Here is a 51865-nt window from a genome sequence, read left to right on the forward strand (position 1 = left end):
TAAACTATCGGCAATTGGCTGTTTAAAAGGTGTTTTGACCCCTGTCTCAAAAACGGGGGGCAGTCCCCTTAAGCGGAGCGGGCGTTTTTTTTATTTCAGATGCGTAATCCGGTAAATGTCTTTGCGCCGGTCTTTCAGCTGGCGCACGGTTCCGTTTTCACGCTGCCTTCTTAAGATTTCAAGGTCCACGTCCCCGATCACGACCATTTCGATATTCGGATTCGTTTCACCGACGATTCCGTCTCTGGCAAATTCAAAATCAGACGGAGCAAAAATGGCTGACTGCGCGTATTGAATATCCATATTTTCTGTTTGCGGCAGGTTTCCGACCGTACCTGAGATGACGGTGTAAATTTGGTTTTCAACCGCTCGCGCCTGAGAGCAGTACCTTACGCGCAAGTAGCCTTGGCGGTCTTCAGTGCAGAACGGCGTAAAGATAATTTTCGCCCCTTGATCCGCGGCAATTCTCGCAAGCTCCGGAAATTCGATATCGTAACAGATCTGAATGGCGATCTTTCCGCAGTCCGTATCAAATACGCGCACCCTGTCTCCGGCGCTGATGCCCCACCATTTCCGCTCATTCGGCGTAATGTGAAGCTTATATTGTTTTTCAATCGTGCCGTCACGTCTGAATAAGTACGCGATGTTATAAATTTTCCCCTCTTCTTCAACGAAGTGGGAGCCGCCGATGATGTTGACGTTATATTTCACCGCGAGATCTGTAAAGAGGCTGATATAGTCCTCGGTATATTCGGTAATCCTCTGAATGGCCAGACTCGGAGAACGCTCCTCGAGGAAAGACATGAGCTGCGTCGTGAAAATCTCCGGGAACACTGCGAAATCAGATCTCGCATCGGAAGCCACATCGACATAATATTCAACCTGATTGGCAAATTCCTCGAAGGAGTAAATCTTTTTCATTTCATATTGAATGACGCAGATGCGCACCGGAAATGCCGATTTGTAATAGCGCTTCGATTGCGGCAGGTAATCGACATTGTTCCATTGCATTAATGTCGCATATTTAATGGACGCGGTGTCATCCGGGAGATAATTCGGATTGATCCGCATGAGCGTAAATCCGTTCATCAGCTGGAAAGAAAGCACCGGATCATAAATCTGATGGCGCGTCACCTGTTCGACATAAGCTCTCGCCGTCATTTCTTCCGCATACTTATGATAATTCGGAATCCGCCCGCCGATAATGATGCTTTTCAGATTCAATCGTCTCGCCAAGTCTTTTCTCGCCTCATACAGCCGGTGTCCGATTTTCATCCGTCTGTATTCCGGGTGAACCATTACCTCAATCCCGTACAGATTCAATCCGTCCGGGTTGTGGTTCGTGATATAACCGTCGTCTGTAATGTCCTGCCACGTGTGGCGGTCATCATATTCATCGAAATTGATGATCAGGCTTGAGCATGAACCGATAATTTCCCCTTCATACTCGGCGCAAAACTGACCTTCCGGAAAGTGCGCGAGATGGCTGATTAAATGCTCAGGCTCCCACGGCTCCATCCCCGGAAAACAATCCTTTTGCAGCTCAATAATTTTGTTGATATCTTTCTCTTCCATATTCCGGATGACCATTTTCTTTTCAAAACGGGTCAGATCAAGTTTCTCAGACAATGCTGCTTCCCCCTGCCGTTTCGTTTTGATCGTTCAATCGCTGTAAGAGTAATTCAAGTTCCATTTCCGCCATCGATTCCAGTCTGTGATCGTATTCTTCAAATAACAGGGCGCTTGTTACCTTATTCGGGACGATGACACATTTCATGCCGGCCCGTTTGGCTGCGATTGAGCCGTTGACCGAATCCTCAAAGGCCAGACATTCAGATGGTTCAACGCCTAAATGTTCCGCAGCTTTCAGATAGAGCTCCGGATTCGGCTTCACTTCTTCTACGTCGTCAGCCGTCTGAATCACTTCAAATTCATCAAACAGGCCTAATTCCTTCAGATGGCCCGATACCCATTTAAAATCTGAGCTGGACGCGAGCCCCACTTTCAATCCTAATTCTTTTGCCGCGGCTAAATAAGCCTCCACCCCGGGACGCGCCGTTTCCGTCTTCATCCGCTGTTCGAAGCGCCCGCGCCTGATCGCCGTCAGTTCATCATGATCGAGCTTTCTTCCCAGCTGCTCCTCTAAATATGCGAACGGCTTAAACCCCGCGGCCGTTCCGATCACCTTTCCCCAGACGGATAAAGGCAATGTTGAACCGTGTTCTTCAAACATTTCCTGCAGCACTTCATATTCATGGGTTTCTGTATCTAAAATTAACCCGTCAAAATCAAAGATTAATGCTTTTATCAATGGTTACAGCTCCTTTAGCTAAACGTACTGACCTATGTATACACTATACCGTGAATTTCTTTCGCGTTCAAAATGTAACATTCTCACGGAAAGAAGAGCCTGCATGAGTGCAAGCTCTCTTCATCCGTTACTGTGTGTTTTGACTGGAAATATTGGAAAGAGCTGCTCCCGCAGACTCATTTGAACGCTGATCGACCGCTAAGTCTCCAAGCGCAACGATCCCGACCAGATGATTTTGATCGACAATGGGAAGGCGGCGGATTTGGTGTTGGGCCATCAGATGTGACGCCTCTTCAAGACTCATTTCCGGGTTTCCGGATACAACTGCAGAAGACATCACGTGTGAAACAGGTGTTTGGCCGTCGCGGCCTTGAGCCGTTGTTCTCAATGCGATATCACGGTCTGTCAGCATTCCTTTTAATTCCCCTCCGTCAACGACGGGAATTGCTCCGACATTATGCTGGTGCATCAGCGCAGCCGCTTCCTGAATCGTTTGATTGGGAGAAACGGTAGCCACGTGGGTAGTCATTGATTGTTTGATTGAACTCATTGTAAAGCACCCCTTTCGACATTTATTATGCTCGGGGATTTGTCTCATTATAAAGGGAGTTAGAGGAAAGAAATTGTGGTATCATGTCAAGGAAGCAAAAAAGAGCCTGTTAAAAGGCTCTTTATACCCGTCAGATCAGCCTTCTGTGACCGCAGGCTTCTGATCCGGCCCCTGTCTCGAAATCATCATAGGTAAAGGGAAAATTCATTCCGCATTCATTCAGCAAAGCGCAATTTTTATCAAACAGCGCCCGCTCTTTGACGTCATATACCGGGTGCGGCTTTGACAGCATGATATGTACCGTTTGCAGACAAGCCATAATTTGAAACGCTTCTTTTAAAGTTCCTTGGTAACGTTGGTTTTGTAATGATAATACGCCCCTTTTTTTAAAGCGCTGAATTTCCAGTTCGGAGAAATAAAGAGGAAAGACATTTTGAAACAATTCAGAGGAAAGCTCTTGTATCGCGCTTTCTTGTCCGTCAGTCGCTGCGTTCACAATTCTCACATCAATCACCTTTCTTGCCATGTGAATATCCTTAATCTTTATCAAGAATAGCATAGAAAAAAACGCGAAAGCTAAGGTAAGTGTTTCCTATTGAAACAGCCGCTTTCCGCTTGAAAAGGAGCTTTATGATATGAAACAAAATGACCGCGGTCTGGAACTCCTGATTACGGAAAAGCACGCCGGACAATGGCTGTTTTCAGTCCTGAAATCTGAATTCCAGGCGTCAAAACCCGTAATTACGGAATGGATGAACCAAGAAAGCATTCAGGTGAATCGAACATCCCCGAAAAACAACATCATACTGAAAACCGGAGATCGCTTATTCATTGATCTTCAGGAAAAAACGGGTTCTTCGGTGACTCCGGAATACGGAGAGCCGGACATTTTATTTGAGGACAATCATATGCTGATTGCAAATAAGCCGGCGGGAATGCCGACTCATCCAAATGAAGAGGGTCAGACCGGCACCCTCAGCAACCTGATCGCTTACCATTTTCAAATCAACGGCGAGCAGGCGAAAGTGCGCCACGTTCACCGTCTTGACCGTGACACGTCAGGCGCGGTCGTTTTCGCGAAACACCGCCTGGCCCATGCAATCCTTGACCGTCAGCTCGAAACCAAAACATTAAAACGCACCTATATCGCCGCGGCGGAAGGAAAAGTCACGCCGAAAAAAGGCACGGTTGACTCGCCGATCGGCCGCGACAGGTCACATTCCGTCAGACGGCGCGTCTCACCCGGCGGACAAGCCGCCGTCACCCATTACAAAGTGAAAGGCTATCATCCCGGTGCGCAGCTTACATTGGCAGAGCTTGAACTGGAAACCGGGAGAACACATCAAATCAGGGTGCATATGGCAAGCATCGGCCATCCGTTGGCGGGCGATGACCTGTACGGCGGAAGCAGGACGCTGTTTCACAGGCAGGCGCTTCACGCAAAAAAAGTCAGTGTCGTCCATCCGATCTCAGGAGAAGAAATCGTTGCCGAGGCGCCGATGCCGGCTGATCTGGCTCATTTTACCGAAACGTATTTTTCTTAAACAGGGTCGGCATATATAATATATCGTTTCGGCGCATTTCCAATGTAAGAAAACGGATAGCAAGTGGTCAGGATCAGTTCCTCCCGCTTGTGCTGAAGGGTGATGACAGATGTATCATCCCGGCTGACGATTTTTGTACGGCTGATTTTATAAGAAAACGTGCCGTAAGACAAAATCACGTTCAGTCTGTCTCCTTTTTTCAGTTCGCCGGTCCGGCGGAACACCGTGTCCCTGTGGCCGGATAACACAATTTGGCCGTGATCGCCCGGATAATAGCTGTCCTTATAATGTCCGACGCCTTTTGCTAAATCATCTGCGTCAGTCCCTTCGACGATCGGGAGCTCAGCGTCGATTTCAGGGATTTCTAAAATGCCGCTTGCCTTACCCGTTTCGGGGTGAAATTCTTTTTTGCGCTGTGTCAGCACAGCGCTTTTTGTTTCGTTCTTTTCCAAGACAGGTTCTGTTGCTTTTTTTGCTTCTTCAAGCGAATGGTTCGTTTTCATATGTGAATCAATGATCTTCCAGCTTCCGTAACATGTGATGATGATACCGGCGATGATGACGAGAAGCGGAATATGTTTCAGTTTGTTCATCGTGTGCGGGTTCCCCTTTTCTTTCTGAAAAGCCAATATACGCCGGCACCCGTGATCACCAGTCCGGCCAATGCCGTCTGATGGCTGCCCGCTGAAGTATCAGGCAATGGGCGGCCTTTTTGTGTGCCGCTTTCAGTCTGTTTTGTGCTTTGTTCCGAATTTGCGGCAGACGCCGGACGGGATTCGGGAATTGACTCCACTGTATCAGATGCTGTTTCTTTTACGACAGGACGTTCAGGTTTTTTGGTTTGATCAGGCTGTTCTGCTGCATCCGGTTTTTCCGCTTGAGGTTTTTCTCCTTTATCAGGCCTGGTACCGCCCGGTGTTTCCCCGCTTCCCGGCTGATTGCCGGTGTCATCAGGTGTTTCGGCGGCTGATGCCGTGCGGATTCGGCCGTCGGTTTGATAAGAAATCGGCGCGGAAAAGCTTTTGACATAGTCTACTGTCGCTTCCAAATCCTCAGGCCCCGTCACCGGATTCTTGCCGAGTTTCCCGATCGGACCGTATTTTGCCCCCGCTGCCGTTGCCATAAATTGATTGACTGTTACTGTATATCCTTTTTCGGGCTGTATGTCTGTCCCGTCCGCCATCTTCATATCAACCGCTTGTCCGGTTTCCGGGTTCCATGTATAAGAAAATCCGCTGATGCTGTAATCCGGTCCGTACACCGGAGAAATTTGCGCGTTAATGATCTCCCGCAAATCTTTTCCTTTGATTTCAAGCTTCGTCAGCACATTGCCGAACGGCTGTACATTATAAAGGTCTCCCCATGTGATCGGCCCTTTTTTTAAGCCGTCCCGGATGCCTCCTCCATTCATAAGCGCAAAATCGGATTTCATCTTCGCTTTCATACCGTCGGCAATCAGATTTCCGAGCGCCGTGTCGCCGTCATTTGAATACCCGCCCGTTATATCATGGGCCGCTTCCCCGACTGCTTCGCTGATAATCGGTTTCACTTTCTCTTCATATTTGCTTAATATGCCTGCCGCAGCCGGGTCAGGCTTGATTTTGCTTTGATCGATATATTGGATTTCCGCTGATTTTTTCACGATATCCTTCGACTCTTTATCAAGTTCAAGATCCGCGATTCCGATTGCTTTTCCGTATTCAAATGCCTGCACGATCAGCTTGCCGTCGATTTCTCCGTTTACGACTTTATGATTGTGCGCGGCGAAAATCACATCAATCTCTGAGTCTGTTCCGCTTGCAAGCTTTGCGGATTCTCCCGTGATTGCTGAGCCATTTTGTTCAGCAGACATATGGGCGAGCACGGCGATTGCTTTAATTCCTTTTTTCTTCAGGTCAGCGGCGGCGTCATTGACAGCCTTTACCTCATCCGTAAACGTAATATTTTTAATTCCGTCCGGGATGACCATGCCTGCCGCCGATCTGGTTACAACCCCGATAAATGCGACCGGAATTCCGGAAACGTATTTAATTTCATACGGCGGCAGAAAGGACTCCCCTGACTTCAGTTTACAGTTGGCGCAGACGAGCGGGAAATTTTGGCCGTCATAACCGCTTGTCCCCTTACCGTCCGGATGATCTCCTCCATTGATGATCCGTTTAAGCTCATTCGTTCCTTCATCGAATTCGTGATTGCCGACAGTTCCGACATCAAAACCGATGTCTTCCATCAATTCTACTGTCGGTTCATCCTGAAAAAGGGCTGACACGGGAGAGCTGCCCCCGATCATATCGCCCACATGCACGACAAAGGCGTGTTCTTTCTCGGCTTTCGCCTTTTTAATGTACGCTGCGGCGTAGTCCATCCGCCCGAAAGTGCCATCCGGTTTACCGTCTCCGTTAAGGTCAAGCTCATATTGCTGATCAATTTTTCCGTGCAGATCATTCATACTGATGATTCTGAGCGGGACACGGCCGGAGTCTTCTGTCTGCTGTTCTTTATACGCTTTATCCATTCCAGCTTCATTCAGTGATCCTGCTTGTCCGATTGCTTCCGCATCTTTCACGCTGAACATCAAAAAACAAACCGTCAGCAAACAGCACGTAAGACGCATACCCCTTTTTTTCTTCATTCATTTCCCCCCTGTCTTCTAAGAAATACGTTAGCTTATTTTCTTAAAAATCACATCACTTTTTTGTAAAGATTGTCTTCACTGGCGCAAAATAGTAAATAATCCCCACGTAACGAAACAGGTCTTGATGTATAACGGATCGGCTTTTTTCACATCTTAATGATGATTTGACATGAAGGAGGAAAACAACCAGTGGAACAGCAGCAGAATCAGCAGCAGCCGCCAGTAAATCAAGGGATCCCGGGTTCACCGCAAGTGAATCACGGAGGACATGAGCTTTTCGATATGCATGAAGTGCTGGCCGGAACAGTCGGCGTTTTGGATCAATTTATGATGCTCAGACAGTTTATACAGGATCAGCAGCTGGCCGACATCCTTGACCGCCAGTATCAATTCATTCTCGGACTCTATAATCTGACGGCAGAATGCTTTAAGACCGGCCAAAAGCCTTCTCAGGAAACGTCGACATATATGATGAAGGAACAGAACCAGGCCGTCTACGGTATAAAACCGACTCAGCCGAAAAAACCGAATCAATCATTAAATGATGTCAAAGATCTCGGGATCAGCGGCCATATGCTCGGCCTGATTAAAGCTCAAGCTTCTCTCTTGACGATGAGCTCGCTTGAAATGACCAATCCCGTCACTAGAAGAGTGCTCTCCGCCCAAATTCAGCAATATGTCGAAATGGCGTATGAAATCTTCTTATACCAAAACAAACACGGTTATTATCAGGTTCCTCAGCTCAATGCACAAGATATGCAGACCATGCTGAATTCATTTGCGCCGGCCCAGGGACAGCCGCAAATGCCTCCGATTAAAGGACAAATGGGACAGCAGCAGCAAAACCTCCATTGATTAAAAAACGGCGTTGGAAACCTGACTCTCCAATGCCGTTTTCTTTTTTTCATATGCTTTTGTGAAATCATGTTCAAATCGTTTCAGGCTTTCTTTCGTAGCCGCTTCAAAGCCTTTTTCAAAATCCTGTGTTTCGGCGGTTTTGTTGATAATGGTTAAGATAATGCCTTCTCCGAATGTTTCGGTTAAGTCCTTTATCATATAGAAGCTTTGCAAATAGACATCTGTTTCATATTCCATACGCGATTTCTGCCATTTTCGGTCGGTCGTTAATTGATCAAACGGCACGACGGAAAATGCAATCGGATCAATGACTACATCATAATGCGCGACCCACTCGCTCAGCCCCTCATGAAACCAAAGCGGAAATACAGACGTATCCGTCCCCAATTGCCGCGTTTTTTGATGAAACGCGTAGTGTGTATATTCATGTATAATCAATTGCTTATACATGAAAACGGCCAGCTCATCTTTTTTCAAAAGCTGTTTTTTCTCTTCAGGCAAAAGCCCCATCATCTGCTCCTGTTCTGAATAAAAACCGACTACATTTTTCAATCCTGAATATTGCTCCATTTCAGCTTCATCTGAAAAGAAAATGAGTTCAAGTGGCGCTGCACCTTTATAGCCGACAATGATTTGATTGATACGCTTTGCGTGGTCCAGCGCAAGCTTGGTCAGATCCAAGAGCGGCTTTTCATCCGCCGTATAGTAAATCGCTGTATGTTTGTAAATTTCTTTATTCATGTGTTCAGTCACTTGTTCCTTCGTCGGAACAGAGCGGCTGTTTTGGCCTGACAGGACGTACATCATACTTACTGAAACGGCTGAACTGACAGCCAATATGACAAGGACTCCGCACAGGATCAGAGTGAATGCCGCCCGTTTCCCCATGCCGTCACGCAAACAAGCTCCCCTCCCCGATCCTTTCATTTTCATCTCATTCTTTACTTTATGCTCAGGAGCGCTGGGTCGTGACGGCAGATAAAATAAAAAAGCCGCAGCAAATGCGGCTTTTCCATTCATTTATTTATTGGGGTTTGGGAATACACGCTGCACCATTTGGCCGAATTCATCAAACAGACCGGATACAGGATGTCCGTTTTGGATTCGTTTTCCGTAGCCTTGCATGCGTTCAACGAAGTCCGGGTTCGCTGATACATATACAGTCCGGACATGTTTATCGGCTGATTTCACCTTATCGGTAATCTTATTTTTTAAATGGTTGGCGATGGCGCCTTTTTGCCCGTTTGTCAAAACAACGGCAACATATGCGCTGTTTCCTGCAACGATCACAGTCGCATTTTTAACCTCTTTTAAATCAGTCACCTTGTCGGCGGCTTTATCAGCCACTCTCAGGTTACGATTGTCATTGTGATCGGTGTTTTGGTTATGACGGTTCACTGTATTCATATTTGTCGCACCGTCGTTAGGCGTGTTGCGGTAATTTACATTCTGGGTGCGGTTGTCATTTCGTTTTCCTTCTCCTTGGTTCCCCATACTGCACCCTGCGGTAATCAGCATCGGCAGAAGAAGGGCAGAGATAACTGCTTGCTTTTTTATCATGTGAATTCCTCCTTTCTCACTTTACGTATAGGTTTTTCTATTCGGCGGGATTTATGCACGCCGTTTGCATTCTGAGCGGTTTGGATAAATATCAGAAGGAAAGGGAAAGGTAAGCGTAATCAATTGAATGAGGAGGGATTTAACTTGTTCAGAAAAAAAAGCGGCATCAGCCCGACAGCGCTGCTGATCGGATCATCGATTCTGATTGCAGCTTTATCACCCGAAATCCGCCGGAAAATCTCCGGAATGGTTTCAGGCCGAATGCAGCATAAAGATGGTACACACTCCATGCAGCCTGCTGACCTGATTCAACAAGCTTTCGGCGGGGAATCCGGCGGACAGCAGCACACGGACAAAGCCCGGCATTCACAAACCGGCTCATTGCAGCCTGCCGAGCTGATCAAACAGGCGTTCGGCGGGGAATCCGGCGGACAGCAGCATGAGCAGACTTCCCGCAATCACGCCGGCTCATCCCATACGGACGGACAGGCAGACCGCAGCCGCAGTAAAGAAACTTCGCCGAAGCCTCACTATACCGAGCCGATTCACTTTGAAGAAAGCGCGGTGAATGTTTTAAATGACAGCACCGTGATGAATATGCTGGAAGAAATTGAACCCGGAAATCATTAGAAACGAAAAAAAATCCTTCATTCGTTCAACGATGAAGGATTTTTCGTTTTAGCGCTCTATCTCATATTTTTCTATAAGAGAATGAACCATCGATCTGCTTTTAAGCTTCTTCAGCTTCAATGACGATTGTGGAATCATTGTACACCGCGGTATCGGTTTCCTTCGTCATTTTACTTGTTAACAGCCCTGCGGTCATACTGCCGCTGACATTTAAGGCGGTGCGCCCCATGTCAATTAACGGCTCAATTGAAATGAGCAGTCCGGCAAGCGCGACAGGCATGTTCAAAGCGGATAGGACGAGCAGAGCCGCAAATGTCGCGCCGCCTCCCACACCTGCTACACCGAATGAACTGATTGCCACGATGGCGATGACGGAAATGATAAATCCCGGTTCAAACGGGTTTTGTCCTACTGTCGGCGCAATCATCATCGCGAGCATCGCCGGATAAATACCGGCACAGCCGTTTTGACCGATTGATAAGCCGAATGAACCGGCGAAGTTCGCAATGCCTTCCGGTACGCCCATGCTTTTTTGTGTTTTAATATTGAGCGGCAAAGCCCCTGCGCTTGAACGGGACGTAAACGCAAACACCATAACCGGAAATGCTTTTTTCACGTATGTGATCGGATTTAAACCGCTGAACGTGATCAGCAGCAAGTGAATGATAAACATGGCGATAAGCGCGGCGTATGAAGCGATCACAAACATCCCCAGTTTCGCAATGCTGTCGATGTCGCTTGTCGCGATCGTTTTGGTCATAATCGCCAATACCCCGTAAGGCGTCAGTCTTAAAATTAATGTCACGACGCGCATAATAATCGCGTAAACCGCATCGACAATTCCGCTGAATGTCGCTGCGTGCTCCGGCTGCTTCCGTTTCACGCCCAGAAAAGCGATGCCGAGGAAAGCGGCGAAAATAACGACTCCGATGGTGGAAGTCGGTCTGGCTCCCGTGAAATCAAGAAACGGATTCCCCGGCAGAAGCTCAACGATTTGCTGAGGCAGCGTTTTGGCCGTCATATCCTCAGATTTTTGCTGCAGCTCCTGACCCCTTGATAACTCAGTGCTCCCCTGGTCGATATGAACGGCTTTCAGATCAAAGGAAAGCGCCGAAACAATTCCGACTGCCGCGGCAATTGCTGTCGTAGCAATCAAAATTCCGATGATCAGTCCGCTGATTTTCCCGATGTTATGGGTCAGTTTAAGCTTCGTAAATGCGCCGAGAATAGAAATAAAGACTAGCGGCATGACGATCATCTGAAGCAATTTGACATAACCGCCGCCGGCGATATTAAACCAATCGGCCGTTTGTGTCACGACATGTGAGGCCGGCCCGTAAATCAATTGCAGCGCAAAACCGAATACAATGCCTAATCCGAGCGCGGTAAAGACACGTTTAGAAAAGGAAACGTGTTTTTTTTGCATCACAAACAGACCTGCTATAAACAAAAACAAAATAAAAACATGTAAGATTACAAATAAATTCTCCAAAACAGGTAAACACTCCCTTGCTCATTATCCTTAAACACTATATTACATCAATTCCGATCGGTCAAGTAAGAATTGACAATATATGTATTTTTATTGATTTTTCTCTTTTCTTTCCATCCTTTCTTTAGTAACTTATATAAGGGTGATTGTTATGCTGAAGGAACTGTTTCTTAATTTGACGATTTTAATCACATTTAATTATCTCTTCACCGTTCTTTTTAAAGAGTCGCTTTCACATAAAGAAGACCGTCCGATGTTTCAATTACTGAAGGGGGCGGTTTGCGGGCTTTTAGGGGTTTTTCTGATTGCTTTCGGCTTTTCTTACTCTGATTTCATCATCGATCTCAGAAATATTCCCATTATCATCGCCGCTCTTTACGGAGGCTGGGTGTCTACAGCAGCTGCCTTTTTCATTATCGTGGCAGGCCGTATCCTGATCAATTTCAATGCCAGCGCCATTTATTCTATCGCCGCAGTCGGCATGATTGCGATACTTTCTGTGGCCGTATTCAGAGGAAAAAAGCCGAATCACAAAAATGCGTTCGTTATGCTGCTCTTTTCAAATGTTATTATCACCCTGACGCTGCTGTTACTTATGCCTGAACAGCCTGCCGGGGCCCTCGTTTATTTTTGGCTCATTTCTACCTTGGGCGGAATGCTGTCGCTATATATCATTAAACACGAAGCCGATGCCCGCCTTTTGTTCAAGCAATACAAGTTTCAAGCGAATTATGATTTTCTGACGGGGATTTTTAATAAGAGAAAATTCGAGGAAGTCTCGCGCGTTCTGTACGATCGGGCGTCTCAATCCCCCTCGTCTCAGCTCGCGCTTATTTATTTGGATATTGATCACTTTAAGCAGATCAATGATCAATACGGCCATTATGAAGGGGACCAAGTGCTGAAGGAACTGGGGGCGCGCCTGAGGTTCTTACTCAGCAGTTCTGATCCGTCAGCCCGCATCGGCGGGGAAGAATTTGCCGTACTTATGCCCAATTGCACGTATACAAAAGGGCTTCACCTCGCAGAAGAAATCAGGCACACGATTGACGCGAACCCGATTCTGCTGACGAGCGGAGATACAATTCCCGTGACCGTTTCCCTCGGCATCGCGCATTATCCGACAAATACATCGGATCCTCAGACATTGCCCCTGATCGCGGACCGGATGCTGTACAAAGCGAAAACATCGGGGCGCAATCAAGTGTGCAGCACTGAAAAAAAAGAATGATCGCCCGAAGAGGAAATCATTCTTTCTTTTCAGTGAGAAAGCCGCCCCTCAGGAAAACAGGAATCAGGCTGCCCTCATATTCTTTTTCAATAAACGCCGCGGTATCATCTGATTGATACAAAGACAGGAGTTTTTGCATCCGTTCATCATCTTTATCCTCAGCCCTGACGGCGACCAGATGAATATACGCTTCCTTCATTTGCGCCGATCGGATCAGCGCGTCCTTCTCCGCATGAAATCCTGCTCTTTTCGCCTCGCTTTGACTGAGAACTGCTGCGTCAGCATGTTCCGCCGCCTGATATGCGTTCTTTTTTGTTTCCGTTTTTAAGGTCAGATGCTTCGGGTTGTCCTTGATCATATCAGTTGAACCCGTACCGGTGAATCCCTTTTTCAATGTCATCAGTCCGGCCTCCTGCATGAGAAAAAGCGCCCTGCCGAAGGCCGCCGCTTCACCAGGCACGGCAATGACCGCTCCGTCCGGTATATCCTTCAGCCGTTTATGTTGCTTGGAATACACCCCCAGCGATGCCGCATATGTCGTTCCTAAAGGAGCCAGCTTCTTTTTCACATGAGGCGGCAAAGATTGAAAATAAGAAACGGATTGAAACGCATTGGCGTCGAGATCCCCGCCGGCAAGCGCCAAATCGGCCTCGGCATAATCCGAAAACGTTACCAAAGAGAGCTGCAATCCTTCCTCACCGGCTTTTTTCGCGACAAACTCCCAGATCGATTGATCAGATTCATTGATTCCAATAGTAATTGTCCGGTTCCCGTCAGGATAATGGCATGAAGTAAGTGACATGATCAAAATGAAAAGAAACAGACTGTTTATAAGCCGCAGGTTCAAGTTGACCTACTCCCTATCTATTTTTATGTACAGAGGCTGCACCATGGTATTCGGGCTCATGATTACATACAATACCGATTAAAAAAAGGGTTGTCAATTGCTTCCTTAAGAGGCTGCAAAGCGGTTTTTATCAGCTGAAAATGGGCTGTTCTAGTCTCAAATCTGATTTCCGTATCAGAGCGTTCCCCTCTTAAAACATGTTATTTCGAAAAAAGTTACATTTAGCAGTTGTTTTTTCTTCGAATTACTGGTAGAGTAAAGGTAATTATTTTTGTTCGAACTATCTTTAAGAAGAAAGTTTTGTAAGAGTTTTCGTCTTGGAAGTTTGTTTTAGAGCAAGAATAGTGAATTTAAGCGTTATGTCGCTTTAGGAGGAAATTTCATGTTAGAAGGTAAAGTAAAATGGTTCAACTCTGAAAAAGGATTCGGATTCATCGAAGTAGAAGGTCAAGACGATGTATTCGTTCACTTCTCTGCTATTCAAGGCGAAGGCTTCAAAACTTTAGAAGAAGGCCAATCTGTTTCTTTCGAAATCGTTGAAGGAAACCGCGGACCACAAGCTGCTAACGTAACAAAAGCATAAATTGTTTAAAAACCCTGCCGGTGTACGCCGGCAGGGTTTTTTTCATCTAAAACGAAAAGCTGTTTTGCAAAGGCAAAACAGCTTTTTTATATCAGGTGGCAATATCGCGTTTTAAGAAGACGCCGAATGCGAGCGCCAGAAAAATAACGAAGTAAATCACAAGCATCACAACCGAAAATGTCATCGTCATCCCCTCTACTAAAGGAGTCCCGTTCATATATTGCGACAAATCCGTGTTCGCGAATAAAATATATTTGGTCCATTCAAATTTCGTGGCAAGAAATACAGTCGCCGTGTTTCCCATAACCAATAGAAAAATAGAAAATCCGACCGCTAATGAGCTGTTCCGGAATACCGCAGACAGCATAAACGCCATCGTCGCAAGCATAAAAGCGGAGACAGATTCATAGATATATGTTTTAGCGAGGAAGGCGATGATATTTTGCTCAAAAACATGGCCGTCTTTGTATACGAGATGAATATCAGCCGCAGTATCTCCCCCTGTACCGAAAAAGACCAATCCCAACAGAGCGGAGCCGGCAAATAAAATCACAAGCATCAGCAGTCCGAACAGCAGCACCGTCATATATTTAGAAAGCAAAATCTGAAAACGGCTGAGCGGACGGATAGCCAGCAGCTTGATCGTCCCCCAGTTGAACTCATTCGCCACGATGCCTGCGGCAATGATAATCGTAAACAGCCCGGTCAAAACAGTCATCATCGAAGAATCAGCTACGTATGACCACACTGTGTACCCTGTATCCTCAGGGATGTTATGATCCATACGGTATTGATTTATCGCGACATTCTGTTTCAGGTTATCAATGAGCGTCTGGTTTCCGGTTTCCTTCATCTGCTGTTTCATTTCTTTGTTTTCGGCCTGGAGCTCCTGTTTCCAATTCGGATTGGCTTCGCTCGAGGTGAAATGGTTTGACAGAAGCGCAAAACCGATCATCGAAACGCCTAAAATTACAATCATAGCCCACGTGCCGACGCGGCTGAAAATTTTTATCCATTCATTATAGATCAGCTTAAACATATTGAACCTCCTCTTTCGTCCCGCCGGTAATCTCCAAGAAACGGTCTTCCAAAGATTTTGTCATGATTTTCACTTCATATAAGCGGATGTTTTCACGGACGAGCAGTGAAATCACATCAGGCACTTCCTGTTTTGACAGCTTGATCTCAATGCCGTTTGTCTTCTTCACACAGTCAAACTGACTCAGAACGGCAAGAGCCTCTTCTCTTTGTTCAATATGGAAGAAGTATGTATCTTTATCCTCTTTTCCTTCATCCCTTACTTTTTGAATATCGATAAGCTCCCCTTTTTGCAGAATGCCGATTCGGTCGCACATTAACTCCATTTCTGACAGCAGATGGCTTGAGACGATGACAGCCATTCCTTTTTCACGTGTCAGCTTTTTCAGATGGTCCCTGATTTCCCTGATGCCCGCGGGATCAAGGCCGTTTGTCGGTTCATCCAGAATCAGCACCTTAGGATTATGCAGCAGGCTTTGGGCGAGGCCGAGACGCTGTCTCATTCCGAGAGAGTAGGTTTTTACTTTGTCATGTATTCTGTCCTGCAACCCGACGAGCTCGATGACCTCATCTATTTTTTCTTTCGTAACGCCTTTTACCATCCTTGCGTACTGCTGTAAATTTTTATAACCGCTCAGGAATTTGTACAGCTCCGGGTTTTCCACGATGGCTCCGACGTGCCTGACCGCTTTTGCATAGTTTTTCGTAATGGATTCCCCGCAGATTACGATGTCTCCCTGAGACAGTTTCATTAATCCGACCATCATTCTGATCGTAGTGGTTTTCCCCGCTCCGTTCGGCCCTAGAAACCCAAACACTTCGCCCGCCCGGACGGAGAAGCTCAGATCATGAATAATCGTTCGTCCTTTTATCGTTTTCTTTACCTGTTGCAGTTCTAATACCGTTTCCAATTAGAATCCCCCTTCTATTTCGTGCGCCTGCATGACGCTTCTGTACCATTGCAGCACGGACATTCCTTCCTGTTCCCGAATTTCTTCGACCTCGCGCCGTTCAGCGATTTTCCCTTTTATGAAAACCATCACTTCGTCTAACAGCGTCTCAATCTCGCCGATCTCATGCGTGGCGATGACGACAATCTGGCTGTCAAAATCAATATAAGATACGAGACTGTTGACAATCGATTCTCTGACCGCCGGATCAAGACCTGAAAACGGCTCATCCAGCAGAATGACGGATGCTTTTCTCGACAGGGTCAAAACGATTTTCAGCCTGCCCCGGCTGCCTTTGGACAGCTCTTTTATCTTCTGCTTCGCTGAAAGATTCATTTCCGTTAATAGGTTATGTGCTTTTTCCAGCTGAAAATCCGGGAATTGCGAATGATAAAATGTGAGCATATCACCGACGGTCGTCCGGGCGAAAAACATATCATGTTCGGTTAAATAAGCCGTACGAAACAGCATGTTCCTGCTTACTGCGCAGTCTCCGATCCGGACGGCGCCCGAGGTCGGGAACGCAAGCCCGGCAAGCATTTTAAGCGTTGTTGATTTACCGCTTCCGTTCGGCCCTAAAATTCCGTAGATTTTACCCGGAGACAATGAAAATGATACATCGCTGACCGCGAGCCTGCGGCCGTATTTTTTTGTTACGCCTTCAAAATCAAGATTCATCGTTTCCTTCCTCCGCATATTGTTTGATCCCGTCGATCATTTCCTCAGGAGATAACCCCAGCTCCGCCATTTCCTGAATAAAGCGTTTGAAAACGTCTTTAGTCAGCCTGTCTTTCAGCTCCGCTTTCAGATCGGACCTTTCCGCTATAAAGGTTCCCTGTCCTCTTCTCGTCTCCACGATCCCCAGCCTTTCCATTTCACTGTACGTTCTTTGTATCGTATTCGGATTCACTTTCATCTGTACGGCCATCTCCCTTACGGACGGCAGTTTGTCCCCCGGTGAAAGCTCACTTCGGATCAGCCGGTAATATACACGATCGGCAATCTGCAGATAAATCGGCTTGGATGACTGAAATTCATTCTCCATCATCACACCTCAACCTTTCGATTCAGCAGCATAGAGGCCAGCGCGAGACAGAGCGCCGCAAGCACGATCACTGCCAGGAAGCTGAAAAGCGAGATGTGGACGGCCTTCAGCTCCACCGTCCAGCCGGTCAATTTTGTATAATGAAAATCAAAATCCGCATACACTTTTACCGGCCATAAATCATGTTGAGATGAAGTGAATGGCGTAATGATTTTATCGTCAATATAGGTCCAGACAAACGCAAGCACGATGCAGATCACCCACCGGAGGACGGGAACATGTTTTAATGAGTGAAAAACAGTCCAAAAGACGGACACGATCACAGATAAATACGCTGAACTGATCAGCAGGTAAGCATTCAGTCCGGTTAATGTGCCGGCCAGGGGAATGGTGTGTTCCAGCGCTCCTTTTGCAGAAAGCATCCGGTACATCCAAATGCCGTAACCGGTCAGCGCCAGCTGCCCGATCAACTGATACAGCAGTGAGGCCGTCAGCTTGGAAGCCAGCAGATAAAATCCTCCATTCGGATTGTAAAGCCACAGCTGATTTTTTCCTTCTTTATGAAGGTGATAGTACATAAAAAGCGGCGCTACAAGAAATTGAAAAAACCCCATTGCCGTAAAAAAGCCGAAAATGACGAGCGGTTCTTTCTGACGGGCAGCGATGACGTGGGCTGCAAACGCCCAGCAAATCATGCCGCAAAGCCACACCGCAAGCCAAATCCATGAAACTTTCGCATCTTTTTTCAGCAAACCTAAAAACGATGTCATTCTTTCTCTCTCCATTCGGATCAAGTGTATGAGTAACATAGTACACTAGATCATCATGTATTACAATATCTTCAATAAAAAAAAGACAAATCCGCTCTTACGCAGATTTGCCTTTTCAATTACTTCTTTTTGTTTTTTAAGGAGAGCAGCGCATCACGATAGCTGCTATCCTGCATTTTGCCGCCGCTATCAGGATCGTTTGGTTCCTGATCCGTCTCAGAAGTCTTAAACTTCTGAAGCGCCTGACGGTACACATCATCGCCCATTGTATTCTTTTTCTCACGGGGAGATTCAGATTTTACAACGACGGGAGCATGCTCGGCTGAGCGCTCCTCGGCCGGATCATGCTTTTCCGGCTGTTCGGCTGTAGTGCCGATCGCTTCTCTCTTTTCTTCTTTGACATCCTGTCCTGCAGAAGTGCTGCGGACATTGAATGTGATAAGAAGTGCAATCACAATGACAGCAGCAATAACCGCTATAATAATGGCCATATAACCCTCTCCTTACTGTCGTCCGGCAGTTAGATTACCTGTGACTTGGCTGACACGTCTGCCAAGCGCACGGCCTAATTGAAGGCCTTCTTCCGTCATCAGCACATCGCTGTCAACCGGGCATGTGACGCCCGCACCGTAGTAAGAGCCGTACAGCGCGTTTTCAGGAACGTTGCCGGGAAGTCCGACAACAATCATGCCTTGGTGAAACATAGGAGTGATCAGATTGTGCATTGTCATTTCTAATCCGCCATGTGTTGTCGCCGTCGTACAGAATACGGCGCCGACTTTATCAATCAGCTCGCCTTCAGCCCACAGATAGCCGAGTCTGTCGATCCACGCTTTTAAGCCTGAACTGATGGTGCCAAAGTGTCCCGGGCATCCCCAGATAATGGCATCCATGTCTTTCAGCTTGCGGATGTCTGCTTGATCGACATGATCGATCAGGACTTCAGCCTCAGCGTTTTCTCGTGCTCCTTCGGCAATGGCTTCAGCAAGGTGTTTTGTATGTTCGCCTTCACTATCGTACACTACGTAAATTTTCATTCAGGAAACCTCCCATTCAGATGATTAAGATTCCTTCACTTCTTTAGGGGCCGGAAGCAATGACAGCTCCTCTTTTTTCTTCGCCCGCTGTTTGTCTTTCCGTACGTCACGCAAGAACAGGCTCAGGACTACGCCGATAACCGCAAAGATCGTCGCCCACATAAACGCGTCATTAATCCCCATAACGTTGGAATTAAGTGAAGCTGTTTTGTAGAGATAAGAATAAACGGTTTGTTTCGCCGCATCAAGCGACATGTTCATGTTGACCATTAAATTCGAAACCGCGCTTTGGAACGACTGCATGAAGCTTGGATCAGCCGTGCTCGTTTTATCCGCAATCTGCGAATAGTGCATTGTCGTACGGTTCGTATAAATCGTTGTGATCAAACTTGTTCCGATTGAACCGCTGATCTGGCGGAGCGTGTTGCTCATCGCCGTGCCGTGGCTGTTCAACCGTGCCGGAAGCTGGTTCATTCCGGCTGTCATAACAGGCATCATTAACAGTGACATACCGAATGCGCGGATGGCATAGACAAGCATAATGTGCGTGTAAGGTGTGTCAATTGTCAATTTTGTGTACTGGAATGTCGTTGCGACCGTGATGACCAGCCCGATAATCGCAAGCGGTCTCGGACCGATTTTGTCAAACAGAATACCGGAAATCGGCGACATGATCAGCATGACAATCGCGCCCGGCAATAGCAAGAGGCCCGATTGCAGCGCCGTAAAGCCGACTAAGTTCTGCAGGTAAATCGGAAGCAGGAACATTCCTGTGTAAAGCGCAACGGTAATAATGATGTTAATCACACTGGAGAGTGAGAAAATATCATATTTAAATACCCGGAAGTCGAGCATCGGTTTTTCAGAGCGCAATTGCTGAATGACAAACGCGGCAATCGCGATGACACCGACAATGACGGTAGACAGCACGATCGGATCTCCCCAGCCGTCGCTGCCCGCTTCACTGACTCCGTAAAGCAATGAGGCAAATCCGACAATGGATAGAATCGCACCCAAGCTGTCGAGTTTGATTTTTTGCGGTTCCACCAAGTTCTTAAAGAGGAAGAACGCTATGATAATAACGATTGCCCCGATCGGAACAAGGCCGTAGAACATAATGCGCCATGTGTAATGCTCGATGATCCAGCCGGAAAGAGTCGGTCCGACCGCCGGAGCAAACATCATCGCAAGACCGAAAATCCCCATTCCTTTCCCCCTGCTTTCAGGCGGGAAGATAAGCAGAATGGTTGTCATGACCAGCGGCTGCAGGATACCGCCGCCGACCGCCTGAATTAACCGGCCGATCAGCATGGTTGAGAAGTTAGGCGCGATTCCGCAGACTAACGTTCCCGCTGTAAAACAGAACATGGCTACGAGAAAGAGGCTTCTCTGTCCGAACCGGGTAATTAAGAACGCAGATAACGGAATCAAAACACCGTTGACCAGCATGTATCCGGTCGTAAGCCACTGAATCGTCGTCGCACTCACACCGAACTCGGTCATTAAGTGCGGCATCGCCACGTTAAGAAGCGTTTGGTTCAAGATCGCCAGGAATAACCCGGCCATAAGCACAATAAGCAATGTTTTAGGACTTTTTACTTGATTATCTGATTTAGCCACCTAAGACAACCTCCCTTCATGGTTTGATGACTGATCTGTATTAGTCAGAGATTTTTACAGATGCGTTCATACCAGGAAGCACCTTGTCAGATGGGTTGCTGAGTGAAATTTTAACAGGAACTTTTTGCGTTACTTTTGTGTAGTTGCCGCTTGAGTTTGAAGAAGGCAGCATATCAAATGTTGAATTTGTCGCATAACCGATTTCTTCTACTGTTCCGTCAAATGTTGTATTAGGGTCGCCGTCAACAATTACGTCTACTTTGTTTCCTACTTCAATGTCTCTAATGTCTGTTTCTTTAATGTTCGCAGTGATGTAAAGGTGTTTCATGTCAATTTCCTGGGCAATTGTCGTACCGGCTTGCACCATTTGGCCGTTTTTCACTTCGTTTTTCACGATTGTTCCATCCATGATGGCTTTTACGTCAGCATTTTGCTGTCCTTTGATTTTTGCAACAACGTCGTTTTTGCTTACTTCTTTCCCCTCATCAAGGTTCCAGTCAGTTACTTTACCCGCAGCAGGAGCTGTGATAGCAGCCATGTCGCCGGCAACTTTTGCTTCATCGGTTTTTACATAGTGTGTGCTTTGATAATAGTAGTAAGCACCTCCGCCTATAATTGCAAGAACAACAATCAAACCGATAATGTTGGTCAGAATTAAACGTCCTCTGTTCATTTTGTTTTCTCCTTTCGTTTCTTCCTCTATCATTTTGTGGAATGATGATAAAAATATGTGGGGATTTTTTTATTTTCCGTTTTTCACTGCACAGCCGTTTGCAAGCTTCGTTAAACTTTCCGCAAGCTTGCGCAGGTACTGCAGTTCAGCGGTATTGAGCTGCCGGTATAAGACCGCCGCTTTTTCGGCATATTGAACAGCAGCTTTCTTTAGAAGTTCTTCCCCCTCTTCGGTTAACTGAATCATAACAACACGCCGGTCGTCGTGATAGTCGCTCCGAACCATTAGGCGGCGCTTATACAGAATATCGGTCATTCTCGTGACAGACGCCGGTTTCAGATCAAGCGACAAAGCCAGCCTTGAAAGCTGCGTGCTTTTGCTCTTATGTATTTTGAACATCAGCAGATACTGCAGCACTGTAATATCAAAAGGTTCAAGAACTGTCTCCAGAATCATTTTCTGCTTTTTGTAAATCGATCTGGAAGTATCAAACAGTTGTTCAAAACTGAGCAAAGCGAGCTCTGATTCAATCACCGTATTTTCACCTCATTCCCTTAATAATAGTTCACAAGATAAAATATTAATAAATGAAAGAAGGTTTGTAAAGAGAAAAGTTTCATTTTTTAAGGATTTTTTTTATGCCGTTTTTTCTCTTTATTTTTAATTTAAAAAAGCCGGGTGAAGAACCGCGGCCGCACGATTCTTCACTCGGCTTTATATTTCATACGATGCTTTGCTTACACCGGCTTCCTCATTTTTAAAAAAGCTTTTCAGCGCTTGAAATACGTCTGATTTCTGTTTCAGGATGTAGTATTTAAATTTATCATCTTTGACATTTTTATAGGCGGACATGAGGGTGGAATGCCTGTTATATTGATTGACCTCACCGTAACAGAACAGATTCGATTTTTTCATGATGTCATTGACGAGCTTTACGCACCGGGCGTTATCCGAAGTCAGGTTATCTCCGTCTGAAAAATGAAAGGGATAGATATTGTAGCGGGCGGGGTCATATTTTTCATCAATTAATTCAAGAGACTTCCGGTAAACGGAGGAACAGATGGTGCCCCCGCTCTCCCCTTTCGAGAAAAAATCTTCTTCCGACACGACCTTCGCTTCCGTATGGTGGGCGATAAATTCGATATCAACCGTTTCATACTTTGTCCGTAAAAATCGTGTCATCCAAAAAAAGAAGCTCCTCGCCATATACTTTTCCCATACGCCCATCGAACCGCTTGTATCCATCATCGCTAAAACGACAGCTTTCGATTCCGGCTTCGTCACATCATTCCATGTTTTGTATTTCAGATCTTCCGGATAAATAGGGTAAAACGACGGCTTGCCTGTCATGGCGTTTCGTTTATAGGCCGACAGCATCGTCCTTTTCTTATCGATATTCCCTGTCAGCCCGGTTTTCCGGATATCATTGAACTCGATATCGGTATGGACGATATTGTCCCTTTCCTTTTGCTGCAGATTCGGCAGTTCTAATTCCTGAAACAGCGCTTCTTCCAGATCCATCAATGAAACTTCCGCTTCATAATAATCCTCGCCTGCCTGATCGCCTGCTCCCTGGCCTTTTCCAGCACCCTGCTTTTTATCTGCGCCGTCTCTTGCGACGACATCGCCGACTTCGCTGTCGCCGTCGCCTTGACCGACATGTTTATTTTTATCATAGTTATAACGGATTTTATATTCATCAAGCGAACGAATCGGGATTTTCACGACATCTTTTCCGTTGGACATAATAATGCTTTCCTCAGTGACAAGATCCGGAAGGTTGTTTTTTATCGCTTCCTGTACTTTCTTTTGGTGGCGCTGCTGGTCGTCAAAGCCTTTGCGATGGAGGGACCAGTCTTCCTCTGAAATCAAAAAATTTCCGCTGTCATTACGGGACATGAATTCCCCTCCTTAACCGTTATGGTCGTTTTACATGTGTATTCCGGCTTGGTCCTGTTTATGAAACAAGTCCGGCGAAAAGATTTATTTTTATCTTATGCCGGCCGGACTCTCCAATTGACAAACAATTGCGAAAAACAGACAAAAGAACCCGTCCTTTTACAGACGGGCCTCTCAATGAAATCAAACATCAGCGGTTTAACAAGCTTCCGACATACTTCAGCAGTTCATTAGCGCTAGTCGAATTATAGCCGTGTTCATCTATTAACCTTGCCACTACCTCATTGACCTTTTTAAGCTGCTGCTCATCCGGTGTTTTGGTTGAGGTCGTAATTTTCACCACATCTTTTAAGTCTGCGAACAGCTTTTTCTGAATCGCTTCGCGGAGTCTTTCGTGCGAATTATAGTCAAAGCGTTTTCCTTTTCTTGCATAGGCGGATATGCGGATTAAGATTTCTTCGCGGAACGCTTTTTTCGCGTTTTCTGAAATGCCGATCTGCTCTTCAATGGATCTCATCAGTTTTTCGTCAGGATTCATTTCTTCACCCGTCAGCGGATCGCGGAGCTTATTTTTATTGCAGTACGCTTCCACATTATCTAAATAATTGTCCATGAGAGTTTTCGCGGATTCTTCATATGAATAGACGAATGCCTTCTGCACTTCTTTTTTAGCGATGTCATCGTACTCTTTCCTGGCGGCGGAAATAAAATTCATATACCGCTCTTTGTCCTCGGCGGAGATGGACGGATGCTGGTCAAGTCCTTCTTTTAAGGAACGCAGCACGTCAAGCGAATTGATCGATTCCATATTTTTTCTGATAATTGTTGAGGAAATGCGGTTGATGACATAGCGCGGGTCAATTCCGCTCATTCCTTCATCATGGAATTCCTTCTTCATATCCTCAAGATCAACGGAATTGTAACCTTCAACGCTTTCTCCGTCATAGAGCCTCATTTTTTTGACGAGGTCAATATCAGAGCGGTTCGGTTCCTTCAGCCGGGTCAAAATAGAAAACATCGCGGCCACTTTTAATGTATGGGGGGCGATGTGTACGTCAGAAACATCACTTTCAGAAATCATTTTTTCATAAATCCGTTCTTCCTCTGACACCTTTAAATTATAAGGAACAGGCATCACGATGATCCTGGAGTGAAGGGCTTCATTTTTCTTATTGGCAATAAACGAGCGGTACTCCGTTTCGTTCGTATGCGCAACAACCAATTCGTCGGCAGAGATGAGCGCAAACCGTCCGGCTTTGAAATTGCCTTCCTGCGTGAGTGACAGAAGGTGCCACAGAAATTTTTCATCGCATTTCAGCATTTCCTGAAACTCCATCATTCCGCGGTTCGCTTTATTTAATTCACCGTCAAACCGATAAGCGCGCGGATCTGATTCTGAGCCGTATTCGGCAATCGTTGAAAAATCAATACTCCCCGTCAAGTCGGCGATATCCTGTGATTTCGGGTCAGACGGGCTGAAGGTTCCGATTCCGGTACGTTTATCCTCCGAGAAGAATACACGTTCAACCTTTACATCCTCAATTCTGCCGCCGTATTCTTCTTCAAGCCGCATGACATTAAGCGGAGAAAGGCTGCCCTCAATTCTGATGCCGTATTCTCTGTAGAAGTCGTCGCGCAGATGATGGGGAATGAGATGGAGAGGATCTTCATGCATCGGGCAGCCTTTAATGGCGTAAACAGCGCCGTTGTCTGTCAATGAGTAGGCTTCAAGCCCTTTTTTCAGCATGGTGACAAGAGTTGACTTTCCGCCGCTGACGGGTCCCATCAATAGTAAAATCCGTTTTCTTACATCGAGCCGCTTGGCAGCCGGGTGAAAGTATTCCTCCACGAGCCGTTCCAGAGATTCCTCAAGGCCGAACAGCTCCCGCGAGAAAAAGCTGTATGTCTTTTTACCGTCATCCTCCTCGATTCCGCTGTCTTTTATCATATTAAAAACGCGAGAATGAGCAGACTGCGCGACCAATGGATTTTCTTTTATGATCTCCAAATAATCAGCGAACGTCCCTTCCCATTTGAGACGCTGCTCTTCCTCTCTGTACTTTTCAATTTTCTTTAATATATCCATAAGAACCTCCTCTATCATGGTTAATGCACTAGAAATAAGGTACTTTGTTACAATCTATGCGGTGACGTGATAATACATGCTTTTCGTTTCTTAAAAATAAAGACGTTATAAGGCCGTCATTGACAAGGGTCCGGTGCACCGTTCATAATGAAAGAAATACAGTTTCATCCAGACTCGGACATCAAATGGAAAAGCAAAGAGGAGGAGAAATGATGAAAACGATCATTTTACTTGGGGTCATTCTCACTTTTTTAGTATCCATTTTTACGGCGGGTTACGACAGCAAACCTGAAAACAAATAACGGCAAAAGGGTGCTCTTTATGAAGAGCACCCTTTCCTGTACAACATAACAATGTTTCATATTTGGATATGTTCTTGGACAGTTGATTTTTCATGAGATTTGCAGCTTGTTTGATACTCGATTTTTTCGATTTTGCAGCCCGGGCCGATTTCCACATGTTTCCCTCTGACGATGTCCGCTTCCGTGTATTCGAGGTAAATTGCGTCTCCTTCGATCAATTCAGCAGAAAGCGTGCCGGCTTTCCGTTTAAGAAAACCGGGTTTCCGTCTGACGGTGATCGATGTGCCGCCGATTTCTTTCACGCGGCTTCGGTCATAACGCAAATGGATGTTTACGTCCCCCGCGTTTAACAATCCCGCCACATTGATACATCCTGTTACATGAAGCAGCTCCGTCTCGCAATCGCCGCCGACGGTGAGACTGCCTTTTATATGACACTGCTCTCCCGCGGCCCCGCCGCCAATTTCAGCAAGTCCTTTCAGCCTCATCGTGGCGAAACGCACGGAGCCGCCGACTTTCAATGTGCCGATCACATTTGCTGAACGTGCTGATAAATCTCCTGCAACTTCATGCTCTCCGAAAATTTTCAGCCTGTTGATCTCGGCATCTCCGAGAAAAAGTCCCGTACCGAATATCCGGCAGCGTTCGCTTTGAAGTCCTTCGCCGACAGTTCCTTCCCCTTTAATGCTTACATTTTGGTAGGAACCGCCGGAGGCGTGTCCGGCTCCGTACATTTTTAAATGACTCAATTTTTTTGTCGTTTCCATCGCAGCTCCTCCTATCGTTTCACGACTTTGTTAACCAAAGCGGAAGGATCACATGTAAAATCGCCGCTGTATTCCACAGTCCCAATGGTGCAGCCTGCGCCGATCTGTACATGATTTCCGCGGACTGTCTTCGCGTTCGTGTCCGCCAATTCAATGATGTCACCTTCAATCAGCTCTGCTGTCAGCACCGGGGCCGGCATCAGCTTAAAACGCGTAAGCACGCTCTTTCTGCTCATCACTTTCAAATGGCGGCATCCAATTTCTTTCACTCGGCTCTCTCCCGCCGTCAGCTTAATACTGACTTCATCGGCATTCAGCAGGCCGCCGATCTTGCATTTGCCTTCCGAACGGAACGTCTCTGTCTCGCAATCGCCTTCAATCCCGGCTTTCCCGGATATGAAAATATCATCAGCTTTCACACCGCCGCCGAAAGATGAAAATCCCGCGACGTTCAGCCGCTCCGTTTTGACATCACCTTTAATGACACCCGTTCCGTTGATACGGATGGATTCAGCTTCGGCACTGCCGGAAATTTTCCCCGAACCGCTGATCGTCAGCGTTTGCGTCTTGACATGTCCGTCTGTTTTTCCGCTGCCGTTAAACAAAAAGCTCGCGCACTCCACATCACCTGACACCGTGCCGCTTCCGTTGATCTCTACTGTATGAAAACGGCCTCCTTTTGAACTTCCTGAACCGTTGATGATTAATTTATCTGTTACTTCCATTGATGGTCCTCCTGCATCCATTTCGTTTTTAATTCTTCCGATGCCGCAGCAAGCGCCACCCGTTCAACCACTTTGACAGTCGGTTCAAATAAAATATGTTCCGCGTCTGCGATGAAGCACGTCGTTACACCAAGCTTTCGGAGCATGACAAGCTCCGTATTTGCTTTCAGTTCGGAAGCCTCATACGTTTTCAGCACCCCTGCCGCCAATTTTCCTTCCTCAAGGCTGATATTGCCCGATCGCAAAAGTCCTTCAAGCACATATAAAGACAGCAGCGCGCGGGACGTGAATGTCACGCCGTCTTCGTCATAAACTTGCAGCGCGGCTTTTGAAATCAGTCCCTTTTGAAGCAGCTCCGCAGACGTTATATTGACATCAGTCATTTGCGGAGACAGCATTTCTCTCATTTCATCCAAAGACAGATTTTCTTTCATTTTCTGTATTTTTGAGATGCGTTTTAATATTTCCGCTCTCGGAAAAAATGTTTCCTGGCCTGTAAATGTTGATTTTCGGATAAACCATTCTTCAGGAATTAAATTTTTCCGTTTCCAGCGGTACAGCTGCCCGTATGAAATTGATGTTTCTTCCAGCAATTCTTTTTTAGAAATCAGTTGTTCCTCCATGAATCCAGCTCCTTCGATGAAAGTATTGTAACATAACACTGTTACGTTGTTAACCCCATAAATATAAAAACGCCGTGAACCGCTGCTGTCCGTCTTTTTTATTCAATAAAAAAACGCCCGGATGCGGGCGTTTTTTTCACGTCAAATCTCTGTAATTTTGCTGGCGCAGCGCTTCATATACAAGAATCGCGGCCGTGTTGGACAGGTTTAATGATCTCACATGCTCGGTCATCGGCAGACGCAGGCAGCGGTCCATATTGTTTTCGATCAATTCTTTCGGAAGTCCGCTCGTTTCTCTGCCGAATACGAAGAAAAAGTCTTCCTCCGTATTTGAGTAATCAAATGATGTGTGCGGCTTTTGGCCGAATTTTGTAATGAAGAAAAACTTTCCGTTCTCATATGCTTCAAATAACTCTTCCAATGAATCATGATATACGACGTTGACGAACTCCCAATAATCGAGTCCGGCGCGCTTCAGCATTTTATCATCGGTTGAGAATCCGAGCGGGCGGATCAAATGAAGCGTTGTGTCTGTTGCCGCACAAGTACGTGCGATATTTCCCGTATTGGCCGGGATTTCGGGTTGATATAAAACGACATGTAATGCCACGATGTTCACCTCTGTTTTTTATTCCGCCCACCATTATATCATTAATTACTCTTTTGTCGTATCATCCGTAATATGAAAAAACGCATATCTGATGGAAGGAGTATACGCCGTTGAATCCTCATATGACCAATATCTCATTCTGCTGTCATACGTTTGGGCATTGACAAGCGGCATATTGCTTTTATCTTTCGCGACCACGATCGCCGTATGATTAAAACGGCCGTCCCCTTCAAAATCATAGCAAATGATATCTCCGGGCATCAGTTCGTCAGCTCTTGATACTTGCACCGCGCGAAGCCCTGCCTTGGATTGGGCCAGATACATCTTCATCGAATGCGCGACCGTCCAGCTGTAGCTCCACGAGCTTGCCTTCATCCACCAGCCTGAGCCTCTGTTCGGATGCCCCCGCATCGGTGCTTTTCCGGCATGTAAACATTGGGAAATAAAATTGGTGCAGTTGTCGCTGAAATTTTTATAAGCGGGATTTCGTTTATTCCAAAACTTCTCCGCGTACTGCACGGCAGCCAGACGGTCGTATTGAAACGCCCGCCCGTAATCTTCCCGTTCACTCCGCTCATATTCAATTACGCTGTTTCCGTCAGAAAATCCCGCCGGTTTTTTCTTTACTTCCCGGTCTTTAATCAAAAGCTGATCATAGAGAAATGCAGTCCGTTCCTCAATCTGCTCTTCTAAGTAAAGGTGTCCGTCATGCTCCTTGCACAAATATTCGAAATGAATCGTGTACATGACGCATAACGTGCCGTCGTCCTCAAGGCTGCTTTTGACAATGACGGCTTTTGCCTTCGCTTTCACGATGTCAACTTTCCGTTTTTCAAACAGCTCTTTTTTTCTCGTCAGGACCTCAAGATCGCCGGGCTGCCCATTGTGCCTCATCTCGGTTCCGTTGATTAAATAATGAAGCCGGGCCTCCGCTAAATCTTCAATAATATGCTTCAAGCGCTCCACCCACCATACTGTTTTATAAAGAAAAAACACTTGAACTCACGCCAAGTGCTTTTTCTCTATACATATGTCAGGACCGGCCGGTTTTAGTCTTATCAGAAACCGATAACAGCTCCAGTCCCTTTTCAATTTCCCGTATAGCTTCCTCATCCTGCTCCTTTTGAAGCGCTTTTTCTAATTCCCCCGCATAATCAGGATCACCGATTTTCCCGATGGCCCAGGCGGCCGTCCCCCTGATAACGGGGCGCGGATCTTGGTGCATCAAGGCCGTTAATTCCGGAAGAGACGAGGCATCTTTAAAATGAGCCAAAGCTAAAATCGCATTCCGCTGTATCGGCTTCTTGCCGCGCCATGATCCCGATACATGTCCGAATTTTTCTTTGAATTCGCGGTTGCTTATGGTCAAAAGCGGCTTTAACAGCGGCTTTGCGATTTCCGGATCAGGCTCCATCTGCGGATGAAGGTGAAAATCTTTCCCCTTATTAATCGGACAGACCGTCTGGCACGTGTCACAGCCATACAGACGGTTTCCGATTTTCGTGCGGAACTCATCCGGCAAAAATCCCTTTGTCTGGGTCAGGAACGAAATACAGCGCTGGGCGTTAAGCTGTCCGGGATTGACGAGCGCGCCGGTCGGACACGCGTCTAAACATTTTGTGCACGTACCGCACATATCTTCAATCGGCACATCCGGTTCAAAGGGCAGATTGGTGATCATTTCAGCCAGATAGACGTAAGAGCCGTATTCAGGCGTGGTGATCATGCAGTTTTTGGCGCTGAAGCCGATTCCCGCCCGTTCAGCCACGGCCCTGTCGGACAATTCTCCCGTATCCACCATTGACTTCGTGCGGATATCCTCATGTTTGCATTGGAGAAAATTCTCCAGCAGATCAAGCTTTTCCCTCAGCACGTCATGATAATCCTTCCCCCAGGAAGCTCTGCAAAAAATGCCGCGCCGCCCGTCCCTCGTGCTCCTCGGCGCATCTTTCATTTTGGAAGGATAAGCAAGGGCGATGGCGACGATTGATTTGGCTTTCGGGAGAAGCAAAGACGGAGTAACCCGTTTTTCAATATCCGGCTCTTCAAACCCGGATAAATAGCCGAGTGATTCCTGAAGAATCAGCCGGTCCCGCAGACTGTCGAACGTATCAGCCGTCGTAAACCCGATTTTGTCGACTCCTATGCTTTTGGCGTATTCGATTAATTCCTCTTTCAGTTTATGAATATTCATTTTTTGCACAGCCTCCTTTCTTTGTGATCAGGCTCCCGCACAGGTATAATAGAGTTTTATCATCCCGAAATGGAGTGAACACACTTGAACATCAGTTTAGATCCACTTATTGCTGAACGGGTGCCGGGGATCAAAGCGGCAGCCGTCTTATATGAACAGATCGAAGTCGGGCCTGCTCCGCAAATGCTGAAAGGCCGCCTCCGTTTATTTCAAGAATCTCTTTACTTTGATTATGCTGACGGGGGTATAGATGAGCAGCCTTTTGTAAAAGAGTGGGCGCGTATAATGGAACAGCTCAGTCCCACCTTTTCAGGACAAAAAACGCCGATGGAGCCTATGCTCGGCGATATTTCCCGGGAACGATTCATTGAAAGTGTGAATTCAGCCCATGATACCATACTTTTTTTCTCCTTGAAATATTCATTGCCTATCATGGCGTATGACGCCGCAAAAATAGATGAACCAATTTCAATTACGATCGGAGAAAAAGAAAGCGTACTGTCCTTCTCCGGCCCGGACGGCGTTTTCGGCGACTTCACCGGACATATCAATATACGCCCTGTCACGCCCGGCACAAAGAAAATGCTGCAGCTGATCTTTTTCCCGCCTTCATTTCATGCCGACGCGGCGGATGAGCTGCTATCATCCTTAACAAAAATGTTTGAACAAATTCACGGAGGCACGCATACCGTCTCTTGGCTTTCATAAAAAGACACGCCTTCGTGTCTTTTTTCACATAAAAAAACGCAATACTTCGTTTATCAGAGAAACGAAACACTGCGTTAATAACGTATGTATGGAGCGGGTGATGAGAATCGAACTCACGACATCAGCTTGGAAGGCTGAGGTTTTACCACTAAACTACACCCGCATCAAAATTATTTTTTGTCAGTACCGATTTGATGTTTCTAATATTACATGTTTATTTTTTTTTCGTCAAGGGAATGTTAAAAAATTTGTCGAAAAAAATTCTTTTTTTGTCCACATGTTAAGTTGAGTTTACATTTTGTTAAGAGTCTCATACAATATAAAAAAGAAAAAACTTGAGGTACGCCTGATGATGAAAAATAAAGTAAAAGAGCTGAGAGCCAGATTCGGCTATTCTCAGGAAACGCTCGGAAAAGAAGCCGGAGCCACCAGACAGACGATTGCAGCGATTGAAAAAGGAGATTATGTGCCTTCACTTTTATTGGCGCTTAACATCTGCCGGGCTTTCTCCCTGCCGATGGAGGAAGTGTTCTGGCTGGAGGAGGAGAAAAAATGAGTTTGAAAAGAAAAGCGTGTTTTCACCTTGCACTCTACGGATTGGCCTGCTGGACGCTTATTTCCTTTATGGAAGCGGCGCCGCGGATCGCTCAGTTTTTCCAAACGGAGGGGAGCGGTTCATTTGAGCTGAATATCACTCCGTTTCTGCTGTTTACCGTTTGTGCCGCATTGTATATCTATGCCGAAAAGAAAAAACGAAACGGCAAAAAGCACAGGCTTGTACCCGATGAATTTGAGGAACAGGATGAAAGAGAACGAATGATGACGGCTAAAGCTTGCCGTTCCTCGTATATCGCCGTTTACTTCTCATTGCCGGCCGCAGCCGTTCTGCTTTTGTTTTATCCGCTGATTCAGCCGCATCTTCCCTTTTTTCCGATTCTTTTGATTTTCATTCTGATGATGATTCAGCATTTGGCTTATGCTTTCACTTTTCATAAGCACGGCAAAAACTCCGGTTCATGACAGATCCGGAGTTTTTTACATTACCAGCTCGCTTTTTTCACCCCGGGAATCCGGCCTTTATGGGCCAGCTCCCTGAATGCGATTCTGGACAGTTTAAATTTTCTCATATATCCGCGGGGCCGCCCCGTCACCGTACAGCGGTTATGAAGCCTGCCCGGAGCAGAATCACGCGGCAGTTTGCTCAGCGTTTCCCAGTCTCCTTTTGCCTTTAATTCTCTTCGGATGTCCGCATATTGTTCAACAAGCTTCTGCCGCTTGAGCTCTTTGATCACTTTTGATTTTTTTGCCATTTCAGCACTCCTAACAAATCGTAATAATTACGTTTTGTATCATATCATCCATATGAGCATCGTGCAAGCTAAGCGCTTAAAAAGGCGGGTGAATACCCGCCTTCACTGCCGGCATTTCCCCGGAAATGAATCCGCAGAAAGCGCCCGCCGTCAATTATCCGCCTTGCGACGTCATCAGACTTTCGCTTTATTTCCTCTTGCAAAATGGTCGTTGCCCATTGCTTCACCCAGTCTGCGCTCAAGCTTTTTAGTCCGTTCATTCTGAAACGGCAGAAGCGGAAACACGAGTTCAGACAGATAATAAGCTTCTTCCAGATGCGGGTAGCCTGAAAAGATAAACGACTCAATGCCGAGTGCCTGATACTCTAAAATTCGAGCAGCGACAGTCTGCGGATCACCGACAAGTGCCGTGCCCGCTCCGCCTCTGACCAGTCCGATGCCGGCCCAGAGATTCGGGCTGATCTCAAGCTTCGAGCGGTCACCGTTATGGAGATCGGCCATCCGTTTTTGTCCCGATGAATCAGCGCGCCGAAGCGCAGCCTGCGCTTTCGCAATCGTCTCTTCGTCTAAATGGCTGATTAATCGTTCAGCCGCTTCCCATGCCTCTTCCTCAGTCTCCCGGACAATCACGTGAAGTCTGATGCCAAAACGCATCGTCCTTCCTTCCTTGGCAGCCTGTTTTTTAACGGTTTCAATCTTTTCTTTTACCTGCTCCGGCGGCTCTCCCCATGTTAAATAGACATCTGTATGTTTCGCCGCAGCCTCAATTCCCGCCTGTGATGAACCGCCGAAATATAATGGCGGATGCGGAGACTGCTTTGGCGGAAACAGCAGATTGCTGTTTTCCACTTTGATATGGTCCCCTTCATATGTCACCGTTTCGCCCCGCATGAGTCCGCGCCAGACGGTTAAAAATTCTTCAGTCGCCTTATAACGTTCATCGTGGCTGATAAACATGCCGTCTCCCGCCAGTTCATAAGGATCTCCGCCCGCTACGACATTTACGAGCAAACGGCCGTCTGACAGCCGATCCATTGTCGACGCCATTCTCGCGGCGACAGACGGCTGCATCAGTCCCGGACGGACCGCCACTAAAAATTTCAAGTCGCTCGTTTCCCCCGCTAAAGCGGCAGCCGTCAGCCACGGGTCTTCACATGATCTCCCCGTCGGCAGCAGAACCCCCGTATACCCGAGTCTGTCCGCCGCCTGTGCCACTTGCGTAAAATAAAGATGATCCGCCGTTCTCCCTCCCGTTTGCGTCCCTAAATACCGGCCGTCACCATGCGTCGGAATAAACCAAAGAATCTCCATATGAATCTCTCCTTTTTTAATAGGTTACCCTTCATAACTGTTCCGCCATTTTAATAGTTTCCGTTCGAGCATTCTGACCAATGCATCTGTCAGCTTGCCGACAGCCGCAAAAATGATAATGCCGACAAACACCTTATTTGTCTGTGAAAATTGTCTGGCATCCATAATCATATAACCGACGCCCTCGCTCGATCCCATCAGTTCCGCCACCACGAGACCGAGCCACGCAATGCCGAGAGAGAGCCTGATGCCGAGCAGGATATTCGGCAGAGATGCCGGAAGAATTAATTTCGTCATCTGCTGATACCAGTTAAATTCCAGCACCCGCGCGACGTCAAACAGCTTCGCGTCCACACTGCGGATTCCGAGAAACGTATTAATGTACACGGGGAAAAATGCCCCTAATGCGATCAGCAGAATTTTTGATGTCTCATCAAACCCGAACCACAAAATAAACAGAGGAGTCACGGCCAAGTGCGGAACCGTTCTGAGCATTTGCAGAGACGGATCTAGATATGCTTCCGTCCGCTTTGAGAAACCGACCAGCAGCCCGAAAACAAGTCCGAGGCCCGCGCCAAGCAGAAATCCGGCAGCCGCCCGGTATAAACTGATCTCTAAATGACCCCAAAGCTCACCTGAAAGAAGAAGTTCCTGAAACGTCTGCAAGATGACGACAGGCGACGGGAGCACCGTGGCCGAGACGATGCCCAGACTTGCGATAAACTGCCATACTGCGATGACCGCAGCCGGGAGTACAATCCCTTTCATCCATTGGTATGAATACTTCCGGGATCTTGCCAGAGCTTTCTTTTCTGATTGGCTTATTGCGCCGGCAGCCGTTGATGCTTCTGCTTTCATTACTTGCCATCCCCCGTTTCAAGCGCTTTTTTAATAAATGAATTGTCGACAACGTCTTTTACATGAATTTTCTTATGAATCGCTTTTGTTTGATATTGAAAATCAGCGGTTTCCTGCTGGGCTTTGACAATATCATCATTGATCGGTTCATTGAGAGGCTCAGTATTGTTAAGCACGTTTCTGACGACTTTCGGATCAAGATGTTTGATTTTCGCATATAAGGAGACAGCTTCATCTTTGTGTTCCTTTTGCCATGCAACTGCTTTATTGAACACTTTCAGAAAACGGACCACCTCATCCGGGTGTTCTTTGGAAAATCCCGTTCTGACTAACGTGAAACCGGGAGAATATAAATCTGTGCTTTCTCCGTTCGCCAATATTTCCGCCCCGTGCTGCAGCGTTTCAATCGACAAATACGGCTCCCAAATGGACCATGCGTCAACTGATTTGTTTTCAAAAGCGGAAACCGCCTCATCAGGCTGAAGCTGGATGATGGTGACGTCATCGGCGGAAAGCCCCGCTTTATCTAAAGCTTTATAGAGAAAATCAAAGCCGCTGCTGCCTTTGGCTACAGCGATTTTTTTACCTTTCAATTCTTTCAGGCTCTGAATCCCGCTGCCCTTGTTTACGAGAATGCCGTTTGCCTTTAACCCGTCCTGAGACAGCCCGATCTCTTTAAAATCAATCCCTGCCGCCTGACCGGAAATGACCGGTGAATTGCCGACCTGGGAAAAATCAAGCTTATCGGCGGCAAGACCTTCAAACTGCGGAGGACCGCTTTGGAATTCGACCCATTTTACTTTTATTCCGTCTTTTTTGAAGGCCTCTTCAAACCAGCCTTTTTCCTTGGCAATGAGAAGCGGGCTTAAACTCTGCTGGATGCCGATCCGGATTTCTTTCACCGTTTTCCCGCTCCCTCCTGTCCCGTCTGCACTGCATCCGGCTGACACCATGACTGCTGCGGCTAAAAGAATGATGATTTTTTTCACTTCACTTCGTCCCTTCTATATCCCGGACCCATCCGCAAACCGGAGGTCTTCCGTTTTCTCAAACTCAGAAAGCACCTTCTGCCGGACGGCCTGAAAATCCGCAGACGTCCGATTGCGCGGATGCGGAAGCTGAATCGGCATCAGGCTGTGCAGCCGGCCGGGCTTTGCCCTGAGGATCGCCAGCTTTTCGCCTAAATAGACGGATTCATCAATATCATGCGTGACCAGAATCATCGTCGTTTTTTTCTCGCGCCATATATCAAGCAGCACATCCTGCAAATGTTTTCTCGTAAAAGCGTCAAGCGCCCCGAACGGTTCATCTAAAAGCAGCACCTCCGGCTCGCGCAAAAGGGCTCTGGCGATGGCAACCCGCTGCGACATGCCGCCGGATAATTCGCGCGGATAAGCGTTCTCCGCTCCCTGCAGCCTGACAACCTCAATCAGTTCATCCACTTTTTTCCGAACGGCCGGGTCGTTCATATTGAGATCGGCAGCGATGTTTTGTTTTACCGTCAGCCAGGGAAACAGCCGGTGCTCCTGAAAGATAAATCCCTGCCGGATGCCCGGTCCCGATACATTGCGGCCGTTTATTGTGACAGAGCCTTTATAATCGGTATCAAGACCGGCAATCAATTTTAAAAGCGTGCTTTTGCCGCATCCGCTCGGCCCGATGACAGTCAAAAATTCTCCCGATGCAATTGACAGCTCAATATCATTCAGCACCGGCGTTTTCCGGCCTTCATGCTCAAAAGCTTTTTCTTGTATGCTGATGGTTACAGCCATCTGTCTTCCCCTCTCTTTCTGCCGCGTGCGATCGAAAAACAAAAAGGCCCCCATCTCCGATTGCTTGCAGAGATGGGAGCCTTCGGCGGTCCGATCGGCAACCCGTTTGTTTTTAAATTTGAATATCATGTTAATTCAAATTATTCCGACTTGTCAACTGTTTTTTGTATGAATTAAAAATGCGCCTTCCGGCATAACCCTGCCAAAGAGCGCATCGGCTGTATCACGTATTTACTTCCTTTTCTTGCCGGGCGATTTTCAATAATGTCCGCGCGTTGTTGCCGAAAATGTTTTCTATATCTTCTTCCCGCATATTGATTTCCCGGCAGGTCCTCACCTGCTCCTGAAGATATCTGTATACATATCCTCTCGGAAATCCGTTCGAATCCGTCCCGAAGATGATCCGTTCAGCACCGATTAATTCAGATGTCTTCCGAAACAGAATTTCCAAATCAAGCGGGTACGGCATCCACCTCATCCACTGATTTGAGCCGGACGTGTCAATATACACATTCGGACAGCTCCAGCACAGCTGCAGCAGTTCCTGATAATATCCGGCGCCGAAATGCGGAATGATGAACGGGATATCAGCATACTCTCTCGCGACGCGATAGATGGAGAGCGGGTTGATGTTGCGATGGCTGACAATGCCCCCCGCTCTTCCTAAAAGCCCGAAGTGAATTAATACAGGCAGCCTTTTGTCAGCCAGATACGTCCACAGCTTTTTCAGCGACGGATCATGAAAATCGATGTCTGTCAGCGGCCCGAACAGTTTATATCCTTTCAGACCGAGCTCTTCTACCGCTCTTTTCAGCTCTTCATACGCATCCTCCCGCTCCAAAGGATGATATGCAAATCCGGTAAATCTCGCGGGATTGGCTTGAATAAACGCCGCCATCCGGTCATTGCTCTCTGCTGTTAAAAAATTCAGCACGTCAATGCCGTACTTATCTAATTCATTCTCCCATCTTGTCATCAAAGCGATTTCGCCGTCATCGCCCTCAACATCATGCGGATCAGGAAAATCCCAAGTCAGATTCATTCTATCTGACCGCTCCCGGTTATAATCGGAAAATGTCTTATCGTTTTTGCCGAAATAAAGGCTGTACGGCAGATGACCGTGAATATCGACAGGTTTAAAATGCTACCGGAAAAGCATACAATCGCCGCCTCCCTTACCGCCTGACAATAAAAAAAGGCCCTTATCCAGTGAAGAATAAGAGCCTCTTGTGTCCAAGTCAGCGGTTTCTATTTTTTCTCATCTTAAACCCATTATTCACGTCAGTCAAGTAGGCTTTCAAATCCAAACCCTTTCTTCGATAATAAAAATAATTATTTTATAATCATTATAAAATAATATTGACTTTTTACTGATAGGTGATATTATGTTTTTATAAATCTAAAGAGGTGATCACATGAGTTCAAATAAATTGACAACCAGCTGGGGCGCTCCTGTCGGAGATAACCAAAACTCAATGACGGCCGGCGATCGCGGTCCTGCTTTAATACAAGACGTCCATCTGCTTGAGAAATTGGCGCACTTTAACAGAGAACGCGTTCCCGAGCGTGTCGTTCACGCAAAAGGCGCGGGCGCACACGGTTATTTTGAAGTCACAAATGACGTTACAAAATATACGAAAGCCGCATTTCTGTCAGAAGTCGGTAAACGCACGCCGCTCTTCATCCGTTTCTCAACCGTTGCGGGCGAACTGGGCTCTAGTGACACAGTGCGCGACCCGCGCGGATTTGCCGTTAAGTTTTATACAGAAGAAGGAAACTACGACATCGTCGGAAACAATACACCCGTGTTCTTCATCCGCGATGCCATCAAGTTCCCTGACTTTATCCATACACAAAAAAGAGATCCGAGAACACATCTGAAAAACCCGACGGCCGTTTGGGATTTCTGGTCTCTGTCACCGGAATCCCTGCACCAGGTAACCATTCTGATGTCAGACCGGGGCATTCCGGCGACTCTTCGCCATATGCACGGATTCGGAAGCCATACATTTAAATGGACAAATGATAAAGGCGAAGGCGTCTGGATCAAATATCACTTTAAAACAGAGCAAGGCGTGAAAAACCTTGATGTTAATACAGCCGCAAAAATCGCGGGCGAAAATCCCGATTACCATACGGAAGATTTGTTCAATGCGATTGAAAACGGCGATTTCCCCGCATGGAAATTATATGTTCAAATCATGCCGTTAGAAGACGCAAACACATATCGCTTTGATCCGTTTGACGTCACAAAAGTATGGTCTCAAAAAGACTATCCGCTCATTGAAGTCGGCCGCATGGTTCTGAACCGCAATCCGGAAAATTACTTTGCGGAAGTAGAACAGGCGACGTTCTCTCCCGGCACATTAGTCCCCGGCGTCGACGTCTCACCTGACAAAATGCTTCAAGGCCGGTTGTTCGCATACCATGACGCGCATCGCTACCGTGTCGGCGCGAACCATCAGGCGCTGCCGATCAACCGTTCCCGCAATGAAGTGAAAAACTATCAGCGTGACGGACAAATGCGTTTTGATGATAACGGCGGCCGCTCCGTCTATTACGAGCCTAACAGCTTCGGCGGCCCGAAAGAGTCACCTGAAGATAAACAGGCGGCATATCCTGTATCAGGTTTCGCAGACAGTGTAAGCTATAATCATCATGATCATTACACACAAGCCGGCGACCTGTACCGCCTGATGAGCGAAGAAGAGCGCGCGCGCCTTGTCGCCAATATCGTCAGTGCGATGAAACCTGTGGAAAAAGAAGAAATTAAGCTGCGCCAGATCGGCCACTTCTACAAAGCTGATCCTGAATACGGCAGACGCGTTGCCGAAGGACTCGGACTGCCATCACCAAAATAACATCAAAAAACCTGCCGGTCTGCCCGGCAGGTTTTTCCTGTTTATTATCAATAAAACCGTTTTTTTCTCAATTATACGAAGTGGCATGCCGCAAAATGATGAAGCCCTTTTTCTGACAGCGCCGGACTTTTCTCAGCACATATCTTCTTGGCTGCCGGGCATCTCGTTCGGAATTTACAGCCTGAAGGCGGATCAGAGGGGCTCGGTATATCACCCTTTAAAATTATCCGCTCCCTTTTCACTCCGGGATCAGGAACAGGCACGGCTGATAACAGCGCTTTCGTATAAGGATGAAGCGGCCGTGAAAAGAGCTCCTCCTTTGACGCGTATTCCACAATCGTCCCTAAATACATAATGGCGACCTTCGTACATAAGTGCTCCACCACGCTTAAATCATGAGAAATGAACAAATATGACAGCCCGTGCTGTTTTTGAAGGCTGCTGAACAAATTGATCATCTGCGCCTGGATGGAGACATCTAACGCCGCCACGGGTTCATCCATAATGATAAATTGCGGCTTGAGCGCCATTGCTCTTGCAATCACGATCCGCTGCCGCTGCCCTCCGGAAAATTCATGCGGATAACGGTCGATAAAGTTTGCGGAAAGTCCGCAGGCTTCAAGAACTTCCGCCGCTTTATCACGCGCGTTCCGCTTCACCACCAATTGATGCTCGATCATCGCTTCACCGATGGCTTCTCCGATCCGGCGCCGGGGATTTAAAGAACTGAACGGATCTTGAAAGATGAGCTGCGCTTCTGATCTGAAAGTTTTGAGCTCGCGCCGGCTCATCCGAAACACATCACGCCCCTGAAAAAACACCTCTCCCGCTGTTTTTTCATGAAGCCTCAAAATGGTCTTGCCGATTGATGACTTTCCGCTGCCCGATTCTCCCGCTAAGCCGAACACTTCTCCCTTTTCTATCGTAAAACTGACACCGTCAACTGCTTTTACGGGATTTTTGCGGGTCTTTCTCATCCCCCCATGCTCCTCGTAATATTTTTTCAGCCCCCTGACCTCCAGCAATACATCACTCATCTGCTTTCTCCTCTCTGTAAAGCCAGCACGCCGCCTGATGCCCCTTCCCGAATTCAGTAAAATGCGGGCTCGATTTCCGGCATATTTCCATGCTGTGTTCACATCGCTCCGCAAAATAACAAGACGATCCCGACAGGTCCGCAAGCTCGGGGACCTGCCCCGGAATGGTGTACAGCGTCTCCCTTCTTTGACCGATAACCGGCTTGGCCGCGAGCAGCCCTTTCGTATACGGATGCTTCGGATCAGAAAACAGCTTTGCAACCGGTCCTTCCTCCACAATTTTTCCCGCATACATGACAATCACATAATCAGCCATTTCAGCAACCACGCCAAGGTCATGAGTAATGAATAAAATAGACATGCGAAATTGCTTTTTCATATCCCGCAATAAATCCAATATCTGCGCCTGAATGGTTACGTCAAGCGCTGTCGTCGGCTCGTCGGCAATGATCAGTTTCGGTTCGCAGCTTAGCGCGACAGCCGTCATGATGCGCTGCAGCATGCCGCCGCTCAGTTCATGAGGATATTGGTGCATAACCTTCTCGGCATGCGGGATCTCCACTAACGTGATCAGTTCAACGGCCCTCCGCCATGCTTCTTTCTTACTCAGCAATAAATGTTCGCGAATCGGTTCGGCCAGCTGCTCACCGATTGTAAACACCGGATTCAAAGATGTCATCGGTTCCTGAAATATCATCCCGATTTCGCTGCCGCGGATTTTCTGCATGTCTTTTGGTTTCAATTCCAACAGGTTCCGTCCGGAAAAATGCACCGCTCCCCGTTCGATTCTCCCCGTCTCGGGAATAAGCTGCATAATGGACAATGACGCCATGCTTTTCCCGCAGCCGGACTCCCCTACAATACAAACCGTTTCCTCCTCATGTATCGTAAAGCTGACATCGTCCACGGCCTTTACCGCCCCCTCCTCTGTATAAAAAGCCGTTTCCAAATGCCTCACTTCTAAAAGCGGTTTTTTCATTTCATTTTCACCTGCCGTTTTACCTTAGGATCAAAAGCGTCTCTTAAACCGTCTCCAAGCAGATGAATCGCCACAACGGTCAGAAAAATGGCCGTTCCCGGCGGAATCCACAGCCACGGACGGAGTGTAAAATCCATAAAATGATTCGCAGCTTCCATCATGTTTCCCCAAGAAGGTGTCGGCGGAGCAACGCCAAGCCCGAGAAAACTCAGCGCCGATTCACTCAGCATCGCTCCCGCCACATGCAAAGTCGCCGCTACCAGTAATAACGGCAATGTATTGGGAAGCAAATGATAGAGGATTTTCCGTTTATCACTAAGCCCCAAAACTTCCGCGGCCATCATAAACGGCTGCTCCTTCAGCGACAAAATCTGTCCGCGTACAAGCCGCGCCAGACCGGGCCATCCGATCAGGCTTAACATCATCATAATCAGGTACATTCTGTATTCAGAAGGCACTTTCCACTCCGACATCACCGCAGCCAAAATCAAAAGCAGCGGCAGTCCCGGGATGGACATGAGCATATCAGCAATGCGCATAATGATCATATCAGCGGCTCCCCGATAAAATCCGGCCGCAGCCCCGAGTAAAGAACCGATGACAAGCGACAGCACCATTGAAGCAAGCCCCACGGTCAGAGAAATCTGCCCCGCCAGCATCAGCCTCGTCAGCACATCTCTCCCGTACTGGTCAGTTCCCAGCCAATGATGGATTCCCGGCTGCTGATTGGCATTTGAAATATCCGTCCGATCTGTTATGTACGGAGAAAAAGACGGCCCGATAAAGCACAATAAAAACATAAAACATAAGAAAAGAAGACTGATGACCGTCAGCTTATGCTGCAGCAGGCGGCGGTACGTCTGCTTCCAAAGAGAAGGCGGCGCCCCTTTTTGTTTTTTCATTCCGAACACCCCCTATTTCAGCCTGACCCGCGGATCAACCGCGGCATAAGCGATATCCGCCAAGAAGTTCCCCACAATCGTTAAACAAGACAAAAACAAGGTAAACGCCATCAAAACCGGATAATCACGATAATGCACAGATTCCAGCTGAATACGTCCGACACCCGGCCACCCGAAAATCTGTTCAATAATGATGGCTCCGGAAAACAGTCCCGGCAGTTCAAAAGCAAGCAGGGTGATGGCCGGAATGAGCGCGTTTTTCAACGCATGTTTCCAGATGACGGTGCGCTCTTTCAATCCCTTCGCTCTCGCCGTTCTGATATAATCCTGTCTGATCACGTCCAGCATGCCGGAGCGGAAATACCTTGTCAGCGAGCCGATACCGAGCATAGATAAAATCACGACCGGAAGAATCATATGTCTGGCGGCTTCAAGCACGTACGAAAAACCTGTACTCGTGCTTCCGGTATCAATCATCCCGCCGACGGGCAATATTTTCAAATCCACCCCAAACCACTTAATAAACAGAAGGCTGATAAAAAAAGACGGGAACGCCATGGAAGCAAAAACAAGAAACGTCACGATCCCGTCAAACCATGAGTATTTCCTGACAGCGGATATGACACCCGTTATCATCGCGGCTGACCATGTGACAAGCAACGCCAAAAATGCGACAAAAAACGAATTCCAGACATATTTCCGAAGCAGTGACAGGACGTTCTCCTGATATTTCAAAGAAAACCCAAAATCTCCGCTGAGCACATTTCCGAGCCATGTCACATAGCGCTGCCAAATCGGCTGATCCAGCCCGTAAAGCGCTTTTAACTCCTGCGCTCTTTCAGGAGTCAGGTTTACATTGGAATCAATATAGTCGCCCGGCAGCATGGCGAATAAGAAAAAAATAATAAAGGACGTACCAAATAAGATCACAAGCATTTGAATGAATCGTTCTGCGGCATACCGTTTCATAAAAAGCCTCTCCTTTCCGCTGAAAGGGCAAAATCCCCGGGATGCACCGGGTATTTTGCCCAACCGTTCTATTGAATTGAGACATTTGAGAGACTTGAACTGATTCCAGAATAATTGTCAGGCACAAGCCCTTTTATTTTTCCGCTGACCGCCCTTGCGCTCTGACGGTAATGAATCAGAATGTAAGGCGGGTTTTCCCCGAGCTCCCGGTACAGCTGGTGATAAATCTCTTTTCTTTTGCTGATATCAAGCGTGCCGGCTCCTTTCTCTATCAGCCGGTCCGCTTTCGGATTGGAATACCCCGTTACATTATTGGGATGGCCGGAAGCCAGCTTTTCCACCGTGTCATTCGGATCAAGAATCTGCGAGGTGGAAACGGCGGCAAGGTCATATTGTTTGTCATTTATTTTCGCTACTTCTGTATTAAAATCCATCACTTCCGGTTTTAATGAGATTCCGATGTCCGCGTAATTTTCTTTCGCGATCGGGATGAAATCATCATCCGCTTTAGACGTGTAATAGCTGATTTCAAGCTTTTTGCCGTTTTTTTCACGTACACCGTCTTTGCCCGTTTTCCAGCCTGCTTCATCGAGAAGCTTTTTGGCTTTTTCAGGGTTAAACGCGTACCGATTGACATCTTTATCATCATAAGCCCACGAAACCGGAGACACCGGCACATTCGCGACTTCTCCGTAGCGTTTAAAGCGGACATCGACGATTTTTTGACGGTCAAGTCCGTAAATAAGCGCCTGGGACACTTTCTTATCTTGAAAAGGCGGACGCTTGTGATTGACGTACACAAGCCCGTAATCATTCACGACAGATACGCTTATATTGGCAAAACCGAGACTTTTTAAATGCTGAACCGTATCATCATCAGGTGAAAAAGAAGCGTAATCAAGGTCACCCGTTTCAAACAGCTGAAGGGAAGTTGACGGATCGATAATTTTATAAATCAGCTTTTCGGTTTTCGGTTTTCCTGCATAATAGTGTTCATTAGCCTGATAGCGTATTTCCTGTCCCGGAAGATATTCTGTAAACTGATAAGGTCCCGCTCCGAGCGGTTTGGCATAAAGCTCTTTTAAATAGTCCAGTTTGCCGAATTGATAATTCTTTCCGTAGTAGGATTCTGACAGCACCTGCCCGCCTAAAAGAAGCAGCGACTTCGCACTGACTTTCTCAGTCGTGATTTGAATGGTTCTGTCATCAAGGACGCGAATGCCCTCTATCGTCTTTGCCTTTCCTTCTTTGTAAGCCTTACCGCCTTTAATATAGGCCGTGGTGATATCTTCATAGCCCGCGTATGCAGGATCATGCAGCAGTGTTAAAGTGAATGCGGCATCCTTTGCGGTCAGCGGTGAACCGTCGCTGAAAACGAGATTTTTTCTTAAACGGAACGTGTATGTAAGCTGATCTTTGGAAATTTTCCAGCTTTCCGCAAGAGCCGGGGCAGGCTTCCCCGTTTTATCCAGTTTGACTAACGGTTCAAAAATAGGATCTGTCGCATTTCCGTCCCAGCCGTTTTCGTAAAAGTACGGCAGAAACACGCCGCCCGGCGCGGAAATCCCAGCAACAAAAGTGTCAGTTCTGGCTTTCGATTTAGCGGGAATCGCCGCCGGATGAGAAGCTTTAAATTCCTTTGTCTTGACATGGGCAATACGTGTTTCTTCCTTTTTATCCGCCGCAGATGACGGTTCTTCTCCGGCACTCCCGAACGCGCACCCTGATAACATGATGGATACCGACAGCGCGAGTACCGTTGTTTTTATCCTCCATTTTCTCTCCTTCATCTTTATCGAACCCCCGCATGCTTTTCATCTATCTTTATATAAATCTGCTCCATCTGTTCCTCATTTCTCATAATCTCCCGTTTGTTTTTCTCTACAAGCAGTTCGAAATTCAATGTGTGTTTTCTGTACTTTTTTCGTTTTTTGCTCTTTTTGCGCACATGTGATACCTTTTTTAACGCCACTTTTCATCCCTCCGCTTTTCATTTCATTCATGACTTTCACGCAAAAAAGGCCCTTATCTGTTTAAAAGATAAGAGCCTTCGGTGATCCGATCAGCCATCGTTTGGAAATATGTAATGATTATGTTAATTCATACAATCCCTACCTGTCAACTATAATTTAAAATATCGTTTCCTTCCGGGGGTTTTCCTCATACACTCTCTCATTTTTCCGCATATGCTAGAAAACATAGCAGATTACAAGTGAAAGTGAGTGAGAATGTGGAAAAGACAACATTGACCGGTCGCATCGTCAAAAAAGATGACCCGGACTATAATGCTGCAAGAACCAATATCAATTTAAGCCTGCAAAGATATCCAGACATCATTGTGTTTTGTCAAAACAAACATGACGCCCTCAATGCGGTGAGATGGGCGCGTGAGAACAATGTGCCTTTCCGTATCAGAGGCGGAAGACACAGCTACGAAAACTTTTCCCTGTTAAATGACGGACTAGTCATTGATCTCAGTGAAATGAAGAAAATAAGAGTAAATGAGGATAAGCGGCTGGTCTCGATTGAAGCGGGAGCCGAATTGGGGGAAGTCTACCGGACACTCTGGCGGTACGGCTTGACCCTTCCTGCGGGAACCATTGCGAATGTGGGAATCACGGGGCTGACGCTCGGGGGAGGAATCGGATATTTAACAAGGACAGCCGGACTTACTTGCGATCGTCTCCTCCAGCTCGAAATGATCATAGCGGACGAAAAAGCGGGTGCTGAATTGATCACAGTCAACCGTTCAAAGCACTCTGATCTATTTTGGGCGTCTCAGGGAGGAGGGGGAGGCAACTTCGGCATTGTCACATCCATGATGTTTAAAGCCGTGCCGATCTCGTGCGTGTCTGTTTTTTCTGTCACTTGGGGCTGGGATGATTTTGAGGAAGTATTTAACACATGGCAGCGCTGGGCTCCATTTACAGACAACCGGCTTACCTCATCAATTCAGTTTTGGCCTAAGGAAGTCAACCGCATAGAAGCGCTCGGTCAATTTACCGGAACAAAGGATGAGCTGAAAGAACTGCTGGCTCCGTTAATGAAAGCGGGAAAACCGGCAAGCGGCATGGTCAAGACAGTGCCATTTATTAAAGCGGCAACCTTTTTTAACAGCCCGGGAGGCAATCAGCCACAAAAGATGAAGCGGTCAGGATCCTTTATTGAAAAACCATTATCAACACGCGCGATTTCCACTTTAAAGCGCTATTTAGAGCACGCTCCGAACGAAAACGCCAGTGTGTGGCAGCAATCTCTCGGCGGGGCGGCCGGACGGATCGCTCCGGACCAAACGGCATTCTACTATCGCAACGCAATCATTGCCCAAGAATATATAACAACTTGGACATCTGCTGAAGAAGAAAGACAAAATGTCCGCTGGATCGAAGGACTGAGAACGTCCCTATCAAGAGAAACGATGGGAGATTACGTGAATTGGCCTGATAGAGAAATCAGAAACTGGCTGCAAACGTATTACGGAGAAAATGTTCACCGCCTCCGTCAAGTCAAAACGAAATACGATCCGGAAAATATATTCCGCTTTGAACAGAGCATTCCGCCGCTTCGCCGTTCACCGTTTTTCTAAAAAAGATGAAGATGGGCAAACTCCATCCTCATCTTTTCTTTTATTGATATAAGCGGCTTCCCTTCTCTGCAAACTCTTTTGCTTTTTCTTTCAGTCCTTCGTTGACGGCCTCGTCTTCAGTAAGTCCGTTTTCCTTCGCATAATCACGAATATCCTGAGAAATTCTCATACTGCAGAACTTCGGACCGCACATCGAACAGAAGTGAGCCGTTTTTGCGCCTTCAGCCGGCAGCGTTTCATCATGATATTCCATTGCTCTTTCAGGATCAAGCGACAAATGAAATTGATCACGCCACCGGAATTCAAACCGCGCCTTAGACAGAGCATCGTCACGGATCTGTGCACCCGGATGCCCTTTAGCAAGGTCTGCGGCATGTGCCGCGATTTTGTACGTGATGACACCTTCTCTTACATCATCACGATTCGGCAGCCCCAAATGCTCCTTCGGCGTGACATAGCAAAGCATCGCCGTCCCGTACCAGCCGATCATCGCCGCGCCGATTGCTGAAGTAATGTGGTCATAACCCGGAGCGATATCCGTCGTTAATGGCCCGAGCGTGTAAAAAGGCGCCTCTTTACAAATTTCCAGCTGCTTGTCCATGTTTTCCTTAATTTTATGCATCGGCACATGACCCGGTCCTTCGATCATCACTTGCACATCGTGCTTCCACGCAATCTCCGTCAATTCTCCGAGAGTCTCCAATTCCGCAAACTGCGCTTCATCATTGGCATCCGCAATCGAACCGGGGCGAAGCCCGTCACCAAGAGAAAAAGCGATATCATAGGTCTTCATGATTTCACAAATTTCTTCAAAATGCGTGTACAGAAAGCTTTCCTGATGATGAGCCAGGCACCATTGCGCCATAATCGCCCCCCCGCGGGATACGATTCCCGTCGTGCGTTTAGCCGTTAACGGGACGTAACGAAGCAGTACGCCGGCATGGATGGTGAAATAATCCACGCCCTGCTCCGCCTGCTCAATCAATGTGTCACGATAAATGTCCCACGTTAAATCCTCGGCAATGCCATTTACTTTTTCAAGCGCCTGATAAATCGGCACCGTCCCCACAGGCACGGGACAGTTGCGGATAATCCATTCACGCGTCGTATGAATGTCTTTTCCCGTGGATAAGTCCATCATCGTATCGGCGCCCCAGCGAATCGCCCACGTCATTTTTTCGACTTCTTCTTCGATAGAAGATGTAACAGCCGAGTTGCCGATATTGGCATTAATTTTCACATGAAAATTCCGGCCGATAATCATCGGCTCGCTTTCCGGGTGGTTGACGTTAGAAGGAATAATCGCCCGGCCGCTCGCCACCTCTTCCCTGACAAATTCGGGAGACACGTGCTCACGTATTGCGATAAACTCCATTTCCGGCGTAATGATGCCTTTTCTCGCATAATGCAATTGTGTTACATTTTTCCCCGGCTTGGCCCGAAGCGGTTTCCGCTGTAGGCCGGGGTATTCAGCGGCACGGCCCTCTTTTTTATAACCGTTGTCTTCAGGTCTCACGGTCCGGCCGTTATATTCTTCTACATCTCCGCGCCCGGTAATCCACTTTGTGCGGAGCGCCCCCAGCCCTTCATGAATATCAATCTGTACATCCGGGTCTGTATACGGCCCGCTCGTATCATAAACACGGACCGGCGCATTCTCCTCTTCCCCGAATGCCCCCGTAGTCGCACTCAGGCTGATTTCCCGCATCGGCACTCGTATATCGGGCGAAGAACCTTCTGCATAAACCTTTTTACTGCCGGAAAAACTCGACATAATGGAAATGTTCGCTTGCTGTACTGATTGATTTTGCATACAAATCTCTCCTTTATCATTTGAATAACAGAACCAAGCTCAGTACCAGCACAAAAAAACCGGATTCAAAGAAGAACCCGGTTTTGCAGTCAGAAAGAAACTATTATTGTTTTCATCAACAATAATAAAACCTTTACTTCCCCACGCTGGTACGAACCAGATCAGGTCCAAAGGGTTAAGAAGCCGCCGCTTCTCTCTCAGCCCGCTCAGACGGGCACCCCCAGTAACTATTGATTTCGCTCTCATCGTAACATAAGTTGTGTACAAAAAAAAGCATATTATCAAAATTCAGATAACGGAACAGTCATAAGCTCTGTTTCCCGAACGCCTTTTTCGGTATTAAAAACCCGATAACCCTTTGCGGTTTCCCGGGAAGAGACAGCCCGGAACAGCTGACCGTCTTTATAATGAAGCGCAGCGCCGTCATCAGCGGCATAGCCCTCCCTGAGTTTCTTTTCTGAAATCAGACGGTGATACACCGGCCGGCGCTCCGCTTCTCCGTCATAGTGCGGACAAAAGCTTCCCGGCAAAAATCCTAAAGCTCTTAACTCTCTCAAATCTCCAGCCGAATCCGTCAATCCTTCTTCATACCAGCAAATCGCCCCGGCGCTGAGACCCGCCAACATGATGCCGTTTTCCCAAGCCTCACGAAGAATAAGGTCAAGCCCCCACTCTTTCCATAAGACAAGCATATTGCGCGTATTTCCGCCGCCGACATATATAATATCTTTCTTCATGAGAAAGGATCTGAGATCAGAACCCGGCGGTTTAAACAGCGACAAGTGATCCGGCTCACACCGCAGCTTTTGAAAGGCCTGATAAAACCTGCCGATATAATTCTCCGAATCTCCGCTTGCCGTCGGCAAAAAACAAATTTTCGGCTTTGACCGCGCCGACTGCTCTAAAATATACTGATCCAGCACAAGATAATCCGGCTCCATGGAAAAGCCCCCGCCGCCCATTGCAATAATCTGCTTCAATGTCATCACCTCTTTTTTCCTCTAGTATAACAGCTCATAAAAAGGCGTTATCCCCATTTCGGATACCGCCTTTAAAAAGTATTTGTTATCTGAAAAATGAAAACGCACCGTATAACACAACGGAGATCCCCGCGGCGATAAGCGCCGGAACAAGCTTCGAACGGGCATACTTCACAACATCGATCCCCAACACCGTACAGGTTGTCACCGTATTATCACTGAGAGGAGAAGCAAACGCTCCAAATGTTCCGCTCGCAAACACGGCCCCGATCGCTAATAATAAACTGGTATGTGACTGAACCGCCAGCGTTACGCCGAGCGGCATTAAAAGCCCCCAAGCCCCCCAAGATGACCCGATAAAATAGGATATAACAGCCCCCAGTATAAAAAGAGACGGCGCAATAAACATATGAGGGATCCATGACGTTAAATGAGAAGTAACATATTCCGAGAATCCCAGATCTTCAGATACTGCTGTTACGGCCCAAATCAGCGATAACATAATAATAACGTTGACCAATTCGTTTCCGCCCTTAATAAAATGGGTAACAAGCTCGCCTGCATGAAAACGCTGAAACATAAAAAGAGCAACTGCTGCAATAACCGCTGCCAATAATGCGGTTAACATGACGCCAAGCATATCGCTTTTGATAAAAGCATTCAAAAATCCTTGTGCTTTTGAATGGCCGTCCCACCAACTGAGAAAGAGTGTTAATAGCAAAAACAGCCCGATCGGAATGATTAAATTCCACGGCCGAATCGGTGTTTCCTTAATATAAGCACGGTGCGCCGAATCCAGCTCCTCCTGCTGGTCAGCATGCTCATCACTTTTGAACATTCCCGTATGTTCACCGTGAATATCTGAGATCGTCCCTGTTTCCATGTTGAATGAACCTGAGCCTTTTGAAAGCAACACACCCCTGTTCCGCGGAATCGGTTCCGTATTTTTGTTATGTTTGCGAGCAGAAGTTTGTCCGCTCTTTTCTGTTTTTTCTAAGCTTTCGTCCGCTTTTTGTTTCTTAAAAAAGCAGTAATAAATTCCGACTACTATAATCACAATGGAGAAAAAATTGAAGGGAATACTTTTCACATACACCGTGTAAGCCGGCTGATCTATTCCTGACGTTTTAAGGGCCTGTCCGATAATGGAAACCATGTAGCCGACAAATGCCGTTGCTATCGGAATCAAGGCAATGACAGGGTTTGCCGTAAACTCAATGGCATACGCAATTTTCTGTTTCGACAGGTCCAGACGCTTGCTTAATGCTTTCATGATCGGTGCAATTGTGACGATGCGAAAGTCCGGTTCACTGAACGTGCCAAATGTCGACAGCCATGCAAGCAGCATCGCACCTTTTTTGGTTTTAACTTTTTTACTGATCAAATGGACGAATCCTTTTATCCCGCCGGTCAGCTTTATAATCCCTACAAGGCCGGCAAATGAATATAGAAACACAATGATTCTAATATTATTGGTGACGACAATGTTGCTGATTACATATTGAACCATATGTTCAATCCCGCCAAGCAAGCTGGGATGCAAAAGATAGCTTCCGACCAGCAAACCGACAAACAGACCGGACTGCACTTGCTTTGTAATGATTGAAATGGGAATGACCAGAATAAATGGGATAAGACAAGCCCAAGTCCCTTCCATAAAAAACACCTCTTTCAAAGAACTTCTTGTTAGTATCTTTGAAAAAAGCGGATTTATACAATCAGCAGGTATCATGTTTTCACAAGCCTTGGAGGATATTTTCATACAACAAAAAAGGCTTCTACATATTGTAGAAGCCTTTGTATACCGGTGGCCGGGGTCGAACCGGCACTCCAGAAGGAACACGATTTTGAGTCGTGCGCGTCTGCCAATTCCGCCACACCGGCATGTAATGCGTCGTGTTCAACCGACGTATATAAATATAACATGTATTTCATAAAACGTCAACGGTTTTAGCAAAGTTTTTTAAATGGTAATGCAGTATATACGATACAAGCAAGAAACTGATATTGATAGTCATTACGTTTTTATTATATAAAAAAAGTGATCTGCAATATGCAAATCACTCTCATATATGTTTTATAATGTGAAAACTGATGACCAATTTAACATAGTTCGTTCAAAGTTAAATTGGTGCCGAGGGCCGGACTTGAACCGGCACGGTAGTCACCTACCGCAGGATTTTAAGTCCTGTGTGTCTG

General features: G+C 46.9%; 53 protein-coding genes, 2 tRNA genes and 1 riboswitch. Of the genes, 10 read left to right on the forward strand and 45 right to left on the reverse strand.

Translation table 11 applies throughout. The annotated features are described in order from the left end of the window. Positions 1-90 precede the first annotated feature (90 nt). The 4 genes from BGM27_RS19445 to BGM27_RS19460 form a co-directional block, all read right to left on the reverse strand. Positions 91-1629 (reverse strand): bifunctional GNAT family N-acetyltransferase/carbon-nitrogen hydrolase family protein, encoded by a 1539-nt coding sequence (locus BGM27_RS19445; protein ID WP_007408451.1) that lies wholly within the window; start codon positions 1627-1629, stop codon positions 91-93. Beyond that, positions 1622-2311 (reverse strand): HAD family hydrolase, encoded by a 690-nt coding sequence (locus BGM27_RS19450; protein WP_007408450.1) that lies wholly within the window; start codon positions 2309-2311, stop codon positions 1622-1624. Before BGM27_RS19450 ends, BGM27_RS19445 begins: the two co-directional genes overlap by 8 nt. A 127-nt stretch (positions 2312-2438) precedes the next feature. Continuing rightward, positions 2439-2861 (reverse strand): CBS domain-containing protein, encoded by a 423-nt coding sequence (locus BGM27_RS19455; RefSeq protein WP_007408449.1) that lies wholly within the window; start codon positions 2859-2861, stop codon positions 2439-2441. 130 nt (positions 2862-2991) lie between these two features. Next, positions 2992-3387 carry a DUF5365 family protein gene (locus BGM27_RS19460; protein WP_007408448.1) on the reverse strand — a complete coding sequence of 132 codons (396 nt, stop codon included), beginning with the start codon at positions 3385-3387 and terminating at the stop codon, positions 2992-2994. Positions 3388-3496: 109 nt separating this feature from the next. Between BGM27_RS19460 and BGM27_RS19465 the strand changes: the two genes are divergently transcribed. Continuing rightward, the gene (locus tag BGM27_RS19465) at positions 3497-4405 is read left to right on the forward strand and encodes an RluA family pseudouridine synthase (RefSeq protein ID WP_007408447.1); all 909 of its coding nucleotides are present in this window, start codon (positions 3497-3499) and stop codon (positions 4403-4405) included. Here the strand turns inward: BGM27_RS19465 and BGM27_RS19470 are convergent. After that, entirely contained in the window at positions 4402-4998 is a 597-nt protein-coding gene (locus BGM27_RS19470; RefSeq protein ID WP_007408446.1) for a class D sortase, read from the reverse strand. The genes BGM27_RS19465 and BGM27_RS19470 overlap by 4 nt on opposite strands. After that, complete coding sequence (locus BGM27_RS19475; RefSeq protein ID WP_020953955.1) at positions 4995-7037, reverse strand: 5'-nucleotidase C-terminal domain-containing protein; 2043 nt, start codon at positions 7035-7037, stop codon at positions 4995-4997. Before BGM27_RS19475 ends, BGM27_RS19470 begins: the two co-directional genes overlap by 4 nt. 192 nt (positions 7038-7229) lie before the next feature. Here BGM27_RS19475 and BGM27_RS19480 point away from each other — a divergent pair, with 192 nt between their 5' ends. After that, positions 7230-7895 (forward strand): spore coat protein, encoded by a 666-nt coding sequence (locus tag BGM27_RS19480; protein ID WP_007408445.1) that lies wholly within the window; start codon positions 7230-7232, stop codon positions 7893-7895. Here the strand turns inward: BGM27_RS19480 and BGM27_RS19485 are convergent, their stop codons facing one another. After that, complete coding sequence (locus BGM27_RS19485; RefSeq protein WP_007408444.1) at positions 7896-8798, reverse strand: hypothetical protein; 903 nt, start codon at positions 8796-8798, stop codon at positions 7896-7898. It lies immediately after the preceding gene. 120 nt (positions 8799-8918) lie between these two features. Next, positions 8919-9458, reverse strand: coding sequence for a YhcN/YlaJ family sporulation lipoprotein (locus BGM27_RS19490; protein WP_003155362.1), 540 nt, complete (start codon positions 9456-9458; stop codon positions 8919-8921). Between the two features lie 144 nt (positions 9459-9602). On the opposite strand from BGM27_RS19490, the gene BGM27_RS19495 reads away from it, so the two are divergent. Next, on the forward strand, positions 9603-10088 hold the full coding sequence (locus tag BGM27_RS19495) for a hypothetical protein (protein WP_007408443.1): 486 nt from the start codon (positions 9603-9605) through the stop codon (positions 10086-10088). 100 nt (positions 10089-10188) lie between these two features. Here the strand turns inward: BGM27_RS19495 and BGM27_RS19500 are convergent, their stop codons facing one another. Next, on the reverse strand, positions 10189-11580 hold the full coding sequence (locus BGM27_RS19500; protein WP_007408442.1) for an L-cystine transporter: 1392 nt from the start codon (positions 11578-11580) through the stop codon (positions 10189-10191). A gap of 151 nt (positions 11581-11731) precedes the next feature. Here BGM27_RS19500 and BGM27_RS19505 point away from each other — a divergent pair, with 151 nt between their 5' ends. After that, the gene (locus tag BGM27_RS19505) at positions 11732-12811 is read left to right on the forward strand and encodes a diguanylate cyclase (RefSeq protein ID WP_007408441.1); all 1080 of its coding nucleotides are present in this window, start codon (positions 11732-11734) and stop codon (positions 12809-12811) included. A gap of 16 nt (positions 12812-12827) precedes the next feature. On the opposite strand, the gene BGM27_RS19510 is transcribed toward BGM27_RS19505, so the two are convergent. After that, the gene (locus BGM27_RS19510) at positions 12828-13658 is read right to left on the reverse strand and encodes a MetQ/NlpA family ABC transporter substrate-binding protein (RefSeq protein WP_007408440.1); all 831 of its coding nucleotides are present in this window, start codon (positions 13656-13658) and stop codon (positions 12828-12830) included. 382 nt (positions 13659-14040) lie between these two features. On the opposite strand from BGM27_RS19510, the gene cspB reads away from it, so the two are divergent. Then, the gene (gene cspB, locus BGM27_RS19515; protein WP_003155376.1) at positions 14041-14241 is read left to right on the forward strand and encodes a cold shock-like protein CspB; all 201 of its coding nucleotides are present in this window, start codon (positions 14041-14043) and stop codon (positions 14239-14241) included. Positions 14242-14332: 91 nt separating this feature from the next. Here the strand turns inward: cspB and BGM27_RS19520 are convergent, their stop codons facing one another. The 18 genes from BGM27_RS19520 to queG form a co-directional block, all read right to left on the reverse strand. After that, positions 14333-15280, reverse strand: a complete 948-nt coding sequence (locus BGM27_RS19520) for an ABC transporter permease (RefSeq protein WP_007408439.1) — start codon at positions 15278-15280, stop codon at positions 14333-14335. Continuing rightward, the gene (locus BGM27_RS19525) at positions 15273-16190 is read right to left on the reverse strand and encodes an ABC transporter ATP-binding protein (RefSeq protein ID WP_007408438.1); all 918 of its coding nucleotides are present in this window, start codon (positions 16188-16190) and stop codon (positions 15273-15275) included. Before BGM27_RS19525 ends, BGM27_RS19520 begins: the two co-directional genes overlap by 8 nt. After that, positions 16191-16907 (reverse strand): ATP-binding cassette domain-containing protein, encoded by a 717-nt coding sequence (locus BGM27_RS19530; RefSeq protein WP_007408437.1) that lies wholly within the window; start codon positions 16905-16907, stop codon positions 16191-16193. It abuts the gene before it with no gap. Beyond that, positions 16897-17274, reverse strand: a complete 378-nt coding sequence (locus tag BGM27_RS19535) for a GntR family transcriptional regulator (RefSeq protein ID WP_007408436.1) — start codon at positions 17272-17274, stop codon at positions 16897-16899. Before BGM27_RS19535 ends, BGM27_RS19530 begins: the two co-directional genes overlap by 11 nt. 2 nt (positions 17275-17276) lie before the next feature. Next, positions 17277-18044, reverse strand: a complete 768-nt coding sequence (locus tag BGM27_RS19540) for a hypothetical protein (RefSeq protein WP_007408435.1) — start codon at positions 18042-18044, stop codon at positions 17277-17279. A gap of 119 nt (positions 18045-18163) precedes the next feature. Further along, on the reverse strand, positions 18164-18535 hold the full coding sequence (locus tag BGM27_RS19545; RefSeq protein WP_003155385.1) for a hypothetical protein: 372 nt from the start codon (positions 18533-18535) through the stop codon (positions 18164-18166). A 12-nt stretch (positions 18536-18547) separates the two neighbouring features. After that, positions 18548-19081 carry an NAD(P)H-dependent oxidoreductase gene (locus BGM27_RS19550; protein ID WP_003155386.1) on the reverse strand — a complete coding sequence of 178 codons (534 nt, stop codon included), beginning with the start codon at positions 19079-19081 and terminating at the stop codon, positions 18548-18550. Between the two features lie 24 nt (positions 19082-19105). Continuing rightward, entirely contained in the window at positions 19106-20701 is a 1596-nt protein-coding gene (locus BGM27_RS19555; RefSeq protein WP_003155387.1) for an MFS transporter, read from the reverse strand. 40 nt (positions 20702-20741) lie between these two features. Beyond that, complete coding sequence (locus tag BGM27_RS19560) at positions 20742-21407, reverse strand: HlyD family secretion protein (protein WP_124693397.1); 666 nt, start codon at positions 21405-21407, stop codon at positions 20742-20744. A 36-nt stretch (positions 21408-21443) separates the two neighbouring features. After that, positions 21444-21908 carry a MarR family transcriptional regulator gene (locus tag BGM27_RS19565; RefSeq protein WP_003155389.1) on the reverse strand — a complete coding sequence of 155 codons (465 nt, stop codon included), beginning with the start codon at positions 21906-21908 and terminating at the stop codon, positions 21444-21446. Between the two features lie 180 nt (positions 21909-22088). Then, positions 22089-23273, reverse strand: a complete 1185-nt coding sequence (gene yhbH, locus BGM27_RS19570; RefSeq protein WP_007408433.1) for a sporulation protein YhbH — start codon at positions 23271-23273, stop codon at positions 22089-22091. A 190-nt stretch (positions 23274-23463) separates the two neighbouring features. After that, positions 23464-25359 (reverse strand): serine/threonine protein kinase PrkA, encoded by a 1896-nt coding sequence (gene prkA / locus BGM27_RS19575; protein WP_007408432.1) that lies wholly within the window; start codon positions 25357-25359, stop codon positions 23464-23466. Between the two features lie 358 nt (positions 25360-25717). Beyond that, positions 25718-26428 carry a hypothetical protein gene (locus BGM27_RS19580; RefSeq protein WP_020953952.1) on the reverse strand — a complete coding sequence of 237 codons (711 nt, stop codon included), beginning with the start codon at positions 26426-26428 and terminating at the stop codon, positions 25718-25720. An 11-nt stretch (positions 26429-26439) separates the two neighbouring features. Beyond that, entirely contained in the window at positions 26440-27153 is a 714-nt protein-coding gene (locus BGM27_RS19585) for a polymer-forming cytoskeletal protein (protein ID WP_007408429.1), read from the reverse strand. Continuing rightward, positions 27144-27776 (reverse strand): YhbD family protein, encoded by a 633-nt coding sequence (locus BGM27_RS19590; protein WP_020953951.1) that lies wholly within the window; start codon positions 27774-27776, stop codon positions 27144-27146. Before BGM27_RS19590 ends, BGM27_RS19585 begins: the two co-directional genes overlap by 10 nt. Before the next feature lie 136 nt (positions 27777-27912). After that, positions 27913-28395, reverse strand: a complete 483-nt coding sequence (gene trmL, locus BGM27_RS19595; protein ID WP_007610253.1) for a tRNA (uridine(34)/cytosine(34)/5-carboxymethylaminomethyluridine(34)-2'-O)-methyltransferase TrmL — start codon at positions 28393-28395, stop codon at positions 27913-27915. A 36-nt stretch (positions 28396-28431) separates the two neighbouring features. Then, positions 28432-29343, reverse strand: a complete 912-nt coding sequence (locus BGM27_RS19600; RefSeq protein ID WP_007408427.1) for an amidase domain-containing protein — start codon at positions 29341-29343, stop codon at positions 28432-28434. Positions 29344-29419: 76 nt separating this feature from the next. Then, positions 29420-30580, reverse strand: coding sequence for a tRNA epoxyqueuosine(34) reductase QueG (gene queG / locus BGM27_RS19605; RefSeq protein WP_020953950.1), 1161 nt, complete (start codon positions 30578-30580; stop codon positions 29420-29422). Positions 30581-30664: 84 nt separating this feature from the next. Between queG and BGM27_RS19610 the strand changes: the two genes are divergently transcribed. After that, the gene (locus tag BGM27_RS19610) at positions 30665-31288 is read left to right on the forward strand and encodes a hypothetical protein (RefSeq protein WP_007408424.1); all 624 of its coding nucleotides are present in this window, start codon (positions 30665-30667) and stop codon (positions 31286-31288) included. Positions 31289-31377: 89 nt separating this feature from the next. Here the strand turns inward: BGM27_RS19610 and BGM27_RS19615 are convergent. Next, a tRNA-Gly gene (locus BGM27_RS19615) sits at positions 31378-31451 on the reverse strand. Between the two features lie 189 nt (positions 31452-31640). Here BGM27_RS19615 and BGM27_RS19620 point away from each other — a divergent pair. Then, positions 31641-31844 carry a helix-turn-helix transcriptional regulator gene (locus tag BGM27_RS19620; RefSeq protein ID WP_003155407.1) on the forward strand — a complete coding sequence of 68 codons (204 nt, stop codon included), beginning with the start codon at positions 31641-31643 and terminating at the stop codon, positions 31842-31844. Next, complete coding sequence (locus BGM27_RS19625; protein WP_007408423.1) at positions 31841-32308, forward strand: hypothetical protein; 468 nt, start codon at positions 31841-31843, stop codon at positions 32306-32308. Before BGM27_RS19620 ends, BGM27_RS19625 begins: the two co-directional genes overlap by 4 nt. Positions 32309-32328: 20 nt before the next feature. On the opposite strand, the gene rpsN is transcribed toward BGM27_RS19625, so the two are convergent. The 6 genes from rpsN to BGM27_RS19655 form a co-directional block, all read right to left on the reverse strand. Then, a complete protein-coding gene (gene rpsN, locus BGM27_RS19630) occupies positions 32329-32598 on the reverse strand; it encodes a 30S ribosomal protein S14 (RefSeq protein ID WP_007408422.1) in 270 nt (89 codons plus the stop codon). Between the two features lie 174 nt (positions 32599-32772). Then, the gene (gene ssuD / locus BGM27_RS19635; RefSeq protein WP_007408420.1) at positions 32773-33909 is read right to left on the reverse strand and encodes an FMNH2-dependent alkanesulfonate monooxygenase; all 1137 of its coding nucleotides are present in this window, start codon (positions 33907-33909) and stop codon (positions 32773-32775) included. 24 nt (positions 33910-33933) lie between these two features. After that, positions 33934-34767 (reverse strand): ABC transporter permease, encoded by an 834-nt coding sequence (locus BGM27_RS19640; protein WP_007408419.1) that lies wholly within the window; start codon positions 34765-34767, stop codon positions 33934-33936. Continuing rightward, positions 34767-35756, reverse strand: a complete 990-nt coding sequence (locus BGM27_RS19645; RefSeq protein ID WP_007408418.1) for an aliphatic sulfonate ABC transporter substrate-binding protein — start codon at positions 35754-35756, stop codon at positions 34767-34769. The genes BGM27_RS19640 and BGM27_RS19645 overlap by 1 nt, the downstream gene beginning before the upstream one ends. A 15-nt stretch (positions 35757-35771) precedes the next feature. Beyond that, positions 35772-36539 carry an ABC transporter ATP-binding protein gene (locus BGM27_RS19650; protein ID WP_007408417.1) on the reverse strand — a complete coding sequence of 256 codons (768 nt, stop codon included), beginning with the start codon at positions 36537-36539 and terminating at the stop codon, positions 35772-35774. Between the two features lie 223 nt (positions 36540-36762). Next, positions 36763-37665 carry an amidohydrolase family protein gene (locus tag BGM27_RS19655; protein WP_238535231.1) on the reverse strand — a complete coding sequence of 301 codons (903 nt, stop codon included), beginning with the start codon at positions 37663-37665 and terminating at the stop codon, positions 36763-36765. A 289-nt stretch (positions 37666-37954) separates the two neighbouring features. Between BGM27_RS19655 and katA the strand changes: the two genes are divergently transcribed. Further along, positions 37955-39400: a catalase KatA gene (gene katA, locus BGM27_RS19660; RefSeq protein ID WP_003155420.1), complete on the forward strand. Its 1446-nt coding sequence runs from the start codon at positions 37955-37957 to the stop codon at positions 39398-39400. Positions 39401-39471: 71 nt separating this feature from the next. Here the strand turns inward: katA and BGM27_RS19665 are convergent, their stop codons facing one another. From BGM27_RS19665 to BGM27_RS19690, 6 genes are all read right to left on the reverse strand, one after another. Continuing rightward, complete coding sequence (locus BGM27_RS19665; RefSeq protein WP_007408415.1) at positions 39472-40437, reverse strand: ABC transporter ATP-binding protein; 966 nt, start codon at positions 40435-40437, stop codon at positions 39472-39474. After that, positions 40430-41416: an ABC transporter ATP-binding protein gene (locus BGM27_RS19670; protein WP_020953949.1), complete on the reverse strand. Its 987-nt coding sequence runs from the start codon at positions 41414-41416 to the stop codon at positions 40430-40432. Before BGM27_RS19670 ends, BGM27_RS19665 begins: the two co-directional genes overlap by 8 nt. Beyond that, a complete protein-coding gene (opp4C, locus tag BGM27_RS19675) occupies positions 41413-42318 on the reverse strand; it encodes an oligopeptide ABC transporter permease (protein WP_033574444.1) in 906 nt (301 codons plus the stop codon). Before opp4C ends, BGM27_RS19670 begins: the two co-directional genes overlap by 4 nt. A 12-nt stretch (positions 42319-42330) precedes the next feature. After that, the gene (locus BGM27_RS19680; protein WP_007408412.1) at positions 42331-43287 is read right to left on the reverse strand and encodes an ABC transporter permease; all 957 of its coding nucleotides are present in this window, start codon (positions 43285-43287) and stop codon (positions 42331-42333) included. Positions 43288-43355: 68 nt separating this feature from the next. Further along, positions 43356-45077, reverse strand: a complete 1722-nt coding sequence (locus tag BGM27_RS19685; protein WP_007408411.1) for an ABC transporter substrate-binding protein — start codon at positions 45075-45077, stop codon at positions 43356-43358. A gap of 2 nt (positions 45078-45079) precedes the next feature. Further along, complete coding sequence (locus BGM27_RS19690; protein ID WP_003155431.1) at positions 45080-45259, reverse strand: FbpB family small basic protein; 180 nt, start codon at positions 45257-45259, stop codon at positions 45080-45082. Between the two features lie 258 nt (positions 45260-45517). Between BGM27_RS19690 and BGM27_RS19695 the strand changes: the two genes are divergently transcribed. Next, positions 45518-46873, forward strand: coding sequence for an FAD-binding oxidoreductase (locus BGM27_RS19695; RefSeq protein WP_020953946.1), 1356 nt, complete (start codon positions 45518-45520; stop codon positions 46871-46873). A 40-nt stretch (positions 46874-46913) separates the two neighbouring features. On the opposite strand, the gene thiC is transcribed toward BGM27_RS19695, so the two are convergent. From thiC to BGM27_RS19715, 4 genes are all read right to left on the reverse strand, one after another. Then, complete coding sequence (thiC, locus tag BGM27_RS19700; RefSeq protein ID WP_020953945.1) at positions 46914-48686, reverse strand: phosphomethylpyrimidine synthase ThiC; 1773 nt, start codon at positions 48684-48686, stop codon at positions 46914-46916. Between the two features lie 121 nt (positions 48687-48807). After that, a riboswitch (TPP riboswitch) is annotated at positions 48808-48918 on the reverse strand. Between the two features lie 49 nt (positions 48919-48967). Continuing rightward, positions 48968-49666 (reverse strand): Type 1 glutamine amidotransferase-like domain-containing protein, encoded by a 699-nt coding sequence (locus BGM27_RS19705; protein WP_039062855.1) that lies wholly within the window; start codon positions 49664-49666, stop codon positions 48968-48970. Positions 49667-49751: 85 nt separating this feature from the next. Next, positions 49752-51323, reverse strand: a complete 1572-nt coding sequence (locus BGM27_RS19710) for a Na+/H+ antiporter NhaC family protein (RefSeq protein WP_007408407.1) — start codon at positions 51321-51323, stop codon at positions 49752-49754. Between the two features lie 145 nt (positions 51324-51468). Next, positions 51469-51550 (reverse strand) — tRNA-Leu (locus BGM27_RS19715). Between the last annotated feature and the right edge of the window lie 315 nt (positions 51551-51865).

This window comes from Bacillus sp. FJAT-27001 (assembly GCF_019039175.1).
In the GTDB taxonomy this organism is placed as follows: domain Bacteria; phylum Bacillota; class Bacilli; order Bacillales; family Bacillaceae; genus Bacillus; species Bacillus velezensis.

Excerpts from the sequence above, each read along its gene's own strand:
- BGM27_RS19455 (WP_007408449.1), bottom strand. The coding sequence starts at position 2,861 with ATGAGTTCAATCAAACAATCAATGACTACCCACGTGGCTACCGTTTCT.
- BGM27_RS19460 (WP_007408448.1), bottom strand. The coding sequence starts at position 3,387 with ATGGCAAGAAAGGTGATTGATGTGAGAATTGTGAACGCAGCGACTGAC.
- BGM27_RS19465 (WP_007408447.1), top strand. The coding sequence starts at position 3,497 with ATGAAACAAAATGACCGCGGTCTGGAACTCCTGATTACGGAAAAGCAC.
- BGM27_RS19470 (WP_007408446.1), bottom strand. The coding sequence starts at position 4,998 with ATGAACAAACTGAAACATATTCCGCTTCTCGTCATCATCGCCGGTATC.
- BGM27_RS19475 (WP_020953955.1), bottom strand. The coding sequence starts at position 7,037 with ATGAAGAAAAAAAGGGGTATGCGTCTTACGTGCTGTTTGCTGACGGTT.
- BGM27_RS19490 (WP_003155362.1), bottom strand. The coding sequence starts at position 9,458 with ATGATAAAAAAGCAAGCAGTTATCTCTGCCCTTCTTCTGCCGATGCTG.
- BGM27_RS19505 (WP_007408441.1), top strand. The coding sequence starts at position 11,732 with ATGCTGAAGGAACTGTTTCTTAATTTGACGATTTTAATCACATTTAAT.
- cspB (WP_003155376.1), top strand. The coding sequence starts at position 14,041 with ATGTTAGAAGGTAAAGTAAAATGGTTCAACTCTGAAAAAGGATTCGGA.
- BGM27_RS19520 (WP_007408439.1), bottom strand. The coding sequence starts at position 15,280 with ATGTTTAAGCTGATCTATAATGAATGGATAAAAATTTTCAGCCGCGTC.
- BGM27_RS19530 (WP_007408437.1), bottom strand. The coding sequence starts at position 16,907 with ATGAATCTTGATTTTGAAGGCGTAACAAAAAAATACGGCCGCAGGCTC.
- BGM27_RS19535 (WP_007408436.1), bottom strand. The coding sequence starts at position 17,274 with ATGGAGAATGAATTTCAGTCATCCAAGCCGATTTATCTGCAGATTGCC.
- BGM27_RS19540 (WP_007408435.1), bottom strand. The coding sequence starts at position 18,044 with ATGACATCGTTTTTAGGTTTGCTGAAAAAAGATGCGAAAGTTTCATGG.
- BGM27_RS19545 (WP_003155385.1), bottom strand. The coding sequence starts at position 18,535 with ATGGCCATTATTATAGCGGTTATTGCTGCTGTCATTGTGATTGCACTT.
- BGM27_RS19550 (WP_003155386.1), bottom strand. The coding sequence starts at position 19,081 with ATGAAAATTTACGTAGTGTACGATAGTGAAGGCGAACATACAAAACAC.
- BGM27_RS19560 (WP_124693397.1), bottom strand. The coding sequence starts at position 21,407 with ATGATAGAGGAAGAAACGAAAGGAGAAAACAAAATGAACAGAGGACGT.
- yhbH (WP_007408433.1), bottom strand. The coding sequence starts at position 23,273 with ATGTCCCGTAATGACAGCGGAAATTTTTTGATTTCAGAGGAAGACTGG.
- prkA (WP_007408432.1), bottom strand. The coding sequence starts at position 25,359 with ATGGATATATTAAAGAAAATTGAAAAGTACAGAGAGGAAGAGCAGCGT.
- BGM27_RS19580 (WP_020953952.1), bottom strand. The coding sequence starts at position 26,428 with ATGGAAACGACAAAAAAATTGAGTCATTTAAAAATGTACGGAGCCGGA.
- BGM27_RS19585 (WP_007408429.1), bottom strand. The coding sequence starts at position 27,153 with ATGGAAGTAACAGATAAATTAATCATCAACGGTTCAGGAAGTTCAAAA.
- BGM27_RS19590 (WP_020953951.1), bottom strand. The coding sequence starts at position 27,776 with ATGGAGGAACAACTGATTTCTAAAAAAGAATTGCTGGAAGAAACATCA.
- queG (WP_020953950.1), bottom strand. The coding sequence starts at position 30,580 with ATGAATATTCATAAACTGAAAGAGGAATTAATCGAATACGCCAAAAGC.
- BGM27_RS19620 (WP_003155407.1), top strand. The coding sequence starts at position 31,641 with ATGAAAAATAAAGTAAAAGAGCTGAGAGCCAGATTCGGCTATTCTCAG.
- BGM27_RS19625 (WP_007408423.1), top strand. The coding sequence starts at position 31,841 with ATGAGTTTGAAAAGAAAAGCGTGTTTTCACCTTGCACTCTACGGATTG.
- rpsN (WP_007408422.1), bottom strand. The coding sequence starts at position 32,598 with ATGGCAAAAAAATCAAAAGTGATCAAAGAGCTCAAGCGGCAGAAGCTT.
- ssuD (WP_007408420.1), bottom strand. The coding sequence starts at position 33,909 with ATGGAGATTCTTTGGTTTATTCCGACGCATGGTGACGGCCGGTATTTA.
- BGM27_RS19640 (WP_007408419.1), bottom strand. The coding sequence starts at position 34,767 with ATGAAAGCAGAAGCATCAACGGCTGCCGGCGCAATAAGCCAATCAGAA.
- BGM27_RS19650 (WP_007408417.1), bottom strand. The coding sequence starts at position 36,539 with ATGGCTGTAACCATCAGCATACAAGAAAAAGCTTTTGAGCATGAAGGC.
- katA (WP_003155420.1), top strand. The coding sequence starts at position 37,955 with ATGAGTTCAAATAAATTGACAACCAGCTGGGGCGCTCCTGTCGGAGAT.
- BGM27_RS19665 (WP_007408415.1), bottom strand. The coding sequence starts at position 40,437 with ATGAGTGATGTATTGCTGGAGGTCAGGGGGCTGAAAAAATATTACGAG.
- BGM27_RS19670 (WP_020953949.1), bottom strand. The coding sequence starts at position 41,416 with ATGAAAAAACCGCTTTTAGAAGTGAGGCATTTGGAAACGGCTTTTTAT.
- opp4C (WP_033574444.1), bottom strand. The coding sequence starts at position 42,318 with ATGAAAAAACAAAAAGGGGCGCCGCCTTCTCTTTGGAAGCAGACGTAC.
- BGM27_RS19680 (WP_007408412.1), bottom strand. The coding sequence starts at position 43,287 with ATGAAACGGTATGCCGCAGAACGATTCATTCAAATGCTTGTGATCTTA.
- BGM27_RS19685 (WP_007408411.1), bottom strand. The coding sequence starts at position 45,077 with ATGAAGGAGAGAAAATGGAGGATAAAAACAACGGTACTCGCGCTGTCG.
- thiC (WP_020953945.1), bottom strand. The coding sequence starts at position 48,686 with ATGCAAAATCAATCAGTACAGCAAGCGAACATTTCCATTATGTCGAGT.
- BGM27_RS19710 (WP_007408407.1), bottom strand. The coding sequence starts at position 51,323 with ATGGAAGGGACTTGGGCTTGTCTTATCCCATTTATTCTGGTCATTCCC.